This window comes from Derxia lacustris (assembly GCF_002105195.1).
GTDB lineage: Bacteria > Pseudomonadota > Gammaproteobacteria > Burkholderiales > Burkholderiaceae_E > Derxia > Derxia lacustris.
The window spans coordinates 227556-285226 of the sequence record NZ_MUHU01000025.1; the positions used below are offsets into that span (position 1 = coordinate 227556).

Annotated in this window: 46 protein-coding genes and 1 pseudogene (1 of these 47 only partly in view); 22 read left to right on the top strand and 25 right to left on the bottom strand. The window is 70.3% G+C overall.

Annotated elements, in window-relative coordinates; translation table 11 throughout:
- Positions 1–810, bottom strand: the 5' portion of a protein-coding gene (gene pyk, locus B9P64_RS17025; protein ID WP_085317202.1) for a pyruvate kinase. It extends 621 nt beyond the left edge of the window; the window shows 810 of its 1431 coding nt (coding positions 1–810); it begins with the start codon at positions 808–810; its stop codon lies off the left edge, out of view.
- A 345-nt stretch (positions 811–1155) separates the two neighbouring features.
- Complete coding sequence (locus tag B9P64_RS17030; protein ID WP_085317203.1) at positions 1156–2517, bottom strand: ComEA family DNA-binding protein; 1362 nt, start codon at positions 2515–2517, stop codon at positions 1156–1158.
- Between the two features lie 191 nt (positions 2518–2708).
- Between B9P64_RS17030 and B9P64_RS17035 the strand changes: the two genes are divergently transcribed.
- On the top strand, positions 2709–3944 hold the full coding sequence (locus tag B9P64_RS17035; RefSeq protein ID WP_235840024.1) for a DUF445 domain-containing protein: 1236 nt from the start codon (positions 2709–2711) through the stop codon (positions 3942–3944).
- A gap of 394 nt (positions 3945–4338) precedes the next feature.
- Positions 4339–4863, top strand: coding sequence for a GNAT family N-acetyltransferase (locus B9P64_RS17040; RefSeq protein ID WP_085317204.1), 525 nt, complete (start codon positions 4339–4341; stop codon positions 4861–4863).
- Between the two features lie 242 nt (positions 4864–5105).
- Here the strand turns inward: B9P64_RS17040 and B9P64_RS17045 are convergent, their stop codons facing one another.
- Positions 5106–6443 carry a methyltransferase gene (locus B9P64_RS17045; protein ID WP_085317205.1) on the bottom strand — a complete coding sequence of 446 codons (1338 nt, stop codon included), beginning with the start codon at positions 6441–6443 and terminating at the stop codon, positions 5106–5108.
- A 52-nt stretch (positions 6444–6495) separates the two neighbouring features.
- Positions 6496–7587, bottom strand: a complete 1092-nt coding sequence (locus B9P64_RS17050; RefSeq protein ID WP_085317206.1) for a glycosyltransferase — start codon at positions 7585–7587, stop codon at positions 6496–6498.
- Positions 7588–7671: 84 nt separating this feature from the next.
- Between B9P64_RS17050 and B9P64_RS17055 the strand changes: the two genes are divergently transcribed.
- The 5 genes from B9P64_RS17055 (at position 7672) to B9P64_RS17075 (ending at position 12774) form a co-directional block, all read left to right on the top strand.
- Positions 7672–8376: a DUF4197 domain-containing protein gene (locus B9P64_RS17055; RefSeq protein ID WP_085317207.1), complete on the top strand. Its 705-nt coding sequence runs from the start codon at positions 7672–7674 to the stop codon at positions 8374–8376.
- 99 nt (positions 8377–8475) lie between these two features.
- Positions 8476–8781: a hypothetical protein gene (locus B9P64_RS17060; RefSeq protein ID WP_328589876.1), complete on the top strand. Its 306-nt coding sequence runs from the start codon at positions 8476–8478 to the stop codon at positions 8779–8781.
- A gap of 72 nt (positions 8782–8853) precedes the next feature.
- Positions 8854–9621, top strand: coding sequence for a ParA family protein (locus B9P64_RS17065; protein WP_085317209.1), 768 nt, complete (start codon positions 8854–8856; stop codon positions 9619–9621).
- A gap of 173 nt (positions 9622–9794) precedes the next feature.
- The gene (locus B9P64_RS17070; protein WP_085317210.1) at positions 9795–11540 is read left to right on the top strand and encodes an alpha/beta fold hydrolase; all 1746 of its coding nucleotides are present in this window, start codon (positions 9795–9797) and stop codon (positions 11538–11540) included.
- Between the two features lie 130 nt (positions 11541–11670).
- Positions 11671–12774: an NAD(P)/FAD-dependent oxidoreductase gene (locus tag B9P64_RS17075; RefSeq protein ID WP_085317211.1), complete on the top strand. Its 1104-nt coding sequence runs from the start codon at positions 11671–11673 to the stop codon at positions 12772–12774.
- A gap of 92 nt (positions 12775–12866) precedes the next feature.
- On the opposite strand, the gene B9P64_RS17080 is transcribed toward B9P64_RS17075, so the two are convergent.
- Positions 12867–16301, bottom strand: a complete 3435-nt coding sequence (locus tag B9P64_RS17080) for a response regulator (RefSeq protein WP_176256862.1) — start codon at positions 16299–16301, stop codon at positions 12867–12869.
- A gap of 158 nt (positions 16302–16459) precedes the next feature.
- Here B9P64_RS17080 and B9P64_RS17085 point away from each other — a divergent pair, with 158 nt between their 5' ends.
- The gene (locus B9P64_RS17085; RefSeq protein ID WP_085317213.1) at positions 16460–17485 is read left to right on the top strand and encodes a DUF2520 domain-containing protein; all 1026 of its coding nucleotides are present in this window, start codon (positions 16460–16462) and stop codon (positions 17483–17485) included.
- Between the two features lie 185 nt (positions 17486–17670).
- On the opposite strand, the gene B9P64_RS17090 is transcribed toward B9P64_RS17085, so the two are convergent.
- Positions 17671–18087 carry a PRC-barrel domain-containing protein gene (locus B9P64_RS17090; RefSeq protein WP_085317214.1) on the bottom strand — a complete coding sequence of 139 codons (417 nt, stop codon included), beginning with the start codon at positions 18085–18087 and terminating at the stop codon, positions 17671–17673.
- Positions 18088–18221: 134 nt separating this feature from the next.
- Entirely contained in the window at positions 18222–18401 is a 180-nt protein-coding gene (locus tag B9P64_RS17095) for a hypothetical protein (RefSeq protein WP_085317215.1), read from the bottom strand.
- Between the two features lie 193 nt (positions 18402–18594).
- Here B9P64_RS17095 and B9P64_RS17100 point away from each other — a divergent pair, with 193 nt between their 5' ends.
- Together B9P64_RS17100 and B9P64_RS17105 are read left to right on the top strand one after the other, a co-directional pair.
- Entirely contained in the window at positions 18595–19719 is a 1125-nt protein-coding gene (locus B9P64_RS17100; RefSeq protein WP_085317216.1) for a M14 family zinc carboxypeptidase, read from the top strand.
- Positions 19716–20657, top strand: coding sequence for an alpha/beta fold hydrolase (locus B9P64_RS17105; protein WP_085317217.1), 942 nt, complete (start codon positions 19716–19718; stop codon positions 20655–20657). Before B9P64_RS17100 ends, B9P64_RS17105 begins: the two co-directional genes overlap by 4 nt.
- Positions 20658–20723: 66 nt before the next feature.
- Here the strand turns inward: B9P64_RS17105 and B9P64_RS17110 are convergent, their stop codons facing one another.
- The 6 genes from B9P64_RS17110 to B9P64_RS17135 all read right to left on the bottom strand — a co-directional run bounded on the left by B9P64_RS17110 (position 20724) and on the right by B9P64_RS17135 (position 25175).
- A complete protein-coding gene (locus B9P64_RS17110; RefSeq protein WP_085317218.1) occupies positions 20724–20984 on the bottom strand; it encodes a hypothetical protein in 261 nt (86 codons plus the stop codon).
- Positions 20981–21706 carry a 2OG-Fe dioxygenase family protein gene (locus B9P64_RS17115; protein ID WP_085317219.1) on the bottom strand — a complete coding sequence of 242 codons (726 nt, stop codon included), beginning with the start codon at positions 21704–21706 and terminating at the stop codon, positions 20981–20983. Before B9P64_RS17115 ends, B9P64_RS17110 begins: the two co-directional genes overlap by 4 nt.
- Positions 21707–21903: 197 nt before the next feature.
- Positions 21904–22494, bottom strand: a complete 591-nt coding sequence (locus B9P64_RS17120; RefSeq protein WP_085317220.1) for a hypothetical protein — start codon at positions 22492–22494, stop codon at positions 21904–21906.
- A gap of 208 nt (positions 22495–22702) precedes the next feature.
- A complete protein-coding gene (locus tag B9P64_RS17125; protein ID WP_085317221.1) occupies positions 22703–23587 on the bottom strand; it encodes an alpha/beta hydrolase family protein in 885 nt (294 codons plus the stop codon).
- A gap of 99 nt (positions 23588–23686) precedes the next feature.
- Entirely contained in the window at positions 23687–24043 is a 357-nt protein-coding gene (locus B9P64_RS17130) for a hypothetical protein (protein WP_139826357.1), read from the bottom strand.
- A 283-nt stretch (positions 24044–24326) separates the two neighbouring features.
- Positions 24327–25175, bottom strand: a complete 849-nt coding sequence (locus B9P64_RS17135; RefSeq protein WP_085317223.1) for a shikimate dehydrogenase family protein — start codon at positions 25173–25175, stop codon at positions 24327–24329.
- 133 nt (positions 25176–25308) lie between these two features.
- Here B9P64_RS17135 and B9P64_RS17140 point away from each other — a divergent pair, with 133 nt between their 5' ends.
- On the top strand, positions 25309–26184 hold the full coding sequence (locus B9P64_RS17140; RefSeq protein ID WP_085317224.1) for an AraC family transcriptional regulator: 876 nt from the start codon (positions 25309–25311) through the stop codon (positions 26182–26184).
- 60 nt (positions 26185–26244) lie between these two features.
- On the opposite strand, the gene arfB is transcribed toward B9P64_RS17140, so the two are convergent.
- The 8 genes and pseudogenes from arfB to norR all read right to left on the bottom strand — a co-directional run bounded on the left by arfB (position 26245) and on the right by norR (position 36041).
- On the bottom strand, positions 26245–26643 hold the full coding sequence (gene arfB, locus B9P64_RS17145; protein ID WP_085317225.1) for an alternative ribosome rescue aminoacyl-tRNA hydrolase ArfB: 399 nt from the start codon (positions 26641–26643) through the stop codon (positions 26245–26247).
- A 63-nt stretch (positions 26644–26706) separates the two neighbouring features.
- Positions 26707–26967: a BrnA antitoxin family protein gene (locus tag B9P64_RS17150; protein WP_235840025.1), complete on the bottom strand. Its 261-nt coding sequence runs from the start codon at positions 26965–26967 to the stop codon at positions 26707–26709.
- Between the two features lie 16 nt (positions 26968–26983).
- Positions 26984–27253, bottom strand: a complete 270-nt coding sequence (locus B9P64_RS17155) for a BrnT family toxin (RefSeq protein ID WP_085317227.1) — start codon at positions 27251–27253, stop codon at positions 26984–26986.
- Positions 27254–27499: 246 nt separating this feature from the next.
- Positions 27500–28219 carry a hypothetical protein gene (locus B9P64_RS24555; RefSeq protein ID WP_139826358.1) on the bottom strand — a complete coding sequence of 240 codons (720 nt, stop codon included), beginning with the start codon at positions 28217–28219 and terminating at the stop codon, positions 27500–27502.
- Positions 28220–28400: 181 nt separating this feature from the next.
- Positions 28401–29302: pseudogene (locus B9P64_RS17160) on the bottom strand (IS5 family transposase).
- 109 nt (positions 29303–29411) lie between these two features.
- The gene (locus B9P64_RS17165) at positions 29412–31214 is read right to left on the bottom strand and encodes a GmrSD restriction endonuclease domain-containing protein (protein ID WP_085317228.1); all 1803 of its coding nucleotides are present in this window, start codon (positions 31212–31214) and stop codon (positions 29412–29414) included.
- A gap of 542 nt (positions 31215–31756) precedes the next feature.
- Positions 31757–34084, bottom strand: coding sequence for an NADP-dependent malic enzyme (locus B9P64_RS17170; RefSeq protein WP_085317229.1), 2328 nt, complete (start codon positions 34082–34084; stop codon positions 31757–31759).
- 349 nt (positions 34085–34433) lie between these two features.
- Positions 34434–36041, bottom strand: a complete 1608-nt coding sequence (gene norR / locus B9P64_RS17175) for a nitric oxide reductase transcriptional regulator NorR (RefSeq protein WP_085317230.1) — start codon at positions 36039–36041, stop codon at positions 34434–34436.
- A gap of 141 nt (positions 36042–36182) precedes the next feature.
- Between norR and hmpA the strand changes: the two genes are divergently transcribed.
- The 3 genes from hmpA (at position 36183) to B9P64_RS17190 (ending at position 39175) form a co-directional block, all read left to right on the top strand.
- Positions 36183–37355, top strand: a complete 1173-nt coding sequence (gene hmpA / locus B9P64_RS17180; protein WP_085317231.1) for an NO-inducible flavohemoprotein — start codon at positions 36183–36185, stop codon at positions 37353–37355.
- A gap of 227 nt (positions 37356–37582) precedes the next feature.
- Positions 37583–37909 (top strand): hypothetical protein, encoded by a 327-nt coding sequence (locus tag B9P64_RS17185; RefSeq protein WP_085317232.1) that lies wholly within the window; start codon positions 37583–37585, stop codon positions 37907–37909.
- Between the two features lie 174 nt (positions 37910–38083).
- A complete protein-coding gene (locus B9P64_RS17190) occupies positions 38084–39175 on the top strand; it encodes a cadherin-like beta sandwich domain-containing protein (protein WP_085317233.1) in 1092 nt (363 codons plus the stop codon).
- On the opposite strand, the gene B9P64_RS17195 is transcribed toward B9P64_RS17190, so the two are convergent.
- Both B9P64_RS17195 and B9P64_RS17200 read right to left on the bottom strand, forming a co-directional pair.
- On the bottom strand, positions 39153–40631 hold the full coding sequence (locus tag B9P64_RS17195) for an ATP-binding protein (protein WP_085317234.1): 1479 nt from the start codon (positions 40629–40631) through the stop codon (positions 39153–39155). The genes B9P64_RS17190 and B9P64_RS17195 overlap by 23 nt on opposite strands.
- Complete coding sequence (locus B9P64_RS17200) at positions 40624–41283, bottom strand: response regulator (RefSeq protein ID WP_085317235.1); 660 nt, start codon at positions 41281–41283, stop codon at positions 40624–40626. The genes B9P64_RS17195 and B9P64_RS17200 overlap by 8 nt, the downstream gene beginning before the upstream one ends.
- A 108-nt stretch (positions 41284–41391) precedes the next feature.
- Between B9P64_RS17200 and B9P64_RS17205 the strand changes: the two genes are divergently transcribed.
- From B9P64_RS17205 to B9P64_RS17225, 5 genes are all read left to right on the top strand, one after another.
- Positions 41392–42261 (top strand): alpha/beta fold hydrolase, encoded by an 870-nt coding sequence (locus B9P64_RS17205; protein WP_176256863.1) that lies wholly within the window; start codon positions 41392–41394, stop codon positions 42259–42261.
- Positions 42258–43517: a serine hydrolase domain-containing protein gene (locus B9P64_RS17210; protein WP_085317237.1), complete on the top strand. Its 1260-nt coding sequence runs from the start codon at positions 42258–42260 to the stop codon at positions 43515–43517. Before B9P64_RS17205 ends, B9P64_RS17210 begins: the two co-directional genes overlap by 4 nt.
- A 189-nt stretch (positions 43518–43706) precedes the next feature.
- Positions 43707–47114 carry a beta strand repeat-containing protein gene (locus B9P64_RS28135; protein WP_085317238.1) on the top strand — a complete coding sequence of 1136 codons (3408 nt, stop codon included), beginning with the start codon at positions 43707–43709 and terminating at the stop codon, positions 47112–47114.
- Between the two features lie 105 nt (positions 47115–47219).
- A complete protein-coding gene (locus tag B9P64_RS29905; RefSeq protein WP_085317239.1) occupies positions 47220–49163 on the top strand; it encodes a calcium-binding protein in 1944 nt (647 codons plus the stop codon).
- Positions 49164–49289: 126 nt separating this feature from the next.
- The gene (locus B9P64_RS17225; RefSeq protein WP_085317240.1) at positions 49290–51254 is read left to right on the top strand and encodes a calcium-binding protein; all 1965 of its coding nucleotides are present in this window, start codon (positions 49290–49292) and stop codon (positions 51252–51254) included.
- A 12-nt stretch (positions 51255–51266) separates the two neighbouring features.
- Here B9P64_RS17225 and B9P64_RS17230 read toward each other — a convergent pair whose 3' ends face one another.
- Both B9P64_RS17230 and B9P64_RS17235 read right to left on the bottom strand, forming a co-directional pair.
- Complete coding sequence (locus tag B9P64_RS17230; protein WP_085317241.1) at positions 51267–51689, bottom strand: organic hydroperoxide resistance protein; 423 nt, start codon at positions 51687–51689, stop codon at positions 51267–51269.
- A 132-nt stretch (positions 51690–51821) separates the two neighbouring features.
- Positions 51822–52280, bottom strand: coding sequence for a MarR family winged helix-turn-helix transcriptional regulator (locus tag B9P64_RS17235; RefSeq protein WP_085317242.1), 459 nt, complete (start codon positions 52278–52280; stop codon positions 51822–51824).
- A gap of 230 nt (positions 52281–52510) precedes the next feature.
- Between B9P64_RS17235 and B9P64_RS17240 the strand changes: the two genes are divergently transcribed.
- The 3 genes from B9P64_RS17240 to B9P64_RS17250 all read left to right on the top strand — a co-directional run bounded on the left by B9P64_RS17240 (position 52511) and on the right by B9P64_RS17250 (position 57405).
- Complete coding sequence (locus tag B9P64_RS17240; RefSeq protein WP_176256864.1) at positions 52511–53254, top strand: calcium-binding protein; 744 nt, start codon at positions 52511–52513, stop codon at positions 53252–53254.
- A 115-nt stretch (positions 53255–53369) separates the two neighbouring features.
- Complete coding sequence (locus B9P64_RS24560; RefSeq protein ID WP_139826359.1) at positions 53370–55184, top strand: calcium-binding protein; 1815 nt, start codon at positions 53370–53372, stop codon at positions 55182–55184.
- 124 nt (positions 55185–55308) lie between these two features.
- Entirely contained in the window at positions 55309–57405 is a 2097-nt protein-coding gene (locus B9P64_RS17250) for an NAD(+) synthase (RefSeq protein ID WP_085317244.1), read from the top strand.
- Positions 57406–57671: the final 266 nt, after the last annotated feature.

Genomic DNA, 57671 nt, shown 5'->3' on the forward strand with positions numbered 1-57671 from the left:
CTTTCCGGCCTTGCGGCAGGCGCGGACGATGCGCTTCTGGATCGCCGGCACCTGCTCGGCCGGCATTTCCACACCCAGGTCGCCGCGCGCCACCATCACCGCATCGGCCACCTCGACGATGGCATCGAGCGCGGCAATCGCCGACGGCTTTTCGAGCTTGGCGACGATGCCGGCGCGCTTGCGCACGATGTCGGCGATCTCGGCGATGTCCTCGGGCCGCTGCACAAAGCTGAGCGCGACCCAGTCGACGCCGAGCGTGAGCGCGAAGTCGAGATCGGCACGGTCCTTGGGCGTCAGCGCCGACATCGGCAGCAGCACGCCGGGCACGTTGACGCCCTTGCGGTCGGACAGCGCGCCGCCGTTGACCACGCGGGTGCGGGCATGGCGCGCGTCGCACTCCAGCACGTCGAGCCGGATGCGGCCGTCGTCGAGCAGCAGCGCGGTGCCGGCATGCAGCGCGGCAAAGATTTCCGGATGCGGCATCGGCACGCGGCGCGCGTCGCCGGGCCGGTCGGCATCCAGGTCGAGCGTGAATTCGGCGCCTTCGGCCAGCGTGATGGGGCCGTCGGCAAAGCGGCCGATGCGCAGCTTGGGGCCTTGCAGATCGGCCAGCACGGCGATCGGGCGGCCGGTCTCGCGCTCGATGTCGCGCACCAGCTCCAGCCGGCGCGCATGGTCTTCATGGCTGCCGTGGCTGAAGTTGAAGCGGAACACGTCGGCACCGGCGGCAAACAGCGCGGCGATGGCGGCGCGGTCGGAACTGGCCGGGCCGAGGGTGGCGACGATCTTGGCGTTGCGGGTGCGGCGCATGGTTGGGTCTCCTCCGGGAATGGCAATCGTGACGCGGCGCCTGGAGCGCAGCGGTGAGAAATGCTTGCCGGCAGTGCAGCGCCACGCCATTGCGGAAAGCAACGACACGGCACTCGCGAAACTGACGGTCCACGGGGTATGCCCGGGGCCGGGAGGAAATCGGGCGGGGGCGCGGGGCGGCGGGGCGCTGACGCAAAGGTCAGGCTGCCGCCCGGATCGGCCGGGCGCCCGCTGGGCCGCGGCCTTCGCAGGAAGGCCGGGCTGCCGTCGCGGAACGACTGCGCGGGGCGGCCACTTTAACGCCGGGCCGCGCGGCGGGCGGGCATGGCCCGCCGATCGATGCGCTTACAGGCGGATCGACGGACGCAGCTTGTCGAGCAGCTTCTGGCCGATGCCCTTGACGTCGAGCAGCGCCTCGATGGTGTGGTACGGCCGGCCGGCGATGATGGCCTTGGCGATCGGCTTGCTCAGGCCCTTGACCGCGAGCAGCTGCGATTCGGTGCCGTTGTTGACCGACACCAGCGTGAGGTCGGGCGCGGCTTCGGCCTTGGGCGCCTTGGCCGGCTTGCCGGCCTTGGCGGGCTTGGCCGGGGTGGCGGGCGCCTTGGCGACCGGCGCGACCGAGGCGGTCGGGGCGGCCGGAGCGGCGACCGCAGACGCGGCCTTGGGCGCGACGGCGGCGACCGCATCGGTCGCGGCCTTGGCGATGGCGGCAGCCTTGTCGGCGGCATCGGCAGCCTTGCTGCGGGCGGCCGGGGCGGCGGCTTCTTCGGCGACCGGCGCTTCGATGGCGGCCACCGGTTCGACGGCAGCAGCCGGCACCTCGACGGCGGCAACCGGTTCGGTCACGGCAACCGCCGCTTCCGGCGCCTGCGCCTCGGCGAGCGTGGCGGCGTCGGCCATGCCGGTGCCGGCGGCCACGCCGTCATGCTCGGGCGCGCCGAAGTATTCGGCGGTCACCACATGCGAGGCGGCGAATTCCACGTAGTCGCGCGTCAGCAGGCCGGCCGGGGTCCATTCGCGCAGCATCAGCACCAGGCGCCATTCGCCGGCGGGCAGCGGTGCGGCCTGGCATTCGGCGCGCAGGTCGTGGCGCCATTCGCCGCCGGCCAGCCGGTCGACCGGCGTGCCGGCCACCAGAATGCCGCTGAAGGCGCCGCCGTCGTAGCGGTGGTCGAGCGCCCAGAGTTCGAGCGCCAGGTCGCCGCTCAGATTGCCCTCGGCGCGCGGATTGGCGATGGCGTCGACGCCCAGCACCACGCGGGTGCCGGCAAAACCGGCATCGCTGCCGAAGCGGTAGCCGACCGCGCCGGCCAGACGCGGTTGCAGGAACACCTGGGTCTGGTCGAACTCGGCGCGGTCGAGCAGCGTCTCGTACTGGCCCGGCGTGCCGGCGCACAGCGCCAGTTCCAGCGTCCATTCGCCGTTGCCGGCCGGTGGCAGCGCCACGGTCCAGCCTTCGATCTGGCTCGGCCGGCCGCCGACAAAGCGCAGCTCGGCCACCTTGACGCTGGTTTCCAGCGCCGCACCGAGCGGCCGGGCGCGCAATTGCAGCGCATAGGCCAGGTCTTCGGGCGCGTCCGCCGCCCAGTCGAGTCCGGCGTTGAGGCAGACGAAATCGCCTGCGAGGCGATAGCCCCGGTTGCCCGCGAAGCGCGCGGCGCACGAACGGTCGGAAAGGGTCGGAACGGAAAGAAGATCGGTCATCGCAGGCACGGCCAAGGGCAAAGGGGCCGCGATTGTAGTCACCTCAGCGTGTCGGCGATCGGGCAATGAATGCTGCACCTGCACAGCGCCGACCGGCGGCGTGAGACTGCAAAGCTTTGCAGCATGCCGGCCGCGCGCCGCTGGCCCGGCATGCGCCAACATGCGGACCGGATTCAACTTTTGCCTGAGCGATGCGCCTTCCCATCCAGCATTTCGCGCTTGGCCTGCTGGCCGCCGCCGCGCTGCTTTACGGCACCGCCGTTGCACTGCACAACAGCCATCCGGCCTGGGGCTATGTGGCGGCCTTTGCCGAGGCCGCGATGGTCGGCGCAATCGCCGACTGGTTTGCCGTGGCGGCGCTGTTCCGGCATCCGCTCGGGCTGCCGATTCCGCATACCGCAATCGTGCCCGCCAACAAGGAACGCATCGGCGCCAATCTGGCCGAGTTCATTTGCGCCCATTTTTTAAGCGACGAGCAGGTGCTGGCCAAGCTGCACGGCCTGAAGGCCGGCGCGCGGCTGGCCGACTGGCTGGCCCGGCCCGACAACGCGCACGCCGTGGGCCGGCAGCTGGTGGCGCTGGCGCGCTACGGCCTGGAGGCGCTCGACGACGACCGGCTGCGCGCCTGGCTGCGCGTCACGGTGGTGGCGCGGCTGGAGCGGGTGGATGTGTCGGCGCTGGCCGGCCAGCTGCTCGACCTCCTCACCGCCGACCGGCGCCATCAGGCGCTGCTCGACGAGGTGCTGATGCAGATCGCGCTGCTGCTCGACGATCCGGCGGTGCAGCAGCGGATTGCCGGCGCGGTCGGCGAGGAGGTCGGCTATCTGCGCTATCTGGGGCTGAAGAACATGGCCGGCAATTTCGCGGCCGACAAGCTGGTGGCCGGCGTCGGCCGGCTGCTGGGCGACATGGCGGCCGATCCGCAGCATGAGTTGCGACTGAAGTTCGACGCCTTCGCGGCCGAGTTCATCGACAAGCTCAAGCACGACCCGGCATTCCGGCTGCGCGCGGCGGCGCTGCGCGACGAGGCGCTGGCGCATCCGGCGCTGGCGGCCTATCTGCATGAGCTGTGGAGCGAGCTGCTCGGCTGGCTCAGGGACGATCTGGCGCGCGCCGACTCGACGCTGGCGCGGCGGCTGGCCGATGCGGCGCTGACGCTGGGCGCGCGGCTGGCCGCCGACCGGCCGATGCAGGACTGGATCGACGCCCAGCTGGTGGCGGCCGCGCCGCCGCTGATCGGGCGCTACCGCGAGGACATCCGGCGCTACATCGTGGCGCGGGTCGCGGCCTGGAACACCGAAGAGATGACGGCCGAGCTGGAGCGGCATCTGGGGCGCGATCTGCAATTCGTGCGGATCAATGGGACGGTGGTCGGCGGGCTGGTCGGGCTGGCGATCCATGCGGGGACGCGATGGCTGGCGTCTTAGTTGCGCGGCTGGCGTGGCGCGGCATTCGGCCGCCGGGCGCCGACGCGAGCGGCCGCCGCTGGAGGCGGCGGCTGCCCTTCGCTCCGGCGCCAGTCGCCGGCCGGTCCGCCAACTCAGGCCGCTTGCGCGGCCTTCAAACATGCGGACCTGAACCGCTGCGCGGTTCACCGGCGGCTGGCGCCTGCGCTCGGCGCTCACGACGGCGCCCGGCGGCCGAATGCCGCGCCACGCCTTTTCGGTTCGGAGGGCGATTGGCGTCCTTGGCGGACGCCTGCTGCGGTGGCGGTTGTGCTGGTTGTGCGCGGCGGCGCTTTGCTGGCGGGGTACGGCTGCGCTGCTTTGGCGGCTGGGTTGCGGCGGTCTGGCGCCGGTGCGTGCTCCGTTCCTTTCGGCCATGAGCGCTCGTTTCAGCTTGCGGCGCTATCGCGCTGACGACGCTGCGGCGCTGCGCGCCGTGTTCGAGTCCGCCGTGCATGAAGTGGCCTGCGCGCACTACTCGCCGGCCCAGCTCGCGGCCTGGGCGCCGGCCGATCACGATCCGGCGCTGTGGGCGGCGCGGATGGCGCGGCTCGATCCTTTCGTGGCCGAAGTCGATGGCGTGGCGGTCGGCTATGCCGATCTGCAAGCCTCGGGGCTGATCGACCATTGCTTTGTCGCCAGCGCGGCCGGCGGACGCGGCGTGGGCCGCGCGCTGCTGGAGCGCATTGAGGCCGAGGCGCGCGAGCGCGGCATCGCCGAGCTGCATGCCGAGGTGAGCCTGACGGCGGAAGGCTTCTTCGCGCGGATGGGCTTTTCGGTGGTGAAGCGCCAGCTGGTGCAAGTGCGCGGCGAAGTGCTGGCCAACGCCGTCATGCGCAAACCCCTGCCCAACCCGATCGCCAGCCCCAGGGCCGCAACGCGGCCCCATCGGCCCGAGTAGCCAAAGCGCTGCCGGGAGGGTGGCGCTGGCGCGCGACTCGTGGGCGCCGCGTTTGCCCGGCGCTGGCGGGCGAACGCCGCAGGCGTTCAGGCCCGCATGTCTGAAGGCCGCGCCAGCGGCCTGAGTTGGCGGGCCGGCCCGTCAGCGCCGGGCAAACGCGGGAACCCGCCGCAGGCGGGCGCCCGCGTCGAGCGCGCCAGCGCCACCCGCCCGGCAGCGCACCCCAGCTCAACCAAAGCGAATCACGCCGCAGCCGCCAGCCGCCAAAGCCGAGTCACCTCCCGCATCCGCGCCGCATGCAGCGGATCGGTCGGGTCGAGCGCCTTGGGATGGCGCGGCCGCATGTCGGTCGTGCCGACCACCACCAGCCCGGCCGCCTCGAACATCGCCTTGAGCTCGGCGCGCGTGCGCAGCCCCAGATGCTCGGCCAGATCGGACATCACCAGCCAGCCCTCGCCGCCGGGCGCCAGATGCTCGGCCAGCCCGGCCAGAAAGCCGCGCAGCATCTGGCTGTCGGGGTCGTAGATGGCGCGCTCGACCGGCGCGGCCGGCTTGCCGGGCAGCCAGGGCGGATTGCAGACCACCAGTTGCGCGCGGCCGGCCGGGAACAGATCGGTCGCCTCGACGCGCACGCGCGACGCGTAGCCGAGGCGCGTGAGGTTCTCGGTCGCGCAGGCCAGCGCGCGCGGATCGATGTCGGTGGCGACGACGCGCGCCACGCCGCGCTGGGCCAGCAGCGCCGCGATCACGCCGGTGCCGGTGCCGATGTCGAAGGCCAGCTCGCAGCGCTCGGGCAGCGGGGCGCGCGCCAGCAGGGCCAAGTATTCGCCGCGCACCGGCGAGAACACGCCGTAGTGCGGATGGATGCGGGCCGCCGCGAGCGGGCCGATTTCCACGCCGTTGCGGCGCCATTCATGCGCGCCGACCAGCCCGAGCAGTTCGCGCAGCGACACGGCGGCGGCATTGGCATCGGGCGCGCCCCAGACCTCCTGGCAGGCGGCGCGCACATCGGGCGCGCGGCGCAGCGGAATGCCGTAGTCGGCGTCGAGCGGGATCAGCAGCATGCCGAGGGTGCGCGCGCGCTGGGCCTGGGCGAGGCGGTGGCGGTGGAAGTCGGCGACCGCGATGACCGAGACCGGCCGCGGCACGGCGGCCTTGCCGCTGTCGGGCAGGACGGCGCTGACGGCCTCGGGCGCGGCAGCGGCGGCCTTGGCGGCCGGCGCGGCGCGGCGGCGCTGCTTGCGCTCGGGCACGTTGCCGATGCGCCGGGCCATGGCCTGGAGCAGCTGGCGCGCGTTCTGGAAGTCGCCGGTCCACAGCAGCGCCGTGCCTTCGCAGGCGAGCCGGTAGGCCACGTCGGCGGGAATGCGGTCGTCGGCCAGCACCACGCGCTTGGGCGGCGCGACGCCGGCTTCGGAGCGCCAGCGCGCGCTGTAGGTGCCGCCGGCCGAGTCGGTCCAGTGCAGCAGCGGTAAGCCGGCGGCGTCGGTGGCGTCGAGCGTTTCGGGCGCCTCGGGCGTGGCGGCGGGAGCGGTGTCGCCGGCGGGATCGGCCGCGGGATTTGAGGGGGAATGCGTCATGCGGCCGGCCTGTGTGGAATGCGGAAGGCCGGGCATTGTCGCCGACCGCCGGCTACAGCGTGCGCAACTGGCGCCAGGCCAGCCGGGCGCAGGCGTCCCAGCCGAACTCCTCGCGCAGCCGGCGCGATGCGGCGAGCGCCCGGGCCTGCCACAGCGCATGCGCATCGCGCAGGTCGCGCAGTGCGCGCACCAGATCGGCCAGATCGGGCAGCGCCCAGTCGCCGAAGGGTTCGATGCCGTAATCGGCGCGGTAGTAGTGGGCGTAGTCGGGATCGTCGATCGGCCCGCGCCGGTAGCCGATGGGCCGGAACAGCCCGCCGATGCGCGCCAGGTATTGCGACTGGCCGCTGCAATCGACCGCCGCGAGCGGCAGGCCGCAGGCCAGCGCCTCCAGCGCCGGCAGGCCAAAGCCCTCGGCCTTGGACGGGAACACGAAGGCATCGGCCGAGCGGTAGAGCTGGGCCATCTGCGCATCGCTGAACTCGCCCGCCAGCACCTCGATGCGCGCATCGCCGGCCACGCGCTCGCGCAGCGCCAGCACCCGCTCCGGAAAACGCGGGTAGTCGGCCTTGAGCCGCAGCCGCACGCGCGGATGCAGATGCGCCGGGAAGGCCAGCGAGAACGCCGCGATCAGCTCGTCCAGGCTCTTGCGCCGCTCGACCTTGCCGACCGACAGAAACACGAAGCCGTCGTGCGCGAGCGGTGCCGGGTAATAGTCGAGCGGCTCGACGCCCTCGGGCACAGTGACGACGCGCGCTGGCGGCAGTCCATGCGCCAGCAGCACGCCCCGGCCCCAGTCGCTCGGCGTCCAGACCGCGTCGAAGCCGGCCAGCGACTTGACCCAGGGCGGCGCCAGCCGGTCGCTTTCAAACACCGCCCAGGCCAGCTTGCGGCCGACGAATTCGCCGAGCAGATGCGCGAACTTGAGCGTGAAGAACAGGGTGATCTGGTCGGCCGGCGCGCGCTCGGCATCCATCAGCGCGACCACGGCGCCGGTGTCGGCCGGATCGATGCTGACGATCTCGGTCTCGGCGCCGGCCAGCCGGCGCAGCGCCGCGTCGAAGGCGCTGGCATGCCGCCCTACACCGGTGAGGTTGGGCTGGTAAATCAGATTGATGCGCGACGGCGCGGCAAAAGCGGACATTCGACAACTCCAGGCGCCAAGATGCGCGGCTCGTCCCAGCCGGGTGGCGCAATCCTGCCGCCCGGCGCCACCGGAGAATCCTCGATGAAAGCCGCTTTCCTGCCGCGCCGCCGCGCGCTGCTCGCCCTGGCCGCCGGCCTGCCCTTCTCGCGCGGCGCGCTGGCCGGTCCGCTCGACGCCCTCAGCCAGAGCGACAGCGCCGGCGGCCTGCGCGCCGCGCTGGAGCAGGGCGTGAGCGCGGCGGTCGGCAAGCTCGGCCGGCCCGACGGCTTTGCGGCCGACCCCAAGTTGCGCATCAGGCTGCCCGGCGCGCTGGAGCAGGCCCGGCCGCTGCTGGCCATGACCGGCCAGGGCAAGGCGCTCGACGAGCTGGAGCTGGCCATGAACCGCGCCGCCGAGCAGGCGGTGCCGCTGGCCAAGCCGCTGCTGCTCGATGCGCTGCGCAGCATGAGCGTCGACGATGCCAAGCGCATCCTGACCGGCGGCGACACCTCGGCCACCGACTACTTCCGCGCCAAGACCAGCGAGCCGCTCGGCGCCAGGTTTTTGCCGATCGTCAAGGGCGTGACCGACCGCGCCGGGCTGGCCGGCCAGTACAACGCGCTCGCCGGCCAGGCCGCCGGTCTGGGCCTGCTGCAAGGCCCGGAGCGCTCGGTGGAAAGCTGGGTGACCAGCAAGGCGCTGGCGGCACTGTTCACCGCCGTGGGCGAGGAGGAGAAGGCGATCCGCGCCAATCCGCTCGCGGCCGGCAGCAAGCTGGCCGAGAAGGTGTTCGGGCTGCTGCGCTGACGTGCCGCGCGGCCGGCCGGCGGACAGCGCGGCCGCCGCGCCGGGCACAATGCGCGCCCTGTTGCGCCGGCCCCGGCGCATTCCTGCTGGAGCAAGACCATGTCAATGAAGCGCACCGACCTCGAAAAGAACAAGGCCCTCAAGCTCGACAACGCGCTGCGCGCCGCCCTGCCGCCCGACCGCTTTGCCAAGGGCAGCACGCTCGACAAGCGCGAGCGCCGCAAGCTCGACCAGGCGCGCGGCCTGATCCCGTTCGCCGTCAAGCTCGAACAGACGCTGGTCAACGAGGTGCGCGCCGCCGCCGCAGCCGCCGGCCTCGATCTGGACGACGCAGTCGCGGCGCTGCTGCGGCGCGGTCTGGCCGCCGGCCCGCTCGAAGCGCCGGCCGAAGCTGCGGCCGAGTAAGGCGCCGCCGCGCCCGCATGCGACGATGCGGGCCGCGATTTCCCCCTCTCAATTCGTGGCGAAGGACTGGCAATGCGGCATGTGGTGTTCAACCAGAAGGGCGGCGTCGGCAAGTCGACCATCACCTGCAACCTCGCGGCGATCAGCGCCAGCCAGGGCCGGCGCACGCTGGTGGTCGATCTCGATCCGCAGGGCAATTCGTCGCACTACCTGCTGGGCGCCGGCGCCGCCGAGGAGCGCCCGCATCTCGCCGAATTCTTCGACCAGACGCTGAAGTTCGTGGTGCGGCCGCGCCCGACCGCCGACTTCGTGGCCGCCACGCCGTTCGAGAACCTGTGGCTGCTGCCGTCCTCGCCCGAGCTGGAGGAGATGCAGTCCAAGCTCGAATCGCGGCACAAGATCTACAAGCTGCGCGAGCTGCTGGCCGAGCTGGCCGGCGGCTTCGACCAGGTGTTCATCGACACGCCGCCGGCGCTCAACTTCTATACGCGCTCGGCGCTGATCGCCGCCGAGGGCTGCCTGATCCCGTTCGACTGCGACGATTTCTCGCGCCGCGCGCTGTATTCGCTGCTCGAAAACGTGCGCGAGATCCAGGCCGACCACAACCCAAAACTCAAGGTCGAGGGCATCGTGGTCAACCAGTTCCAGCCGCGCGCCAGCCTGCCGCAGCGGCTGGTGCAGGAACTCGTCGACGAGGGGCTGCCGGTGCTCCAGCCCTATCTGAGCGCCTCGGTGCGCATCCGCGAATCGCATGAGCAGGCGCTGCCGATGATCCATCTCGACCCGCGCCACAAGCTCACGCAGGAGTTCGTCGCGCTGCACGCCGGCCTCGCCGGCTAGAGCCGGCAGCGCCCGCCATGCGGCCGCGCATGGCGTCAGGCGGGAAATGCGCGCGCGAGTGTCCAAACGCGGCGTCACCTGCAAGAGTGAACTGCCATCGCTAACGGGACTAGTTCACGTTCCCGTCGGAGCCGATGCCGAGCGCCGCGAACCCGTCGCTAGCATCGGCGCCCATGCCAGTACCCAGCGATACCCATGCAAGGCTGTCCGACCTGATCGGGCTCATCTACGACACCGCCTCGCGGCCGGGCCTCTGGCCGCAGCTGCTCGATCGCCTCTCGGCCTTCCTCGACCGGCCCGGAACGCCGGCCGACGGCGACGGCGCCGAACCCATGCTGGCGCTGCTCGCGCCGCACTTCGTCCGCGCCCACGACATGCAGCGCCGGCTCGCCGAAAGCGATGCCGCGCGCGACCTGCTCGACGGCGTGCTCGATCGCCTGCCGCTCGGCATGGCGGTGGTGCGCGGCGACGGCGCGGTGCTGTGCATCAATGCCGCGCTGCAAGCCCTCACCCAGCAGAACGGCGCGCTCGCGCAGGAAGCCGGCCGGCTGGTGTCGCGGCCGCGCGAGCTGCTCGCCGGCACGCTCGATCTGGCCCAGTCGGGCGCCGGCGAACTGCCGCTGCGGCTCGGCCAGACCGGCATGGCCGGCGCGGTCTCGCTGTGGATCAGCCGGCTCGGCCCGGCCAATGGCAGCCCGCTGTTCCTGGTGATGGCGGCCGGTCCGGCCTCGCGCGCGCTGTCGCAGGAAGGGCTGTGCGCGCTGTTCGGCCTGACGCCGGCCGAAGCCCGCGTGACCCAGCAGATCACGCTCGGCCGCAGCCTCGACGAGATCGCGGTCGGGCTGTCGGTCTCGCTCAACACCGTCAAGACGCATCTGAAGCGGGTGTTCTCCAAGGTCGGCGTGCGGCGCCAGCCTGAGCTGCTCCAGGCCATCTACTCGAGTCCGCTGTGGTTGCAGGCGCCGCCCGCGCCGGCGCCGGCCGCGCTGCCGAGCCCGTTCGCGGCCCAGCCGGTCGCGCCCTATGCGCTGGCCGCCGCGCCGGGCCAGAACGGCGCCGACGGCCTCGGCCTGCGGCTGGCCGACGGGCGCTGGCTGGCCTATTCGGACAGCGGTCCGGCCGACGGCCGCCCGGTGCTGCTGATGCACGGTCTGGCCGGTTCGCGCTTTCTGCGCCATCCCGACGACGGCGTGCTGCACCGGCTGCGGCTGCGGCTGATCGTGCCCGAGCGCCCGGGCAGCGGCGATTCCGATCCCCTGCCCACGCGCAGCATCGCCGACTGGGCCGCCGACATGGCGGCGCTGGTCGGCCAGCTGCGGCTCGGGCGCTATTCGCTGCTCGGCTATTCGGCCGGCGCGCCGTATGCGCTGGCGGTGGCGCTGGCCGATCCGGTACGCGTCGAGCAGCTCGGGCTGGTGGCCGCAATGCCGCCGATCGAGCGCATCGACGACCTCGGCGCCTATGCGCCCAGCCTGCGCATGAGCCTGATGCTGGCGCGCCATGCGCCGGCCCTGCTGCCGCCGCTGCTGCGCGGCACGGTCAAGAGCGTGCGCGCCGATGTCTACCGGCATCTGGAGCAGACGCTCGACAGCGCCACCGAGGCCGACCGGCTGGCGCTGGCCGATCCGCGCCTGCGCGCCAGCTATGCGCAGGGCCTGCTGGCCAGCGTGCGGCGCGGCGAGCAGGACCTGGTGACCGAGCTGCTGCTGCTGGCGCGGCCCTGGGAGCTGGACCTGTCCCGGCTCCAGCCGCCGGTGCGGCTGTGGCATGGCGAAGGCGACGGCATGGTCGCCATCGAGGCGGCGCACAAGCTGGCCGAGCGGCTGCCGCGCGCCCGCGTGCTGCCGCTGCCCGAGGCCGGGCATTACGCGCTCTATTCGCACTGGACCCGCATCCTCGCCGAGCTGGTCGGCGGCTGAGCCGGCGCGGCCGGCGGACGGTGGCGCCCAGGCCGCCGGCAGGCGGCCGGCCCGGCCGGGAACCGCCACCGGGCGCGCACTGTCTGCGCCCTGCCCCGGCCACCGCGCCGGCCCTCTCCTCCGCCTGCCCATGACCCAGCCCCCCAAACGCATCGCCATCGTCGGCGCCGGCATTGCCGGCAGCGCCTGCGCGCGCCAGCTCGCGCTGGCCGGACTCGCTCCCGTGCTGTTCGACAAGGCGCGCGGCGCGGGCGGCCGCATGAGCACCCGGCGCGGCGAGCACGGCGGCGCCGACGGCCGGCCGCAGCCCTTCGCCTTCGACCATGGCGCGCAGTACTTCACCGCGCGCCATCCCGACTTCATCGCCGTGGTCGATGCCGGCGCCGATGCCGGCTGGATCGCGCACTGGGCGCCCCGGCTGGCCGGCGAGGCGCGCGCCGGCAGCCTCGCGCCGCCGGCCGCCCGGCCCGACCGCGAGCTGCGCCATGTGGCCGTGCCCGGCATGCCCGAGCTGGCGCGCCGGCTGGCCGAGGGTCTGCCGCTGCGCACCCAGGCCCAGGTGACGGCGCTGGAACGCGACGGCGCCGGCTGGCGACTGCGTTTCGCGCCGGCAGCGGCGCCGGCGAGCGCAACACCGGCCGCAACGCCGACCACCTCGGCCGCGCCCACCGACGACGAAGGCTTCGACGCCGTGCTGCTGGCGCTGCCGGCCGAGCAGGCCGCCGCGCTGCTGGCCGCGCATCGCGCCGACTGGGCCGCCGCCGCGCGCGCCACGCCGATGCTGCCGTGCTGGACGCTGATGGCCATCACCGACGCGCCCGACTGGCCCTATGACGCGGCCTGGCCGACGCGCGGCCCGCTGGCCTGGATCGCGCGCAACGACAGCAAGCCGGGCCGCCCGCGCGAACCCGGCCGCGCGCACTGGATCGCCCAGGCCAGTGCCGACTGGAGCCAGACCCAGCTGGAGCTGGACCCGGCCGAGGCCGCCGCGCGGCTGGTGAGCGAACTGCGCGCCGCGCTCGGTCCGGCCGGCGCGCGGCTGGCGCTGCATCACGCGGTGGCGCATCGCTGGCGCTATGCACGCCCGGCCGAAGCCAGCCCGCTGGCCACCGGCGCGCCGTGGTGGGATGCGGCGCTGAGCCTCGGCGCCTGCGGCGACTTCCTCGGCGGGCCGCGCGTGGAAGCGGCGTTTCTGAACGGCCGGGCGCTGGCGCAACGGCTGCTGGCCGGCTGAGTCGCGCGGCGCGCCGGCATGCCGGCCGGCGCACGGACCCGCGCAGACAGGCGCACAGTCCGACGCCCGCGCCGCAGCGCAGCGCCGGCGCGTCAGCCGGCGCTGCGCCCGCCCCGGCCCCAGCGCAGCACCTGCGCATACAGCCGCGCCACGTCGAGCGGCTTGCCGAGGTGGTCGTCCATGCCGGCGGCCAGCGCGCGCTCGCGGTCCTCGGCCAGCACGCCGGCGGTCATCGCGATGACCGGCAGCGCTTGCAGCGCGCTGCGGGCGCGGATCTCGCGGGTGGCGGCATAGCCGTCCATGCCGGGCATCTGGCAGTCCATCAGCACGCAGTCGAAATGCGGATCGGCGTCCAGCCGGGCCAGCGCCGTCGCGCCGCTGTCGGCGCAGCTCACGTCCACGCCGGCATGCGCCAGCAGCTCGCGCGCCACCTCCTGGTTGACCGGGCTGTCGTCGACCAGCAGCACGCGCAGCCCGGCCAGCTCGGCCGGCGGCGCGGGCATGACCCAGCGCGGCCCGGCGGCGGCCGCGTCGTCGGCGCCACGCCCGCCCGTCGCCGGCAGCGGCCGCCGGGTGCGCAGCAGGCAGTCGTGCAGCGACGACGGCGTGACCGGCTTGGACAGCACCTCGGCCAGATCGAGGCCGGCGGCGGCGCGCAGCGCCTCGCCACGGTCGAAGGCGGTCACCAGCAGCACGCGCGGCACCCGGCCGCCGAAGCGCGCCGCCAGCCGCTCGCCGAGCCGGCGCGCCACTTCCACGCCGTCCATGCCGGGCATCTGCCAGTCGATCAGCACCCAGTCCCAGCAGGCGTCGGCCAGCTCGGCCTGATCGAGCGCGGCCACGCCGTCGGGCGCGCGCGCCACCGCCAGGCCGAGCGATTCGGCCATCTCGCCGAGCACTTCGCGCGCATCGGCGTTGTCGTCGACCAGCAGCAGCCGGCAGCCGCGCAGTTCATGGTCGAGCGGCAGCGTGGCGCCACCGCCGACGCCAAGTCGCGCATGAAAGTGGAAGGTGCTGCCGATGCCGGGCTGGCTCTCGGCCCAGATGCCGCCGCCCATGCGCGTGACCAGTTCGCGGCAGATGCTCAGCCCGAGCCCGCTGCCGCCGAAGCGCCGGGTGGTGCTGCTGTCGGCCTGCACGAAGGGCTCGAACAGCCGCTCGCGCTGGGCCGGCGACAGGCCGATGCCGGTATCGCGCACCCAGCCGTGCAGCAGCAGTTCGCCGTCGCGCGGCTCGCCCAGGCTCAGGCCCAGGGTGACGCTGCCGCGCTCGGTGAACTTGATGGCATTGCTGGCCAGATTGACCAGCACCTGGCGCAGCCGGGTCGGGTCGCCGACGAGGCGCGCCGGCAGGTCGGCCGGCGCGCTCACCAGCAGCTCCAGCCCCTTGCGCGCGGCGGCGTCGGCGATCAGGTCGATGCAGTCGTCGAGCAGCTTTTGCGGCGCGAACTCGACCCGCTCCAGCTCCAGCCGGCCGGCCTCGATCTTGGACATGTCGAGCAGGTCGTCGAGCAGATGCAGCAGGTCGAGCGCGGCGCGATGGGCCTTGCCGATCTGGTCGCGCGGCCGCTCGCCGAGGCCGTCGTTCATCAGCGCCAGCCGGGTCATGCCGATGATGGCGTTCATCGGCGTGCGGATTTCATGGCTCATGTTGGCCAGGAAGGCCGACTTGGCGCGGGTGGCCTCCTGCGCCGCCGCGCTGGCGGCGCGCAGCGCGTCCTCCGACGCCTTGCGCGCGCTGATGTCGTCGACCACCGCGAAGAACTGGCCCTCGCCCTCGTCGCCCACGCGCATCAGCGCCACGCTGGCGGTGAAGCTGGCGCCGTCGATGCGGGTATGGGTCCAGTCGAAGCGGCGCGAGCCGCCGGTCTCGATGCCGTCGCCGTCGCCGAGGATGTCGCGCACATGCGCCTCGCTGCTGCGGCCGTCGGCCTGGAGCGGCGGCGACAGCGGCGCGCGCCACGGCAGCAGGCCTTCGAGCGCGCCGGCATGGCTGGCGCCGAACAGCCGCAGCGCGGCCGGATTGCAGCGGTGGATGCCGGTGTCGAAGTCGAAGAAGAAGAAGGCGACCGGCGCATGCTCGAAGGCGGCGTCGAAGCGGCGCTCGGCGGCATGGCGCGCGGTCACGTCGAGCCAGAAGCCGTCGATCAGGCTGGCGCCGCCGCCGTCGGTCGAGCGCCGGCCGTCGACCGCGATCCAGCGCTCGCGGCCGTCGATCACCGCCATCACCGTGCGCGGCGCGGTCGGCGGATCGCGCGGATCGAGCCCGAGCAGCTGCCACGGCCGCTGCGGCGCGGCATGCAGCGCCTCCTCGCTCAGGCCGAACAGCCGCGCCGCGCCGCCGCCCACGAACACGAAGCTGGTGCTGCCGTCCTCGGTCACGCGATAACGGAACAGCGTGAGCGGCAGCGAGGCGACCATGTCGAGCAGCTCGCTGCGGGTGCGCCGGACCAGCCGCTCGCGCTCGTTGCCGCGCCAGCCCAGCCACACCAGCGCCCAGCCGACGATGAGCGCCAGCATGGTCACGTTGAGCACGCCGGCGATCACGGTCGGCTCCTCGTCGAGCGGCGCCAGCACCCAGACCCGGTAGGGATAGCCGGCCACCGCCTGCGCGCGCACCAGATGCGGCCGGCCGTCGATCTCGACCGCCGGATGGGCGCTGCCGGCGAACTCGCGCGTGGCCGGAGTCCAGTCCAGACGCGGCGGCAGGCGCAGGAACTGCTGGGTCAGCCGCGCCTCGGCCCCGGCCGGATAGGGCAGCAGCGGCAGCTGCGACAGCACCAGCGCGGGCCGGTTGGCCGCGATGACGATGCCGTCGTCGTCGGTCAGCAGCAGCAGCGCGCCGGTGGCATCGGCGAACAGCCGCTCCAGCGCCGCCGGATCGCTCTTGAACAGCAGCGCGCCGAGGGTGCGGCCGGCCTCGGTCACGCGCGCCACGAAGCTGAAGCCGCGCTTTCCGCTCACGCTGCCCACCGTGTACATGTAGCCGCGCCCGTCGCGCAGCGCCGCGATCACCGCGCTGCGGTCGTTCACGTTCAGGCCGATGGTGTCGCGCTCGCCGGCGGCATAGCCGCTGTCGACCAGCGACACGCCCTCGGCGCTGATGAGCGCGGCCTGCTGCACCTCGAAATCGCGCGTCAGGTCGAGCAGCCAGTGCGCCATCGCCGGCACCTCGGGCCGGCCCAGCAGCGCGCGCCGCGCCAGCTCGGCCTCGGCGGCATCGGCCGGCGGCTGTGCCGGCCCGGGCCGGGCGCGCAGAAAGCCGGTCACCTGCGGCAGCCGCGCCACCGTCACCGGCAGCGCCGACCACTGGCGGAAGCTGATGTCGACGTTGTAGACCGCGCTGCGCAGCCGGTCGGCGGCCTCGGCATCGATGTCGGCGCGGTAGTCGGACAGGCGCCGGCCGCCGATGAAGGTGGCGCCCAGCAGCACCACCGCCAGCCAGGCCGTCGCCGCCAGCAGCCAGCCACGGCCGCTGCCCTCCGTGCGTGCCGCGTCGCTGCGCCCGATGCTGGCCTGCTTTGGCATCGCTCCCGCTCCTGTCCCGTGTCGTTGTGTTTGGTGCTGCGCTCTGCGGCGCGCGGTCCAGCCTGGGCCGAGCCGGCGCCGCCGGCAATCGGTGGCATCCGATGCCGCGCCGCAAGGCATGCTGGCGCCATTGTCGACTCAGCCCCGGGTTGTCCACGATGCCCTCGACCCCATTCCGTACCAGCGGCGCAGCGGCGGCGCCGAAGCTGGCCTTCATCGGCGCCGGCCGGCTCGCCAGCACCCTGGCGCGCGCCCTGGCCCGGCGCGGCGCCCGCGTGGTGGCCGTGGCCAGCCGCCAGCCGGCCTCGGCGCAAGCGCTTGCGGCCCGGCTGCCCGGCTGCATCGCCACCGCGGCGCAGGCCGCCGTCGATGGCGCCGATCTGGTCTTCCTCACCGTGCCCGACGACGCCATCGCGCCGGCGGCGGCGGCGCTGCGCTGGCGCGCCGGCATGGCCGTGGTGCATTGCAGCGGCGCCACCGAGCTGAGCGCGCTCGACGCCGCCGCGCAGGCCGGCGCCGCGACCGGCGGATTTCATCCGCTGCAAATCTTTTCCGATCCCGAGCTGGCGCTCGATCTGCTCGACGGCGCCAGCGTGGCGATCGAGGCGCCGGCCGCGCTCGAAGCGCAATTGCGCGCGCTGGCCGCCAGCGTGGGCCTGCGGCCGCTGCGGTTGCCGCCCGGCGCGCGGGCGCGTTATCACGGCTCGGCCGGGCATGCGGCCAGCTTTCTGCTGACGCTGCTGCATGAGGCGGCCCGGGTCTGGGCCAGCTTCGGCATCGCCGAGGACGACGCGCTGGCGGCGCTGCTGCCGATCACGCGCGGCACGCTGGCGGCGGCGCAAAGCCGCGGGCTGGCCGGCGCCGCGTCGGGGCCGCCGTCGCGCGGCGATGTGGGCGTGATGGCGCGGCATCTGGCGGCGCTCGATGCGCTCGACGCGGCCGAGCTGGCGCGCGCGAAGGAGGCGACGGAGGCGGCGAGTGCGACCGGCGCGGCAGATGAGGCCGACGCGACGCAGGCCGCGCGCGCCGCCGCCAATGCCGCGCCCGGCGGCCACGGCGCGCTCTACCGCGAACTCACGCGGCGCCAGCTCTGGCTGGTCGAGCGTGCCGGCCGGGTCGATGCCGCCCGCCTCGCCGCGATGGCCCGGCTCATCGCCGCCGCGCCCGCCGAGCGCGGCGACTGAGCCCGGTCCCAACATGACAAAAGCCGGACCCCGTGCGGGAATCCGGCTTGCCGTGCCCGGAGCGGCGCAAGCATCGGGGGCGGCCGTCAGGCCAGGGTCACCCGATCACCCCCCGCTCCCGGCGAATCCCGGTCGGTGCCGCCGGCGCGGCAAGGTCACGACCGAAAACGCTGGAACCGGCGCGATCAGGACTTGGCCGCCTTCGAGTACTCGAACTCGGGCAGCGCCTTGATCGCATCCTTGGTCGCGCCCGGCAGCACCAGCTTGCCGGCGCTCTGGCGGAACTGCTGCACCGGGATCGCCACCTCATGCTTGCCGAGGCCGACGAAGCCGCCCGCGCCGACGATGGCGTAGGACACCGAGCGGTCCGGCGCGACGATGATGTCGTCCACCTTGCCGACCTTCTCCTGCGCCTCGTTGTAGACGGTCGCGCCCAGGATCTGCTTCTTGACGCTCCAGCCGTTGATGAGCTCCTTGACCTCGGTCTGGCTGATGCCGAGGGTCGTCGAGCCGGCCTGCTGGGCCAGCGCCACGCCGGCCGTGCCGACCAGCGCGCCGGTCAGCGCGACGATGGCGAAACCTCTGGTGAGTTGCTTGTTCATTCCGGGCTCCCGTGTCTGTGTGGAGCCAGTGTCGCCGTGGGTCGCCGGCCGGCGCGCAGGCCCCCGCCGCATGGCCGCGTCGGCGCCGGCACGCAGCGGATGTCAGCCGGGCGCCGACACCGGCGGCGGCCGGCTCAGTCGCGCCGCAGGCTCGCCAGCCGCGCGCGGCACAGCGCCACCAGCTCGACCGCGCCGCCCAGCATGCCGAGCGCCAGCGCCAGCGCCGAACCGCGCGCGCTGCGCCGCACCACCACGCCGGCGGAACCGGCCAGCCGGCCGCCCGGCGATTGAATGAAGACGATCTGGCCGCGCATCGGGACTCTCCTTTCGTGGCACGCCAATGAAGGAACGGTTGCGCACCGGTGAAGCCTGCAAGCTAGTCGCGCCGCATGACCGATTCATTGCATCGGCCGGCACACGGCGGGGCTATGGTTGGGGCTGGCGCGCCGACATGGCCGCCAGCGCCCGGCGGCCTGTCTGCCGTCTTTCCGCCCCTGCCGCGCCGCAATGCCCCCAAGCCCGCCCCGCCCGCCGTCCGATGTACACCGCGCCAGCGCCGCCGCGCCGGCCGAGACCGACCTGCCCGAACTCGCCGAACTGCTCGCCATCGTCGACGGCGCGCCGGCCGATGCCGGCCTGGCGCTGCACTGCGCCGGCCACATCGGCGCCGGCGGCCGCCGCTTCATGCTGCCGGTGGTCACGCTCGGCAATCCCGATCCGGCGCTGCCGGCGCTCGGCGTGTTCGGCGGCGTGCACGGGCTGGAACGCATCGGCGCCGAGGTGGCGCTGGCCTGTCTGCGTCAGGTGGTGAGCCGGCTGGCCTGGGACGAGGCACTGCACGCCCTGCTCGACCGGCTGCGGCTGGTGTTCATGCCGGTGGTCAATCCGGGCGGGCTGTGGCTCGGCACGCGCGCCAATCCGGCCGGCGTGGACCTGATGCGCAATGCGCCGGTGGATGCCGCCGGGCGCGTGCCCTTCCTGGTTGGCGGCCAGCGCCTGGGGCCGGCGCTGCCGTGGTATCGCGGTGCAGCCGGCGCGCCGATGCAGCCCGAGGCCGAGGCCGTCTGCGCGACGGTCGAGCGCGAGCTGCTCGGCCGGCCGTTCGCGCTCAGCGTCGATTGCCATTCGGGCTTCGGCGCGGCCGACCGCATCTGGTTTCCGTATGCGCACAGTCCGGCGCCGATCGAGCATCTGCCCGAGCTGCATGCGCTCGGCGCGGTGTTCGACAGCGCGAACCCGCATCACCCCTACATCTTCGAGCCGCAGAGCCGGCAGTACCTGGCGCACGGCGACCTGTGGGACTGGCTCTACCGGCGCGCGCTCGACCGGCCGGGCAGCGTCTTCCTGCCGCTGACGCTGGAGATGGGCTCCTGGCTGTGGATCCGCAAGAACCCGCGCCAGCTGTTCTCGCGCCGGGGCATCTTCAATCCGCTGATCGGCCACCGGCAGGCGCGCGTGTTGCGGCGCCATCTGGCCTGGCTCGACTTTCTGATGCGCGCCGCCGCCAGCCACCGGCGCTGGTGCCCGCAAGGCCCGGCGCGCGAAGCTGAACGCGCGGCGGCGATCGCGCGCTGGTACATGCCGGCGCCGGCCGCCACGCCCGGGCGCTGGCCGCGGAGAGCGCGCGGATGAGTCCGCCCGCCAGCCCGCGCCACGCCGCGCCTGCTGCGCCTGCTGCGCCCGCCGCGCCTGCCGCCCAGCCCGCCGCCGGCCAGACCTGGCTGCTGCTGCGCGGCCTCACGCGCGAGACCGGGCACTGGGGCGATTTCCCGGCCACGCTGGCCGCCGCCCTGCCCGGCGCACGCGTGATCGCGCTCGACCTGCCCGGCAACGGCCGGCTGCATCGCCTGCCCAGCCCGGCGCGCGTCGAAGCCATGGCCGAGGCGGCGCGCGCGCACTGGCAGGCGCTGGCCGCCGCCCTGCCCGACGCCCATCCCGACGCGCCCGCGCCGCGCGTGAATCTGCTGGCGATGTCGCTCGGCGCGATGGTGGCCGTGGCCTGGGCCAGCCGCCATCCGCAGGAGGTGGCGCGCGCGGTGCTGGTCAACACCAGCCTGCGGCCGTTCAGCCCGCCACAGCAGCGGCTGCGCCCGGGCAACTGGCTGCGGCTGCTGGGCCTGCTGCTGCCGGGCCGCAGCGCCGCCGGCATCGAGGCCAGCGTGCTGCGCATGACCAGCGCGCGCGCCCGGCCCGGCGCGGCCACGGCGCCGGCCGGCCGGCCCGACGACCTCGCGCGCCTGCCACGCTGGACGCCGGCCGAACGCGCCGCACTGCTGGCCGACTGGGTGGCGCTGCGCAGGCGCCATCCGGTGGCGCCGGCCAATGCGCTGCGCCAGCTGCTGGCGGCCGCGCGCTTCAGCGCGCCGCGCGCCGCGCCACCGGTGCCGCTGCTGCTGCTCAATGGCGCACGCGATGCGCTGGTCAATCCGCGCTGCTCGCAGCGGCTGGCGGCGGCCTGGGGCGCCGGGCTGCGCGTGCATCCGGGCGCCGGCCACGATCTGCCGCTGGATGCGCCCGACTGGGTCGCGGCCCAGGTGCTGGCGGCCAGTGCCGCGCCGGCAGGCGACTGAGCCGGCGCACGCCGCGACCGCACCAGCGCCACGACCGCGCCGCTGCCGCCGCGGGCGCCCGCGCGCCTAGTCCTGCCCCGGCTCCTCGCCGCGCGACCTGAGCGCCCGCCGCAGCGCCTTGTGCGGCTTGCGATGCGTGCCGGCCTTGCGCTGCATCACCGCCGCCACCAGCGGATTGCGCCGTGGCGGCGCCTCGAAGGCACCGCGCCGCTGCTCCTCGCCCGAGGCCGGCGCGCCCGGCCGGCGCGTCTCGGCATCGCGGGCCTCGGCCGGCGCGGCGCGCGTGACGATCACCTTGCGGCCCGGCCCGCGCGACGGTCGCGTCATGGCGCGCTCACCGCATCCTGAAAACCGCCGCGCCGGAAGGTCAGCACCAGCGTGTCGCGAAAGCCGAGCCCGTCGCCCGATTGCAGCGGCGTGGTCTCGTGGATCACGCGCGCGTCGTCGAGCAGCAGCGCCGACCACGGCTCGGTCATGGTGAAGCGGATGCCATGCGGCCCGGCCGCGTCGAACACCCGCGTCTCGCCGCCGCGCACGCCGCTGCGCTCGACCAGCACCACCGCCACGTAATCCACGCCGTCGCGATGCGCGCCCTCGGGCGTGGGCCGGCCAATGCCGCGCGCCGTGTCGATGCGGAACTGGTGCGCCTCGATGAACCAGCGCTCCACGCCGGCCGCGCGCGCAAACAGCCGGCCCAGGCCGGCGATCAGCGCATGCCAAGCCGGCAGCGCGGCGGTCTCGTCGGCCACCGGCGCAAACCAGCGCTCGATGCCGCCATGCAGCGCGTTGTACGAAGTGGGCTGCCAGTGCGCGCGATGCGGCACGGCCGCCAGCGTGCCGGCCGCCACGTCCTGCACCAGCGAGGCATGACGCCGAAAGCGGTAGGCGCCGCCGTCGCGCAGATAGTCGTCGGGCGGCAGCGCAGCCCAGGACGGCCGCAGCGCATCGATGGCGGCCGGCGGCTGATCGGCCACGGCGGCAAGCGCCGCCGGATCGAGCACGGCAAAGCCTTGCGCGGCCAGCAGATCGGACGGCGCCGGGCCGCTCAAATGCCAGGGCGGCGTGGGCGAGAGGGCGACGGGGGCAGGCGGACAAGGCGCCCGCTCGGGCGACGAAGCGGCGGCGATGGGCAGGGACGGCGAGGCGGACACGATGGCGAGAAGTACGAAACGTGGCGAAAGCGGCCGAGGATAGGCCGATCCGCCACGCCGCAGGCGCAAACGCCAGGTGAGCCGACGGCCGCGCGTCAGGCGCTGCGCAAGCCGGTCAAAGCACCGCCGGCACGCCGCGCCGCACGCCGACCGCGCCACAGCAGCAGCGGCAGGCCCAGCGCCGCCAGACCGAAGGCGCCGGGCTCGGGCACCGCCGCCACCTCGGTCAGCGTGATGTGCGTGCTCAAAGTGCCGCCGAGATAGCCACCGCGAGTATCGGGCGTTGTGTAATTGAAACTCATATAGGCAGCGCCCCGATACGGCACCCAGCCGAGGGAAAAATCGTTGGTGCCACCAGTCGTGCCGCCAGCGCCGGACAGCGCGCCACCAATCCGGTTGAAATTGCCTCCTGCGACGTCCCACACGATTTCAGACAATGAATAAGTATGGCCAGCCACCGTCAGATTCACCGAATTCACCGAATTGAGCGTGCCGGTCAAGGAATCGGCGGTGATGCCGAAGGAACCCGTTACGGTCGAAACCGGCGGCGGCTCGTAAATTCCAGACGGCTCCCAGAAATTGGTCGACGTGAAACTCAGATCGTAATTCCTCAATTCCGCCTGGGCGGTGCCGCTTGCAATCAGTGCAGCCGCCAGCACGGCCCTCGAAAACAGCTTGCCATTCATGATCTTCTCCGTTGGATTGCGCGGCCAATTGCCCAATGCCGGCGGCAGCAGGCAATCGGCAGCGATCCATCAAATCATGCAAGCAAGCCGGCGGTAATGACGGACAGGCCTGTCCGGGCAGAATCTCCGAATCGGACTTGGCATTGCGCGCCAAGCCCAAATTGCCTCATTGCGCAATCGTCGAATGGCGTGATGCACGACGCCCGGCTCAAAACCCGTTGCGCATCAGCCAGTCGGCCAGCGGCGCGCGCCACAGCCGCGGACCGCGATAAAACGCCAGATGGCCATCCGCCCCGGGCAGCGCCGGCAGCGCGATGAAAGTGGTCGGGCTGCCGCCGGCCGCGAATGCCGCATGCCAGCTGCGCGGCGCCGCCTCGCCCCAGTACTGGTCGTTGGCCGAGTAGAGCCACACATTCGGCAGCCGCGTCGTGCGGCCGAACTCGCCGTACAGCGCCTCCAGCAGCTCGGGCGAGCAGACCCGCCCCTGGGTCGCCGGCGAACCACCGGCCCCGCCCGCGAAATTGATGCAGCCCACCACGCCCGGCGGATTGGCGGCGCACAGCGCCACCGTCGTCAGGCCGCCGGCCGACTGGCCTTCGAGCAGCAACCGGTCGGCCTGGGCCCAGGGCTGGGCGCGGACCCAGTCGATCGCGGCCAGCATTGCGCGGCGCCCGGCCAGCGCGGTGCGCGACGGATCGGGCCGGGCGGTGCAACTGCCATCCGCATCGTGACGCGCACCCGACGACTCGGCATCGGCGCCGCCGGTCTCGCCATAGCCGGGCCGGAATGGCGCCACCACCGCATAGCCGCGTTGCAGCCATTCGCGCACCCGCGCCGCCGGCAGCGGCTGCTTCATGTGCAGGCGCTCGAAAGCCGTGCCGACCCGCCCATGCGAAAACACCAGCACCGGAAACGGCCCCGGCCCGTCGGGCCGATAGACCTGCGCCACCATTTCGAGATCGCCGCCAAAAGCGCCGGCACCCGGCACCGGAATGCGCTGCATTTCGGGCACCGGCTCGGCCGCCTCCTGCGCCTGCGCCGAATGCGCCAGCCAGAGTGCCGCCAGCAGCGCCCACGCCTTGAGTCCGATCATTGCTCGCCCGAATCGAAATTGAACGCGGGCGATGATAGGCAAGATGGCGCGCGGCGGAATCCAAGGAGCGCCAGCCAAATCCGGCGCAATTTCCGGCAATCAATGCTCGGCGATATGCGCCCGCAATTGACGACCAGATCGGCGGTGACTCCGAATGCCCAGCATTCTGAGAATCGGCCGATTTGCCATCGAGCAGATCGGCCATGACAACGAACCCACGAAGAACAAGCCATCGGGATTGCGGCCGACAATCGCCACATAAGCGATCAGGACAAACAGATAAATCTCGATGGCAATCGCCAGCGGTCCTTCATCGGGCAAATGCACCATCACGCTGTACCCGGCAATTCCGCCATTGAATTCGACAAACGCCAGCAGCAGCCCGCCGAGCAATAGAAGAATCGCAAGACAACGGGCCCACCATGCCACCTTGCGCCCCCCGATTGAGTGATTCATTGCGTCGCCCCGATCGACATTGGCCCTCCGATGTGATGGCTAGGAGCTTAGCCAAGGGGCCTCCGATCCGGGAATCCTAATTCGCCTCGGATAATTCAGTCCGCTGCAGCAAAGTTGCAAGCGCGACCGGATCGCTCGGGAATTGAGCGGTCACAGCATCGCCTGTTTGGGTGAATCGCTAGCACGGTCAAATGGCTGCAAATTCACTCGCAGCGCAATTGGCGGACGAAATACTCGGCAATTGCGCAATTCGCTCACAGGCGGCAATTGCCGGCGTGGCGCCTCACAACTCCAGCGCCAGCAGCGCCGCGCGCATCACCGCCGGATCGGCTTCCAGGCCGGTCCAGTGGCGGATGCCGATCACCCCCTGATTCACCAGCATGCCCAGCCCGTCGGCCACGGCGCAGCCGCGTTCGCGCGCGGTGCGCAGCAGCCGGGTCAGCGGCGGGTTGTGGATGCCGTCGGCCACGACCATGGTCGGCAGCAGCGTGCTCACGTCGATGGCGGGCATCGCGTCCACGTCGGGGAACAGGCCGACCGAGGTGGCGTGGACGACCAGATCGGTGTCGGGCGGGATGCGGAAGCTGCCGTCCCAGGGCAGATGGCGCGCCTCGGCCGGCGTGTGGCGCGCGACCAGCTCGGCCAGCGCGGCACCGCGCTCGCGCCCCCGGTTGACGATGCCGATGCGCGTGACGCCGGCCAGCGCCAGCTCCACCGCCACCGCGCGCGCCGCGCCGCCGGCGCCAAACACCAGCGCCGTCTTGCCGGCCGGATCGGCGACCGCGCGCAGCGCCTGCACAAAGCCCTGGCCGTCGGTGTTCTCGCCGATCAGCGCATCGCCGCGCCGCACGATGGTGTTGACCGCGCCGATGATGCGGGCCGACTCGCCCAGCCCGTCGAGATGCTCGATGACCGCCACCTTGTGCGGGATCGAGCAGTTGAAGCCGCGCCAGCCCATTGCGCGCGCGCCGCGCACCGCCGCGCCCAGCTGCTCGGGCGCCACCTCGCAATTGAGGTAGCGCCAGTCGAGCCCGAGCGCGCGATAGGCCGCCTCGATCATCGCGACGGTGGGGTTCTCGGCGGCCGGCATGGCAAACGAGCCGGTGAGCGGGACGAGGAAGTTGTGGGCCATGACGGGCGCTTTCGCAGGAATTGGGGCGCGCCATCGTCGCCGCGCCCGGCCCGGCGCAATGGCAGCGCCGCCGCATCTATTTGTACGATCACCGCATTTCTACCCCCGCCAATGCGCGCAAAAGGAGAAGCCGATGCGGCCCTGGCTCGAAACCGTGGTGATGCCCGCCGACCGCTCCTGGCTGCTGTTCGACCGCCAGCTGGCGAGCTTTCCGTTCAACTGGCACTACCACCCCGAGTTCGAGCTGACGCTCACGCTCGGCAGCGAGGGCATGCGCTTCGTGGGCGACCACATCGCGCGCTATGGCGACGGCGACCTGGTGCTGGTCGGCCCCAACCTGCCGCACGCCTGGGAATCGAGCCGCACGGTCGGCGCCGCGCCGCGCCATCGCGCGATGGTCTGCTGGTTTACCGAGGCCTGGATCGGCGCGCTGATCGAGGTGTCGCCCGAACTGGCGCCGCTGCGCCGGCTGCTCGATGCGGCGGGCAGCGGCCTGCTGTTCAGCCCCCAGGCACGCGAACGCGCCGCGCGGCAACTGCTGGCGCTGGTCGGCGCCGCACCCGAGCGGCACTGGCTCGGGCTGATCGAGACGCTGCTCGGCCTGTGCGCCGATGCCGACCGGCAGACGCTGGCGACCAGCGCCATCACCCCGGCCGGCAACTCGCGCGAGCGCCAGCGGCTGGCCCAGGTGCTCGACTGGCTCAACGCCCACTACACCGAGCCGGTGGCGCTGGAAGCGCTGGCCGCGCTGGCCCATGTGAGCCCGAGCCAGCTCCAGCGGCTGTTCAAGCGCAGCACCCGCATGTCGATCAGCGCCTATGTGACGCAGCGCCGCATCGGCCACGCCTGCGCGCTGCTGGCGCAAGGCGCGCTGCCGGTGGCGCAGGTGGGCGCGAGAGTGGGCTATGCCGAGCCGGGATATTTCACGCGGCAATTCCGCGCCGCAAAAGGATGCACGCCGAGCGGATATCGGGCGGTAATGGCGCGGGAAATTGTCGGCGCGGGCTGAGATTGCGCGCCGCTTTGCCGGCAATTGGTGGCAGGCGCCAAATCGTGAATGCGGCTGAGCCTATTCGAATGCCTTGCCGCGCCCGGCCTTTACTTGTGCGCGAATTGCCTTGCCCTTGAGCCGGCGCTGCTTGGCGCCATAACTCGGCTTGGTCGCGCGCCGGACCGGATCGACGTGCAAGGCCTCGGCGACCATTTCCTCCAGCCGCGCAATTGCCTCAAGCCGATTCTGATCGCGGCTGCGCGCCGACTGCGCCTTGATGACGATGCAGCCATCCTTGGTCAGCCGCTGATCGGACAAGGCCAGCAGCGTTTGCTTGGCCGATTCGGGCAGCGAGGAGGCGTTGATGTCGAAACGCAAATGCACCGCGCTGGAAACCTTGTTGACATTCTGCCCACCCGGGCCCTGCGCGCGAATGGCGATGAATTCGATTTCGCGGGGGTTGATTTTGGGGGGCATAGGAGTGGGCGGAGGAATGAGGCAATGAGCATTCAGCCGCGCAATACAGGTGAATAGCGCCGATCAGCGCGGATGCGTTTCGATGTACTCCCTGAGCACGCTATCCATCCGAGACTGCCAGCCAGCCCCGGTCGATTTGAAATAGGCCACGACTTCGGGGCTATAGCGAATCGACACCAGCAATTTCCGGCTTTGGGATTTAGGCCGACCCGGCAAGTTGCGCAGCGGAACCATCGATGCCAGTTGCTCATCGGTCAAGGGTTGCGCATCGGGATCGGACTTTGCCGCCGCGAGAATGGCAGCGTCTTCCTCTTCGGTCGGCATGACGATCAATGGGTGCTTAGAAGTTTTCGACATAGTGCTTTACCTCGCGACGTTCGGCTTTGCGCAAACTGATGATGCGGCGAACATCGCCGCGATCCACAAAGGCAACGTAGTACAAAATATTGGTTTCAGGTGCGAGGGCAATCATCCGCAATTCGCCGTACTGAAACCGGTTGTCGATCCAGACCAATGCCGATCCCCAATCCAATTGCTCGGCCAACGCAAGAGACACTCCATGCTTGGCGCGATTGGAAACATCCTTGGCTGAATCGTACTCAATGCGCATGGTTTAGCGTAGCTACAGTAATTATTGTTGTCAAGTTACATTGCATTCTGCGCCGTTTGACGCCGATAACTCTTCCGGCTCATTTCTGAAGCCACTTGCAACGATTGGCGCTTCGGTGCTCGTGAATTCCATGTTGGCGCAGGTGTTCAGCCCTCCAGGACGCCGGGTATAAGACTGCAAGGTTTATCGCTTGAGCCAGAGCCATCGATTAGTCTTCACGTTTTGGGGGAGTCCATATACGACCAGTTAGACCGGCGAGAGAAGAGATAGCGTTGCGTTCAACGCCACTCCTGTATCGACGACCAGCTTCGAAACACGATCATGCTCACTGGTAAGCAAGTCTTTGACGCTTGTTTCGGCATACGTAGTTTCTTTGAAGCTGAAAGACTCAAAACGCAGTTCATACGGATTGCTTGCCGAACCAGTTGCATCCGCCCAGAGGTTGGTACGAATGATACTTCTGTGTTTTCCTTGGTTCGCCAGTGCCGCAATGTGAAGCGCTTCCCCTCCGCTAGAAAATTGCTCTAGCAGAGTTGACAGTGAGGCAAGAACAGCATTCGCGCGCAAAAGCTTGGCAACTGAGGCGCTTGTTATATCCCGCGCTGGAAGCGGTTTGGCAGATGAATTCAAGCCCAAGCTGAAGTACAAAGCATGACCGAAAATGTCTCCGATGGCATGAATGCTTTGCACACAAGCAAGCACATTTGCCCCAACCATTGTCAGACAGAGATCGAGCTTGCTTTGCTCTTCGTCAGTACCTCCAAGTAGAACTTCAATCATTGATGTCGAGGCTAGCTTTTGATCAATGTGCCCACTGAGAATTGATCGAGCTTCGTCAAAGTGATAGTGAGCGAAGCGCCTTCGGTCAATCACTGAGCGCAGACTTGGCTTTGCAAGCTCCAACTGCTCAGGCCCAAACAGCCTTTTAATATGGCCCCGGGTCTCTTCTAGGTTCCATGTGGTCATAGAAAATGGCCTAACAATACCTTTCACAATGCCACGCAACACGGCAGCTTCGTATTTTGAGCGTAAAGCTGGATGAGTCGTCGAGGCACCTTCGTTTCCGATGCCGTCACTCGCAGAAGAGGCAGCATTTACCGCCCGACAGCAAACTCAATCGGGCTTAGCGCCCCTTCAAGGCTTTCATTCACACCGCCCGCGCCAACTGCCGCCGCGCCATGAACGGATTCGCCAGCGCAAACAGCGAGTGAATCTGCGCGGTGTTCTTCTCCAGACCGCGATAGCGAACCGAACCTTGGCGAATCCGAACTGCCGCTTGATGATCCGGAACGGATGCTCGACCCGCGCCCGGACTTTCGAGATCAGGTGATTGATCTGGCGATCCACTTGCCAGCGCGGTTCGCCCGGTGTCTTGCGCAGAGCGATACCGAGGAATTGCCCGCGCTCGGCGCAGCGCCGGAGAATGTCGGGATAGTCGTAGCCGCGATCTGCCCACACGGCGGTTTCGTCACCATGCAGCAATTGATCGAAACGGCATTTGTCGTTGACGCCAGCGGTGCTGGTCACAACGGTATGCACCAGGCCCGATTCGGCATCGACGCCGATATGGGCCTTCATGCCGAAGTACCACTGCTGGCCTTTCCTGGTTTGCGTCATATCCGGATCGCGCTGGCCGTCGGCGTTCCTGGTTGAACTCGGGGCGTTGATGATCGTGGCGGTGCGCAGGATCAGGCCGCGCGACTTGAGCAATTGTCGGACTTCGGCGCCAATGGCTTCGGTAAGCTTGTGCTTCTCCAGCAGGTGACGGAATCGCAGAATCGCGGTGTCGGACGGAATAGCGTCGTCGATCAGGCTCAGGCCGGCAAAACGGCGCATCGATTCGCTTTCGTGCAGCTCGTCTTCCATCGCCGGATCGGACAACGCAAACTATTGCTGCATGAAGTGCACGCGCAGCATGGCTTCGAGCGGCAGCGTCGGGCGGCCGCCGCGCAGGTCGGTCTTCGGATAATGCGGTTCGATCACCGCTATCAGTGCTGCCCACGGAATCACTGCGTCCACTTCACGGAGGAATCTTTCCCGCCGCGTCACGCGCTTCTTGTTGGCGTAGTCGAGCGAGGCGAAGGATCTACTTCATGGTGTGGCCCCGGAAGAGATGGCGGCTATTGTCAATGTTCCGGCGAGGTTGTGAAGAGCATCCCTAGTTGGTTTGATATGGGTAGCGCGTTGATTGTTCGCGGAATTCGTCGAAGAAAGCGAATTCGTCATCAGGAGCAATTGGTATCGGATCTGTATTCGCAATTTTTCTCACGTAAATCTGCCCCTGATAGCGCATTGGATTCTTTACGCGCGAAAGCTTCAACAGCACAACGTCCTTGTCGTAGTACTTTACAAAGACGACATTACGTTGAATTTGTCTTTTAACTTCGTCGTTCACGGGCTCCTTCTCGATGCACTGCTGTAAAAATTGCTGGTATTGATCAATACCTCTATGGAACTTTGCCGCTTCTGCTCCTATACCAGCGACGTAAAAATTGTCGTACTTGCGGGCCCGAGAGCCATACGTCTGATTGTGGCGATTCGCATCTTGCCCATCGTCAGCAACTCCGAGAATTACATAGTTGTCGCCCGTGTGTGAATTGCACATTGCTGTAAGAGTGCGAACTATTTTGGAAAGTAGAGCATGATTGAAATCTGATTTAGATCCAAGGGAGTAAAGACCAATCTTGAAGTCGTAGCAGACATTCTCAGTTCTCGATTGATTTAGGATATTCTCCAAATTCTCCACCCAAGACAGTGCAGTAGGATCCATTCCTTCTCTTGGAACAAAATGTCCAGCCATCACTCCCGAGACAGCGTGAATCATCTGTACACGATGCCTCTGCTGCCATTTGTTGTCACTATTCAATTCACCCATACAATTCGTGGCTATACCGCGCAAAGCTTGCGCCAAGGTGCGATAGTTCTGCACCTTGCGGTTTTTTTGCATTAAGAGCTCATAAAATGAGAGGTATAAGACTTGGTATGCATTCTGCAGTCGCTTCGGCTCATCGGTATACAGATGAGCAGCAAGGTTATCGCCGAATTCATCAATAGTTTTACGAAGCTCATCAAAAACAAAGCAGAAGTGCTTGTAGATTGTTTCGGCACCGTATTTCAAAACCGCGTCACTCGCAGCGATCGCAAGGGCCGATCCATCTGAATAAACATCGTCCAGAAATCGAGAAGAAGTTTGAGCATCTTCTTTAAGAAGCATATGAAGAAGAATGTGAGCCACAACCTCCTCGTCTCTAGACGCCAAGATATTCTCTTCGGTCAGAATATGACATTTATTCCAAAAAGTCTCTTTGATTTTAATCCCGTAATTCAAGTCCTCTTTAGTAAGACTGATGCTCCGCATTGCATCTAAATCAACAATGTCCGTGTGCGATGCATCTCCACGTATGTAGATCGCACACCTTCGAACTAGTTGTGGAAATTCTGAAATTGCGCCAGCTTGGCGCACTTCGTGACGGGAAAGTCTCACGCCACCAGTATTGATCCGACGAAATGTTTCATCGACGTTTGTAACTGAGGTGTACGTAGAAGTGGAGATCGGCAAAGGATAATTAAGTATTTTTGAGCAAGACTCGAAAGGTAGAGTTGGAGTCTTCTGAGCGAGCGTTCCTTCCTGTAGAAGCTTATTGGTTTCTGCGACAGTGCTTAGATCAAAGTACTGTCCCTGTACTGGAAACTCGCCTTCGATAAATGAGGTAATCGCCTCGAGTCGCTGCATGCCGTCAAGGATCTCAAAGCAAGACCCACGTGTTGCATGGTTGAAACCAACACCTAAGAACAAAGGCACTGGATACTCATTCATCAGCGAATCGATGAAACGCTGCTTCTCGGCCAGAGTCCAAACCAACTTGCGCTGGTATCGTCTATTAACAATGAATTTGCCTTGGCGAAAGCTGCTGTATACTGACTGAACGGGTTCGCCACGAATATTTAGATTGTTCTGCAATGATGTGCTCCTCTGATAGGTGCTTGGAGTGCAAGAGCTATACGCCCTGATTTGTTTTAGCCTGAGTATCGCGCCTCATACACCTTCACTCGTCGCTACACTTGACACTGATTCATCAAGTTTACTCAATAATTCACTGCTTCCACGAGCATTTTGATTGATCCGGATAATTTCGTCCACACACCACACATCATATAAACCCTGCATGCCTTTGGTAACTGTGAAAAAATCCAAAGTGGTCACTGGATAAGCTGACACCAGCCAAGACAATTAACGAAAATTCAATCGCTTGCGCCGCAGCTTGCCTAATAAATTGGCGCCGACATCAGCCAATCGTTCCAATTTTAATCTGAAAACTAAAAGGGGCAGCCAGACTCGCATCCGACTACCCTTATAATTCATTCAGGTGAACTCACCCGAATAAAAACCACACCCCAAGGATATTCGTCACAATCTCGCCTCTACTATTTATTGAGCCTGCATCCCGTTGATTTATTGGAGCGGCGCGCATGGTGGAGGTGATTGTGAAGACGCTCCCTAATTCACCGCCCCTTCGCCGCAGCCACATCCGCCGAAGCCAGCGCAGTCATATTCACCACCCGCCGCATCGTCGCCGACGGCGTCAGAATATGCGCCGGCTTCGCAGTCCCCAGCAGAATCGGCCCCACCGTCACCCCATGCCCGCCGGTAATCTTCAGCACATTGAAGAGAATATTGGCGGCATCGATATTCGGCAGCACCAGCACATTGGCCGATCCGGTCAATGAGGTTTCCGGCAGCACATGCAGCCGAATCTCTTCCGACAGTGCCGCATCGCCGTGCATTTCGCCATCGCATTCGATATGCGGCGATTGCAGCTTGAACAGATCAGCCGCCTTGCGCACCCGCAATGCCGACGGCCGCTTGCTGCTGCCGAACATGCTGTGCGACAGAAAGGCCACTTTCGGCGGCAAGCCAAATCGCCGCACTTCTTCCGCTGCCATGCGCGCGATTTCGGCCAATTCCTCGGCCGTGGGTTCTTCGTTGATGAAGGTGTCGGTCACGAACAGCGTGTGCTCGTCGAGCATCAGCGCATTCATGCTGGCCATCACCTTGGCGCTGGCGCTTTTGCCGATCACGGTTTCCACATGCGCAAAGTGGGCGTCGTAGCGGCCGACGAGGCCGCAGAGCATGGCGTCGGCATCGCCGCGCCGCACCAGCATGGCGGCGATCAGCGTGTTGGAGCGCCGCATGGCGATCTTGGCGGCGTCGGGCGAGACGCCTTCGCGGCCCATGAGGCGGGCGTAGTCGTCGCAGTAGTCGCGGTAGCGCGGGTCGTTGTCGGTGTCGACCACTTCCACGTCGGCGCCCAGCTTGAAGCGCAGGCCGGCGCGTTCGATGCGCGCGGCGATCACGGCCGGGCGGCCGATGAGGATGGGCTTGGCCAGACCGTCGTCGAGCACCACCTGCACGGCGCGCAGCACGCGTTCGTCCTCGCCCTCGGCATAGACCACGCGGGCCGGCGCGGCCTTGGCCTGGCCGAACACCGGGCGCATGAACATGCCGGTCTGGTACACGAAGCGGCCGAGCGATTCGCGGTAGGCGTCCATGTCGGCGATGGGGCGCTCGGCCACGCCCGATTCCTCGGCGGCCTTGGCCACGGCCGGCGCGATGCGCAGGATGAGCCGCGAGTCGAACGGCTTGGGGATGAGGTAGTCGGGGCCGAAGCGCAGTTCCTGCCCGGCGTAGGCGGCGGCCACTTCGTCGCTGATGTCGGCCTTGGCCAGCGCGGCGATTTCGCGCACGCAGGCGAGCTTCATGGCTTCGGTGATGCGGCGGGCGCCGCTGTCGAGTGCGCCGCGGAAGATGTACGGGAAGCAGAGAACGTTGTTCACCTGGTTCGGGTAGTCGCTGCGGCCGGTGGCGATGATGCAGTCGGGCCGGACGGCCTTGGCCAGCTCGGGGCGGATCTCGGGCTCGGGGTTGGCGAGCGCCAGGATGATCGGCTGGCTGGCCATGGTCTTGACCATGTCGGCGGTGAGCGTGCCGGCGGCCGAGCAGCCCAGGAACACGTCGGCGCCGTTGACCACGTCGGCCAGGGTGCGGGCGGCGGTGCTTTGCAGATAACGCTTCTTGCTGGCATCGAGCCGGTCGGCGTCGGCGCGGTCGGCCTGGATCACGCCCTTGCTGTCGCAGACGTAGACGTTCTCGCGCTTGACGCCGAGGCCGATCATCACGTCGAGGCAGGCGATGGCGGCGGCGCCGGCGCCCGAGACGGCGACCTTCACGTCGCCGATCTGCTTGCCGACCACTTCAAGCGCATTGATGAGCGCGGCGCTGCTGATGATGGCGGTGCCGTGCTGGTCGTCGTGGAACACCGGAATGTTCATGCGCTCGCTGAGCGCGCGCTCGATGTAGAAGCACTCGGGCGCCTTGATGTCCTCAAGGTTGATGCCGCCGAGCGTGGGCTCCATGGCGGCGATGATCTCGATGAGCTTGTCGGGGTCGCGCTCGGCCAGCTCGATGTCGAACACGTCGATGCCGGCAAATTTCTTGAACAGGCAGCCCTTGCCTTCCATCACCGGCTTGCCGGCCAGCGGGCCGATGTCGCCGAGGCCGAGCACCGCGGTGCCGTTGGTGATGACGCCCACGAGGTTGCCGCGCGAGGTGTATTCGGCGGCCTTGCTCGGGTCGGCCTGGATGTCGAGGCAGGGATAGGCGACGCCGGGCGAATAGGCGAGCGACAGGTCGCGCTGGTTGGCGAGCGGCTTGGTGGCGTTGACCGAGATTTTTCCGCGCGTGGGGAAGCGGTGGTAGTCGCGGGCGGCATCGCGCAGGGCGATTTCCGCGTCGCTGGTTGGGGCGGCGCCGGACTCGATTTCGGTGGACATGGGTGAAGCCTCTCTGACGATTGCTGTTTGGAATTTTTTGTATGTGAGGCGGTGCGCGGGCTGCGCGCTTGCCAGCCGGAGGGGCGCGGACGTTAGCGCGCCCGCCCGGGCTTGCCAATGACGGCTATCCGCAGATCGCACGGCGTTACAGGTTTCGGGCCAGGGCCGGCGGAGCGGAAGGACGGCCGGCGGCGGCGCGGCGTGGCGCACATCGGCCGGGCGCGCGGCCCGGGGTGATGCAGGCCGGCACGCGCGACGGGGGCGGCGGTGCGCCGGAATGACGCAGTGCGGCAAGGCGCGGGGGCTGACGGCGGAGGCGGGTTGGCGCGGTGCAGCGCCGCGCGCCGGCTCAGTCGCGGCCGAGGCCCAGGCGCCGCACCAGCCGGTGGAAGTTGCCGCGATCCATGCCGGCCTCGCGCGCGGCGGCAGCCAGGTTGCCGGCGTGGCGCGCGAGCGCGGCGGCGATCCAGTCGCGCTGGAAGGCGTCGGTGGCGGCGCGCAGGCCGGCGGGTGCGGCGGGTGCGCCGTCGCCCGAGCCGGCAGGCGCCGCTTCCGTAGCGACGCCTGTCGCGCGCAACGCGCCAGCTGTGACCGGCGCGTCCGCGCTCTCGGCGGCGGCATCCAGCCCCAGATGCGCCGGCTCGATCCCGATCCACCTTGCGCGCCGCCCCTGCTCGGCCAGCGCCCGCAGCGCGGCGCGCGCCACCGCATGCTCCAGCTCGCGCACATTGCCCGGCCAGTCGCGGCCGAGCAGGGCCTCGCGCGCCGCCGCGCCGAGCCGGAAATTGCGCGCGCCGAGCCGGTGCTGGTTCTCCTCCAGAAAGGCATTGGCCAGCGCGATCACGTCGCGGCCGCGCTCGCGCAGCGGCGGCACGCTGAGCGGGAACACCGCCAGCCGGTGATACAGGTCGGCGCGGAAATGCCCGGCCGCCACCTCGGCGCGCAGGTCGCGGTTGGTGGCGGCGATCACCCGCACGTCCACGCGGCGCGGATGGTCGCTGCCCAGGCGCTGCACCTCGCCGCTTTGCAGCGCGCGCAGCAGCTTGGCCTGCACCGCCGGCGGCAGCTCGCCCACCTCGTCGAGGAACAGCGTGCCGCCATCGGCCAGCTCGAAGCGGCCGCTGCGGTCGGCGACCGCGCCGGTAAACGCGCCCTTGCGATGGCCGAACAGCTCGCTCTCGGCCAGCGTCTCGGGCAGCGCGGCGCAATTGAGCTGCACCAGCGGCCGGTCGCGCCGCGCCGAGCGCGCGTGCAGCTCGCGCGCCACCAGCTCCTTGCCCGCGCCGGTCTCGCCCTGCACCAGTACCGTCAGGTCGGACGCGGCCACGGTGGCGATCTCGGCGCGCAGCCGGCGCAGCGCGGCGCTGCTGCCGACCAGTTCGCGCCGGTCGGCGGCATTGCCAAGGCTGCGCGCGACTTCGCCGGCCCGTTCGGCGCGCTCGGCCAGCCGCTCGATGGCCAGCGCCGCGTCGATGCCCGACTCGACCAGCGCGACCAGCGCGCGCAGCCGGTCGGCCGGCACCGCGTCGAAGGCGCCCGGCGTGAGCGCATCGAGCGTGACCACGCCCCACAGCCGCCCGCCCGCGCGCAGCGGCGCGCCGAGGCAGTCGTGCACCGGCAGCAGCGCCGGCTGGTCGGCGATCAGGCCGTCATAGGGATCGGGCAGCGCGGTGTCGGGCGCAAACCGCCACGGGCCGCGCGCCGCCAGCAGCGTGGCCAGCCGCGGGTGATCGGCCACGGCAAAGCGGCGCGCCAGCGTCTCCTCGGCCAGCCCGTCGATGGCCGCCGGCACCAGCGCGTCGCCGTCCAGCCGCAGCAGCGCGGCGGCATCGCAATCGACCAGCCGGCGCACGGCGGCGAGCAGATCGCGGTAGCGCGCGGCCGAATCTGTGGCCGGGTCGGCAATCGCTCCGCCGGACGCGGCCGGGATGGGCAAAAAGTCATCGTTCGATGTCATCGGCACAACCCAGGATGTTGTTTGAACAACCTCCCGCATGTTGTCACAAGCACATCAATAGCGCGATTTCAACGCGCAATCAGTCACTTGGCGCATGGCACGGCGCTTGAGACCTTGCGGGGCCATCTTCAGGAGCCCCTCATGCCCAGCCAACAGACCATCGACCTCGTCAAGGCCACCGTGCCCGCGCTGCGCGCGCATGGCGAAGCCATCACCACGCACTTCTACCAATCGATGTTCCGCGACTTTCCGGCGGTGAAAGCCTTCTTCAACCAGGCGCACCAGGCCAACGGCAGCCAGCCGCGCGCGCTGGCCGGCGCGGTGCTGGCCTATGCGGCGCACATCGACCGGCTGGAGGAAATCGCGCCTGCGCTGCCGGCCATCATCCAGAAGCATGTCTCGCTCGGCATCGCGCCCGAGCACTACCCGATCGTCGGCCAGTGCCTGCTGCGCGCGATCCGCGAAGTGCTCGGCGAAGCCGCCACCGACGACATCCTCGCCGCCTGGGCCGAGGCCTATGGCGAGCTGGCCGCGCTGCTGATCGCGGCCGAGGAAAAGGTCTATGCCGACACCGCCGCGCAACCCGGCGGCTGGCGCGGCACCCGGCGCTTTGTCGTGGCCCGGCGGGTGCGCGAGAGCGACGAAATCCTGTCGCTGCATCTGCGGCCGGAAGACGGCGGCGCCCTGCCCGCCTGGCTGCCGGGCCAGTACATCGCGCTGGTGCTCGACATCGGCGGCGCGACGCTGCGGCGCAATTACTCGCTGTCGGCGGCGCCGGGCGGCGACGGGCTGCGCATCAGCGTCAAGCGGCAGGCGGGCGGCGTGGCGTCCAACTGGCTGCACGACCAGGCGGTGGAAGGCACGGTGCTGGCCGTGACGCCGCCGGCCGGCGAATTCACGCTGGCCGAGGGCAGCCGGCCGCTGCTGTTCATCACGGCGGGCGTCGGCATCACGCCCGCGCTGGCGATGCTGGAGGCGGCCGCGCCGGCCGGCCGGCGCATCGGCTTCGTGCATGCGGCGCGCACGCCGGCGGTGGCGGCCTTTCGCGCGCGCATCGAGGCGATCGCCGCCGCGCATGCGGGCGTGACGCCGCGCTTTCGCTACAGCGCGACGGCGGCCGACGCGCCCGAGCACGGCCGCATCGACGCCGCCGCGCTGGCCGGGCTGCTGCCGGCCGACGGCGCGGTCGATGTCTACCTGCTCGGCCCGGCGCCGTTCATGCGCGAGATGCTCGGGCTGCTCGACACGCTGGGCGTGGCGCGCGAGCGGGTGCGGGTCGAGTTCTTCGGGCCGAAGGAGGCGCTGGCGGGCTGAGCCGGCGCGGCGGCGGCGGGCGCTTGTGTGCGGCGCAGCACACAGGCGCGCATCGCCACCGGCGACGGGCCCGGCGCTGCGACTCTCATCAACGGCAGTTCTCCTGCGTAGGCGTACTTCCTACACGCACCGGATTGCGCCGCCGAAGCACCGCTAACCGTCCCATCGGTGCGGAGCAGCACGGGCCACGATTCGGTCTCGCAGTCGCCCCGAATGAAGGAGAAGTGATGACCGCCCCGTTCAACCAGCCCGAGTGGGCCGAGCATGTAGCCGACAGCTGCCGCACGCTCGACGCTTACGACAGCGGTCGCAAGCCCATGAATGCGGATGACTACCGCCATGTGGCCGCCAAGCTCGAAGCCCTGGTGCGCCAGGTGCGCACGCCGCAAACGCTTTACCTGCCGAGCGCCGCCTACCGCCACGCCGCCGAGAACGTCTACTTCGAGGCCAACCGCCGCCTGCTCGAACCGCGCCGGCTGGCCCTGCGCGCCGCCGCCGAAGCCCAGGTGCTGGACGCGCTGCAACGCACGCTCAAGCTGCGCAAGGCCGACTGAGGCCAGCCGGCCGCGCGCACCGCCCAGGCAACGCAGCAACGCGCCGCTCCGGCCTGCCGGACGGCGCGTTCTTGTTTGCGGCCGCCGACCGTCGCCGGCAACACGCCGGCAACGCGCGCGGAACACTGCCCGCCCACCCTCGCCCGGACCTGAACTCCCGGCCCGAGGCTCTCCATGCACAACCGCCCGTCCCCGCTCCGCCCGCAAGACGCCGCCGACCCCGGCCCGCCGGCCCGACTCTCGCGCCGCAGCGCGCTGGCCTTTCTGGGCGCGAGCACGCTGGCCGCCGGCTGCGGCGGCGGTGGCAGCGACGGCAGCTCGACCTCGACCGGCTCGACCACGACCACCACCACCCTCTCGGCCGACGCCAGCCTGGCGGCATTGGCGCTGTCGTCGGGCACGCTGTCGCCGGCCTTTGCGGCCGCCACCACCGCCTACAGCGTGGCGGTCGGCGACACGGTCACCAGCGTCACCGTCACGCCCACGGTCAATGCCAGCGGTGCCACGGTGAAGGTGAACGGAACCACGGTGGCCAGCGGCAGCGCCTCGGCCGCGATTGCGCTGGCGAGCGGCAGCAACAGCATCGCCGTGCTGGTGACGGCCGCCGACGGCAGCACGACGCGCAGCTACGGCCTGACCGTGACGCGCGCCACCACCACCGCGTCGAGCTGCGCGCTGATCCCGACCGAGACCCAGGGGCCGTATCCGCTGCTGGCCATCCTGAGCAACAGCGCCATCGTGCGCAGCGACATCACCGAGTCGAAGACCGGCGTGCCGCTGACCCTGCGCATCACGCTGGAGAACGTGAACAACAACTGCGCGCCGCTCAGCAACGTGGCGGTCTACATCTGGCATTGCGACAAGGACGGCGTGTACTCGGGCTATGCCCAGACCAGCGGCAGCAACACCGTCGGCCAGACCTTTCTGCGCGGCGTGCAGACCACCGACAGCAACGGCCAGGTCGAATTCACCACCATTTATCCGGGCTGGTATGCGGGCCGCATCACCCACATCCACATGCAGGCCTATCTGGCCGGCAATCTGGGCGGCACGGCGGTGGTCACGACGCAGTTCGCGTTTCCGCTCGACATCACGGCGGCGGTCTATGCCAGCACGCTGTACGCGAGCCACGGCCAGAACACCAGCGTGACCAGCTTCGCCGCCGACAACGTGTTCAGCGACGGCACCACGCGCGAAATGCTCACGCTCAGCGGCGATGTGACGAGCGGCTTCGTGGCGACGATCACGGCGGGGATTGCGGTGTGAATGGCGCCGGGCCGGGTCGCGCCCGGGCCGGCGGCTGGCGCCGGACGCCCTCGCCCACCCTCACCTCGAAGCTCACCCCGCGCCCGCCCAGCCCCGGGCCGACGCGGATCTGCCCGCCCAGCCGCTGCACCGCCTGCCGCACGATGGCCAGCCCCAGCCCCGAGCCGCTCGCGCGCGCATCGCGCCCGCGCTGAAAGCGCTCGAACAGCCGGGCCTGTTCCTGCGGCGCGATGCCGGGACCGTCGTCGGCGACGCCGAGCACCCAGGCCGCGTCGCCGGCGGGCGCCGCCAGGCTCACCAGCACCTGCGCGCCGTCGGGCACGTAGCGCAGCGCATTGCCGACCAGGTTGTCGAGGATCGAGTGCAGGACGGCGGGCTCGACGGCCGCCATCAGCCGGTCCGGCGAATCGAGCGCCAGTTCGATGTCGCGCGCCTGGGCCAGCGGCGCCACGCCGGCCAGATGCTGCTGCACCAGCGCCACCAGATCGACCAGCGCGGCGGCCGCGGCCGGGCTGGCGTCGTCGAGCGCGGCCAGGGTCAGCAGCTGATGCACCAGATGCGCGCTGCGCTCGACCGCGCGGTCGAGCGCGGCCTGGGCCCGGGCGCGTTCGGCGGCGTCGGCGGCATGCGCGAGTGCATGCGCTTGCGCGCCGATCACCGCGAGCGGCGTGCGCAGCTCATGGGCGGCGTCCTGCACCAGCTGGCGCTCGCGCTGAAGGCTGGCGCGGACGCGGGCCAGCAGCGCCTCGAACGCGCTGCCGAGCGGTTGCAGCTCGGCATAGCGCAGGTCGAGCGCCAGCGGACGCGGATCGTCGGGCGAGCGCGCGCGCATCTGCTCGACGAAGCCGTGCAGCGGCCGCAGTCCGCGCACCACCGCCCACCACAGCGGCAGCATCACGATGGGCAGCGCGATGAGATAGGGCAGCAGCAGATCGGCGCCGAGCCAGCGCAGCAGCGTGGTTTCGGGCGGCGCCGGTTCGTAGAGGGTGAGCTGCCAGTCGGCCGTGCGGTGGCTGGCCACCCAGTAGCGCGTGCCGGCCCAGGCGAGGATGGCGCTGGCATCGGGCGCGGCGCTGGCGGGCGGGGTGTCGGGGCTTTCGTAGAGCGGCGCGGCGGCGGGGGCGGCAGCAGTGGCCCGCTCCAGCCGCAGCCGCACCTCGCCCAGCCCCAGGCCCGACTCCTGGCGCAGCAGATGCAGCTGGCGGTCGGCGGCGCGCACCACGGCGATGGCGGCCTGCGCGTCGGCCGGGGTTGCGCCGGCGGGCAGGCTCAGCGCCATCGCGCGGGTCACGCCGGGCAGGGCGCGCGCGCCGGCGTCGCCGGTTTGCAGGTCGAGCCAGTCGATGGCCAGCAGCACGACGAAGCTCAGGCTCACCGCCAGCGTCAGCGCCAGCAGCACGCGCCGGGTGAGCGAGGGTTGGCGCAGCCGGCGCCAGCGCCCGGCCGGCTCAGTCATGCACGACCCACTGGTAGCCCACGCCGCGCACGGTGCGGATGCGGCTCGCGCCGACCTTGCGCCGCAGATTGGACAGATGGACCTCGATGGTGGCCGGATCGACCGGATCGCCGAGCGGCTCCAGCCGCTGGCCGAGCAGGCTCTTGGAGACCAGCGCGCCGGGCTCGCGCGCAAGTTCGAGCAGCAGCCGGAATTCGCGCGCCGACAGTTCCAGCGCCACGCCGCCGAGCCAGGCCTCATGGCTGCGCGGCGCGATGCGCAGATCGCCGAGCGTCCAGTCGTCGCTGGCCTGACGCGCGCAGCGCCGGTGCAGCGCCCACAGCCGCGAGATCAGCTCCGGCAGCGCGAACGGCTTGACCAGATAGTCGTCGGCGCCGCTGTCGAGCCCGGCCAGCCGCTCGTCGAGCCCGCCGCGCGCGGTAATCACGATCACCGGCACGTCGTTGCGCCGGGCGCGCCAGCGCCGCAGCAGGGTCAGGCCTTCGCCGTCCGGCAGGCTCAGGTCGAGCAGCACGGCGTCGAAAGGCTCGCGGTCGAGCGCCAGCGCGTCGCCGAGCCGGCGCACCCAGACGCAGCTGAAGCCCTGCGGTTGCAGTGCGGACAGCAGGGCCGGTCCCAGGTCGATGTCGTCTTCGATGATGAGCAGATGCATGGCGGCGACTCTAGCGCCGGCTGCCTTTGGCTTTGCCAAAGGTTGGCGCCAGCAGGATGCGGCCGTCCTCCACTCCCGGCCGGCATCGACTGCACGGCCTCCCTCCCGATGACTGCTGTTCCTTCGAATCCGGCGCTGCCGCTGCGCTGGCGGCGCGCCTGTCTGGCCGGCCTTGCGGCCCTGTTGTCGGCCTGCGCCAGCGCGCCCGCGCCGGCCGACAAGTCGATTGCCGGACCGGGTGGCGCGCCGGTGGCGGTGTCCATCGAGCGCCCCGCCGTCGCCACCGGCCCGGTGGTGGTGCTGCAAAGCGGCCTCGGCGATGGCCGCGCGCCCTGGGCCACGGTCGCGCAGCAGCTTGCGGCGCGGCACACGGTGTTCAGCTACGACCGGCCCGGCTATGGCGACAGCGCCAGCGTGGCCGGCCCGCGCGATCCGTGCAGCGTGGCGGCCGAACTGCACCAGCTGTTGCAGAGCGCCGGCCTGCCGCCGCCCTATCTGCTGGTCGGCCATTCGCTCGGCGGGCTGTATCAGCACGCGTTTGCACGCCTGTATCCGCAGGACGTGGCCGGCGTGCTGCTGCTCGATCCGACCCATCCCGACCATCTGGTCAGCCTCAAGGCCACGTCGCCGGCGCTGGCCGGCACGGTGCAGGTGATGCGCTCAGTGCTGTTCGGCGCCGCCGCGCGGCGCGAGTTCGACGATCAGGCGATCTGCCGCGAGCGCCTGATCGGCCCGCCGCCGCAGCCGCTGCCCACGCGCCTGCTGGTCTCGACCCGGCGCGCGCCGCTCGAGGAAGGCGCCTTCGCCGACATGCTCGACCGCCTGCGCGACGACTGGCTGCTGCTCACCGGCGCCGCCCGCGTCGAGCGCGTGCCCGACGCCGGCCACTACCTGCAAACCGACCAGCCGGCGCGCGTTGTCGCCGCCATCGATGCGCTGGCCAGCCCCAAGCCTTCCCCCACCGGAGCCGTGAAATGAACCCGTCCTCGATCGGCGCGCCTGCGCTCTCACGCCGCAAGTTCCTGCAAACCGCGCTCGCGGTCGGCCTCGGCGCGGCCAGCCTCGCCGCCTGTGGCGGTGGCGACGATGCCGCGCCCGCCAGCCCGCCCACCGCCGACGCGGCGCGCCGGGCGGTGACGCAAGGCCTGGTCGGCGTCGCCATGGGCTGGCGCGAGCCCGGCATCCAGCAGCTGAGCGTCGCCGGCCTGCGCAACCTCGGCGGCCAGCCGCTGCGCTCGGACGACCTGCTCTATCTCGGCTCCAACGGCAAGGCCATGACCGCGATGACGATTGCCCGGCTGGTCGAGCAGGGCCGGCTGGGCTGGCAATGGCGCATCGCCGATGTGCTGCCGACCCTCGCCGCCGCCATGCGCGCCGACTACGCCAACGTGACCCTCGCGCAATGGCTCGACCATCTGGGCGGCGTGGTTCCGCTCACCGGCAGCGGCGACGACGAGGAACGCCTGCTGGCCGACGTGGCCGCCGATCCCGAGCCGCTGCCCGACGGCCTGCACGACCGGCGCCTGTACGTGGCGCGCTGGACGCTGCAACAGCCGCCGGTCGACGGCATCGTGCCGGGCCGCGACTACGCCTATTCCAACGCCGGCTATCTGATCGCCGCCCTCATGGCCGAAGCCGTCACCGGCCAGGAATTCGAGGCGCTGCTGCAAGCCAATCTGGTCGAGCCGCTCGGTCTGCGCCTGAGCTGGGCGCCGTTCTCGGCGCTCGCGCCCGAGGCGCCGCACGGCTACGAAGGCGCCTCGCCCACGACCCTGGCCTGGCCCGACGAGAGCGATCCGCTCTACGCAATCCTTCAGCAGGTACTGGCGCCGGCCGGCTACTGGGCCTGCACCGCCGACAGCTATGCGCACTGGATCGACACCCTGCTCAAGGCGCTGCGCGGCGAGCCGACCGCCCTGCCCGCCGGCGCCGTCGCGCGGCTGCGCAGCCTGCCCTCGGGCAGCTATGCGCTCGGCTGGCTGGCGCAGCAGCTGCCCGGCGTGACGGTGCTGGCGCACACCGGCCATGTCGACGGCTTCATGACCGAGGCGGTGCTCGACCGGGCCGGCAGCTGGGCCGGCTTTGGCCTGACCAACACCGCCTGGTCCGATCCGGCCGACGGCAGCAGCTGGGTGATGACAACCCTCGACAAGGAGATCGCAGCGCTGGCCCGGGCGCGCGGCAAGCTGCCGCCGACCGCCGCCCGGTTCGACGCGATGCCATCGCTTGCATGAGCGGCGCCGGCCGGGCGCCCGCCGCCAGCGCCCGCCAACCGCCCTTCCATCGGCCGCCGCCGCCTGCCGCCGCCTAGAACATCGGCCAGCAACCGCCTAGGACTTTTTCCGCGAATGAAGAAGGCGTAGAACCCGATCCAGCTTCATTTCTGTTTGGTTTCTCACACTTCCAAGTTCGGGCGAGACACGATGGCCACGATCACAGGCACGGCATACAGCGACACCCTCACCGGCGGCGCCGGCAACGACAGCATCACCGGGCTCGGTGGCTACGACTCGATCACCGGCGGCCTGGGTGCCGACACCATCGACGGCGGCATCGGCAACGACACCATCGACGGCGGCGAAGGCAACGACACCCTGATCGGCGGCGCCGACAGCGACCAGCTCACCGGCGGCGCCGGCGCCGACCGCTTCGTGCTCGGCGAGGGCTACAGCAACGTCATCACCGACTTCACGCTCGGCACCGACGTGCTCGACGTGTCGGCGCTCGGCATCAGCGACTACGCCACGCTGCAACGCCTGCTCAGCTTCGACAACAGCGGCAATGTCGTCTTCAGCCTCTACAACGCCGGCAGTTGGTACAACACGACCTTCACCGGCCTGTGGTCGAGCGACTTCGGCACCGGCAAGGTGGTGCTCGACACCGCCAACAGCGCCGACGCGCTGAACGGCACCGGCTATGGCGAGACCCTGGTCTCGGGCCGCGGCAACGACACCATCACCGCCGGCGACGGCAACGACCAGCTGTTCGGCGAGGCCGGCAACGATGTGCTCTACGGCGGCTCGGGCACGCCGGCCAACGAGACCGGCGGCGGCTACGACCTGCTGGTGGGCGGCGCCGGCAACGACAAGCTCTACGGCGGTGGCGGCGACGACACGCTCGAAGGCGGCATCGGCACCGACACGCTCGAAGGCGGCCGCGGCGACGACAACTACCTCGGCGGCGACGGTGCCGACGTGTTCGTGCTCAACGTGGAAAGCGCCAGCGAGACCGACCACATCGTCGACTTCAGCGCGGCCGAGGGCGATGTGCTCGACCTGCGCGCCACCGGCATCGGCGACTTCGCCACGCTGCAACGGCTGATCGGCAACAGCGAGAGCGCCACCTCGTTCAGCTACCGCCTGAACGGCTACACCCACACGCTCACGCTCGACGGGCTGGCGGTGGCCGGCCTGACGCCGGCCAATGTGCTGCTCAACAGCGCGACCGGCTCCGACGGCGTGCTCGGCAGCGGCTATGGCGACGACCTGTTCGGCGGCCTGGGCAACGACACGCTGACCGGCAGCGACGGCAACGACCAGCTGTTCGGCGAGGCCGGCAACGATGTGCTGTTCGGCGGCTCGGCCTCGCCGCTGAACGAGAACTACGGCGGCTATGACCTGCTGGTGGGCGGCGCCGGCGCCGACAAGCTCTATGGCGGCGGCGGCAACGACACGCTCGAAGGCGGCATCGGCAACGACACGCTCGACGGCGGCTTTGGCGACGACAGCTTCACCGGCGGTGCCGGCGCCGACGTGTTCGCCTATCGCGTCAGCGACGGCGGCAGCGACACCGTGCTCGACTTCTCGCTCGCCGACGGCGACCGCATCGACGTGAGCGCGCTCGGCGTCAGCGACTTTGCGAGCCTGCAACGGCTGGCCGGCACCGCCTACTACAACTACGGCAACACGCTCACCGTGGCGACCGGCGGCACCACCTCCTACCTCACGCTCAGCGGCGTCACCTTCGGCGAGCTGACCGCCGCCAGCTTTGTCTTCAGCACCGCCACCGGCAGCGACAACGTGCTGGGCAGCGGCTATGACGATGCGCTGTTCGCCGGCCTGGGCAACGACACCGTCACCGGCAGCGACGGCAACGACAAGCTGTTCGGCGAGGGCGGCAACGACGTGATCTTCGGCGGCTCGGCCAGCACCGCCGGCGAGGCCTACGGCGGCTACGACCTGCTGGTCGGCGGCGCCGGCAACGACAAGCTCTACGGCGGCGGCGGGCAGGACACGCTCGAAGGCGGCATCGGCACCGACACGCTCGACGGCGGCCTCGGCAACGACACGCTCACCGGCGGCGCCGGCGCCGACCGCTTCATCGTGCGCGACGAGGGCGATTACGAGACCAACACCGTCACCGACTTCAGCGTCGCCGACGGCGACCGGCTCGACGTGAGCGCGCTCGGCATCTCCGACTTCGACACCGTGCAGCGGCTGTTCAGCAGCACCGCCTCGGGCACCTCGTTTTCCAGCCACGGCGGCAGCGATACCAACACCTTCCTGCTCAGCGGCGTCGATGCCGCCACGCTGACCGAGGCCAACTTCGTGTTCGCCACCAGCGGCGCGAGCAGCGCCGTCAACGGCAGCGGCTATGCCGACGACCTGTTCGGCGGCCTCGGCAACGACACCCTCACCGGCGGCGACGGCGCCGACCGCCTGTTCGGCGAGACCGGCAACGATGTGCTCTACGGCGGCACCGCCAGCCACACCGTCGATACCTACGACGGCTACGACTTTCTGTACGGCGGCGCCGGCAACGACAAGCTCTACGGCGGCGGCGGGCAGGACACGCTCGAAGGCGGCAGCGGCGACGACACGCTCCAGGGCGACGCCGGCAACGACACCCTGCTCGGCGGCGACGGCATCGATCTGGCCTCGTATGCCGACGAGACGGTGGCGATCCGCGTCAACCTCAACGTGGGCTATGCCTATCGCGGCAGCAACAGCTATGCCGAAGACCGGCTGGTCGGCATCGAGGGCGCCATCGGCACCACGGCCGCCGACCGGCTGGTCGGCAATGCCGGCGACAACGCCTTCTTCGGCGGCGCCGGCAACGATGTGCTGATCGGCGCCGAAGGCAATGACGTGCTCAACGGCGGCGCCGGCGACGACAGCCTGAGCGGCGGCGACGGCCTGGACGTGGCGAGCTACACGCAATCGAGCGGCGCGGTGGTGGTCAACCTCGCGGCGGCGGCCAATCAGGTGACCGGCGGCGACGGCAAGGACACGCTGTTCTCCATCGAGGGCGTGTACGGCAGCGCGCTCGGCGACAAGCTGACCGGCAACACCCAGGCCAATGTGCTGGCCGGCTTCCTGGGCAACGACACGCTCGCCGGCGGCGGCGGCGCCGACACGCTCACCGGCGGCGGCGGCAACGACAGCCTGACCGGCGGCGCCGGCGCCGACCAGTTCGTGTTCGACAGCCTGACCGGCAGCGACCGCATCGCCGACTTTGCGACCGGCACCGACAAGATCGTCTTCGACGCCTCGGTCTGGGGTCTGGGCAATGGCGATGCGACGGTGGACGGCGCGGTGGCGGTGGCCGGCCCGGGCGGGTTTGCCAAGACCGCCGAGCTGGTGCTGGTGACCGACAGCTTTGCCGGCAGCATCACCAGCGCCAGTCTGGCGGCAGCGGCCATCGGCAGCGCCAGCAGCGCCTATGCCGTCGGCGACGAGCGCATCTTCATCGTCAACAACGGCAGCCAGAGCGCGGTGTGGGAATTCCATGCCGACAACGCCAATGCGGCGGTGGCCGCCAGCGAGCTGACCCTGGTGACGCTGGTGCTCAATACCGAGACGACGGCAATCGGCGACTACCAGTTCGTGTGACGCCGGCCGCGCCGCCGGTCGTCGCGCAGTCCTGCGTGCGACCGGCGGCGGTGGCATGACTCCGGCCAGCGCGGGCGCGCCCGCGCCCCTTCACGGAGACGGCCCATGGCACGCATCGTCGGCAGCAGCGGCAACGACACACTCAACGGCAGCGACGGCGACGACAGCATCGACGGCGGCGCCGGCAACGACCGCATCAGCGGCCGCTACGGCGCCGACTGGATCGTCGGCGGCCCGGGCGACGACTGGATCTACGGCGGCAAGTTCGGTGGCGACACGGTCGATTCCAGCGCCGCGCCCGGCGCGGTGGTCATCAATCTGCTGGCCGGCCGCAGCTCGGGCGCCGACGGGCACGACACGCTGATCGACATCGAGAACGCCGTCGGCAGCGCCTTTGCCGACCGGCTGGTCGGCAGCGACGGCAACAATCTGCTGGCGGGCGGCGCCGGTCACGACACGCTGCTGGGCGGTGCCGGCCACGACACGCTGCGCGGCGGGCCGGGCAACGACAGCCTGGACGGCGGCGGCAACGAGCTGAATCTGGGCTACAACCCGCCCGGCACCGGCGGCGACTGGCTCGATCTGGGCGATGCGACGGCAGCGGTGGTGGTGAACCTGGCCAGCGGCCGCGCCATCGGCGGTGCCGGCAACGACAGCTTCAGCGCCATCGAGAATGTGTCCGGCAGCGCCTTCGCCGACCGGCTCACCGGCGACGCCGGCGCCAACTATCTGCACGGCGGCGCCGGTGCCGACACGCTCGAAGGCGGCGCCGGCAGCGATGTGCTCAGCGGCGGCCTCGGCGACGATCTGCTCGTGTGCCACGACGGCCTCGACTGGGCCTCGTATGCGTTTGCCGGCGGCGCGGTGGTCATCGCGCTGGCCAGCGGCAGCGCCAGCGGCGCCGACGGCAACGACCGGCTGATCGGCTTCGACAACGCGCTCGGCAGCGCCTTTGCCGACAGCATCACCGGCGACGGCAATGCCAACCTGCTCGACGGCGGCGCCGGCAACGACACGCTCGGCGGCGGGCGCGGCGACGACTCGCTGCGCGGCGGCGCCGGCGACGACCGGCTGCTCGGCGGCACCGGCAACGACTGGGCGCTGTTCGACGACGGCTTCCTCAATGTGGTGGCCTCGCTCGCGACCGGGCTGGCCAGCGGCTATGCGATCGGCAACGACACGCTGGTGTCGATCGAGAACCTGCGCGGCGGCGACTACAACGACCGTCTGACCGGCGACGCCGGCGCCAACATCCTGGTCGGCGGCGGCGGCTACGACACGCTTGAAGGCGGCGCCGGCGACGACACGCTCGACGGCGGCGACTTCCCCGACATGCTCGACGGCGGCGCCGGCAGCGACAGCGTGAGCTATGCCGCCCGGTCCGGCGCGGTGCAGGTGGTGCTCGGCCTGAAGTACGCCAACGACAACTACGGCGCCCGGCTCGACACGCTGATCTCGATCGAGAACGCCGCCGGCAGCGGCTTCGACGACCGCCTGCTCGGCAGCAGCGCCGCCAACCGGCTCGACGGCGCGGCCGGCAACGACACGCTCGACGGCCGCGACGGCGACGACACCCTCGGCGGCGGCGCCGGCGACGACAGCCTGATCGGCGGCAGCGGCGCCGACCGGTTCGTGTTCGACAGCCCGACCGGCAGCGACCGCGTCGCCGACTTTGCGAGCGGCAGCGACAGGCTCGTCTTCGACGCCTCGGCCTGGGGTCTGGGCAATGGCGATGCGACGGTGGACGGCGCGGTGGCCGTGGCCGGGCCGGGCGGGTTTGCCGCCAGCGCCGAGCTGGTGCTGGTGACGGCGGACCTTGCCGGCAGCATTGCCAGCGCCAGTGCGGCGGCGACCGCCATCGGCAGCGCCAGCGGCGCCTATGCGGTCGGCGCCGCGCGCCTGTTCGTGCTGGACGACGGCGCGCAGACGGCGGTGTGGGCCTTCCACGCCGCCGATGGCGATGCGGCGGTATCGGCCGGCGAGTTGGCGCTGGTGACGCTGCTGCTCAATACCGGCAGCACGGCGCTGGGGGATTACCAGTTCATCTGATGACGCAGTTCCGGGCCAAACCGGTCCGGCTTGCCGCATGCCGCCGCAAGGCTGGCAAGCATTTCGCCCCGCAGGCACGACCAACCCGGGCGCGACCGACCGCGCCCATCACGCGGGAGCTTCGAAATGGCCACACGCATCACCGGCAGCAGCGGCAATGACACCCTCACCGGGATTTCCGGCAACGACACGCTCGACGGCGGCCTCGGCGACGACCTGCTGATCGGCTCGACCTCGCGCCACGAGACCGCCGACTACAGCAGCGCAACCGGCGCCGTGGCGGTGAATCTGCGCTACGGGATCAGCTCCGGCGCCGCAGGACATGACACGCTCACCGCCATCGACAACCTGATCGGCAGCGGCTTTAGCGACCGGCTGACCGGCGACGCGGGACGCAATCTGCTCGTGGGCGGCGCCGGCCGCGACCAGCTCCATGGAGAAGCCGGCGCCGACACGCTGCGCGGCGGCAGCGACGCCGACCTGCTCGACGGCGGCACGGACAACGACACCGCCGACTATGCCGACGCGGGCAGCGCCGTCGTCGTCAACCTCGTCAGCGGCCATGCCACCGGCGGCGGCGGCAACGACACGCTCGTGTCGATCGAGAACGTGATCGGCACCGCCTTCGACGACCGCATCACCGGCGACGGCCGCTCCAACGTGCTCGACGGCGGTGCCGGCAACGACACCCTGGTGGCCGGCGGGTCGAGCAATTCCTGGCTATACAACGAGGACCTGATCGGCGGCGCCGGCGACGATCTGCTGATCGGCGGCGGCGCTGCGCGTGCCCGCTACGACGGCGCCGGCGCCGCCGTCCAGGTCGATCTGTCCGCCGGCACCAGCTCCGGCGGCGACGGCAACGACCGGCTGCGCAACATCGACAATGTGCTGGGCAGCCAGTACGGCGACTCGCTGCGCGGCAATGCCGACTACAACTGGCTGATCGGCGGCGGCGGCAACGACAGCCTGATCGGCGGCGGCGGCAACGATGACCTCGACGGTGGCGCCGGCAACGACAGCCTCGACGGCGGCACGGGTCGCGACTGGCTCTACGCCGGCGCCGGCAACGACACCCTGCGCGGCGGCCGCGACAAGGACACCCTCTACGGCGACGACGGCGACGACAGCCTCGACGGCGGCAGCGGCTACGACGATCTCGACGGCGGAGACGGCAACGACAGCCTCGACGGCGGCGCCAACGCGGACACGCTCAGGGGCGGCGGTGGCGACGACAGCCTGACCGGGGGCAACGGCAACGACTGGTTCACGGACTACAGCGAATACGACACCGGCAACGACACGCTGAGCGGCGGCAACGGCAATGACACATTCATGGGTGGCGACGGCAACGACCGGATCGATGGCGGCGACGGCAACGACTGGCTGATCTTCAGCTATGGGTCAGGCGAGGCCGTCACCGCGTCGCTCGCCGCCGGCACGGCCACGTTCGGCGCCACGTCGAGCTTCACGCTCAGCTCGATCGAGAACCTGGGCGGCACCGGAAAAAGCGACCGGCTGACCGGCGACCGCGGCGACAACCAGCTCGAGGGCAGCAGCGGCGACGACACGATCCTGGGCGGCGACGGGAACGACACGCTGGCCGGCGAGTCCGGTGCCGACGTGCTCTACGGCGGCGCCGGGGCCGATCGATTCCAGATGCCGGCGTCCTCGTATGCCTACAGCGACCGCATCGCCGATTTCGCGTCGAGCGTCGATCACATCGCGATCGAAAGCACAGGCTGGTTCTACAGCGTAGGCAATGCCGACGCGACGATCGACAACGCGAGCGTCGCGACGACGACTGGCGGCTTCTCCAAGGCGGCCGAGCTGGTGATCTTCACCAACGACTTTGCCGGCAGCGCCGAGCCTTACGTTTCGAACGGCGCCGTCGCCAGCGCCATCGGCAGCGCCGACGCCGCCTATGCCGTCGGCGACAGCCGCATCTTCGTCATCGACAACGGCAGCGACACGACGGTCTGGGCGTTCCACGCCCGCGACGCCGACGCCAACGTCGAAGCCAACGAGCTCGACCTGCTTGCGCTCCTGACCGGCGTGACCGACACCGCGCTCGGCGACTACCAGTTCATCTGAGCGCGGCCGCCCTCACACCAGCGTCAGCGTCACGTCGATGTTGCCGCGCGTGGCGTTGGAGTACGGGCAGACGATGTGGGCCGCGTCGACCAGCTTCTGCGCCACTTCGCGGTCCACGCCCGGCAGCGAGATCGCCAGCTCGGCCTGGATGCCGAAGCCGGTCGGCAGCGGGCCGATGCCGACCTTGCCGGTGATGCTCACGTCGGCCGGCACGGCGATCTTGTCGCGCGCGGCCACGAACTTGAGCGCGCCCAGAAAGCAGGCCGAATAGCCGGCCGCGAACAGCTGCTCGGGATTGGTGCCGGCGCCGTTGCCGCCCATTTCCTTGGGCAGCGCGAGGCTCACTTCCAGCTTGCCGTCGCTGCTGACGGCCTTGCCATCGCGGCCGCCGGTGGCAGTGGCCTGGGCGGTGTAGAGGACTTTTTCGAGGGACATGACGGGCTCCTTGGGGAACGGGGCGGCGGGATCGGTCCGCGCTGCCGGTTTAAGTAGACAACGATTTAATCGTACACAACTTAATTTGTGACTGCGGCCGGATTTGTATCCGTTCGTGGCAAGAGCCCGGCCTCAGCCGGCGCGCTGCAACTGCGTGCGCAGCGCTTCGAGCTGCGTCTTGAGGCTGAGCAGTTCATCCATCCCGCAGCCCGAGGCGGCCAGCACGCCGGCCGGCACCGCGCCGGCGCGCGTGCGCAGCGCCTGGCCGGCGGCGGTCAGGCCGACCAGCACCCGGCGCTCGTCGGCCGGGTCGCGGCTGCGCGCGATGAGACCGGCGCCCTCCAGCCGCTTGAGCAGCGGCGTGAGCGTGGCCGAGTCGAGGAACAGCCGCTCGCCCAGCTCGCCCACGCCGAGGCCGTCGCGCTCCCACAGCAGCAGCATCACCAGATATTGCGGATAGGTCAGGCCCAGATCGGCCAGCAGCGGGCGGTAGGCCTTGGTCATGGCCAGGCTGGTGGAATAGAGCGCAAAGCAGAGCTGGCGGTCGAGCCGCAGGGCATCGGCGGCGAGTTGGGCGGCATCGGGATTCATGCGGCGAGTTTGAGGTTGGACGCGATTTCATCGCAAGCGATGCAATCCTGCCGTGTGATCGCCTGCCGTTGAACGGCATTCACTGCTCGCGCCCCACCTTTCATCGGCCCCACTTGTTAAATGTGAAAACATCACATTAAATGCACTCCACGGACGGCGGCGCGGCATGGTGCGGCCCGCCCAACCCGGGCGCCCACGGCGGCGCCCCACCCATCCCCGAGGAGAGAGCCATGGGTCTGAAGCGCGGCGGTCATGACGATGTGAATCACGAGATCAACCACATTCGCGGCGGCAGGGGCGCCGACGACATTGCCGGCACCGTCGGCGACGACAGCGTGACCGGCGGCGCCGGCCATGACCTCATCCACACCGGCGCGGGCGACGACAGCATCGACGGCGGTTCGGGCAACGACCGCATCTCGGCCGGTGCCGGCAATGACGACATCGCCGGCGGCAGCGGCAACGACCGCCTCGACGCGGGCGCCGGCGACGACCGGCTGGCCGGCGGCAGCGGCCGCGATGTGCTCACCGGCGGCGCCGGCGACGACACCTTCGTGTTCAGCGATGCCAGCGGCGCCGACCGCATCACCGACTTCACCAGCGGCGGCGACAAGATCAGCCTGGCCGCCACCGTGCTCGGCATCGGCAACGGCGATGCGGTGATCGACAACGCGGTGGCGGTCGCCGGCCCGGGCGGCTTCACGGTCGATGCCGAACTGGTCATCGTGGAAGGCGACGTGGCCGCCGGCCGCATCGAGAAGGCGACGGTCGCGGCCGGCGCCATCGGCAGCGCGGATTCGGCCTATGCGGTCGGCGACACCCGCGTCTTCGTCATCGACGACGGCGTGCACAGCGCGGTCTGGCTGTTCGAGGCCGGCAATGCCGATGCGGTGGTCGACGCGAGCGAACTGACGCTGCTGGCCGATGTGCACGGCTCGGCCAGCACGGCGCTGGGCGACTACGTGTTTGCCTGATGCCCCGGCCGACTCGCCGGCCTCAGCTTGTGGCGGGGCATGCCGTAGCCGTTGACGAGATCCCTTCAAGCGCCCCGCGTCGGTGGCGCCAGATCGCGCCAACGAGGAAAAACACATGACCCGCAGCACCATCCAGCGCCAGGAAGTCGACACGGAAGACGACAGCGTCGACGGCGGCAGCAGCAACGACACGCTGCACGGCGGCAACGGCAACGACACGCTCGACGGCGGCGAAGGCGACGACAGCCTCGACGGCGGCGCCGGCAACGACCGCTTCGAGGGCGGCCACGGCAACGACACCTTCTCGGGCGGCAGCGGCCGCGACACGGTCAGCTACCGAACCGCCAGCGGCGGCGTGCATGCCGACCTGAGCGACAGCCTGCATTTCCGCTCGATCGAGGATGTCGACGGCGGCGACAGCGACGACGACATCGGCGGCAGCGCCGGCAACAACAATCTGCGCGGCGAGGCCGGCGACGACCACCTCGACGGCCGCGACGGCAACGACAGCCTCGACGGCGGCATCGGCGACGACGTGATCGACGGCGGCGCCGGCAACGATTCGCTGACCGGCGGCGACGGCATCGATACCGCCAGCTATGCCGGCGCGACCGGCGCCGTGAGCGTCAGCCTGGCCAGCGGCCGGGCCTCGGGCGCCGAGGGCAGCGACACGCTCGCCGGCTTCGAGAACGCGGAAGGCGGCGGCAGCGACGACAGGCTCACCGGCGACACCGGCGCCAACGACCTGAGCGGCAATGCCGGCAGCGACACGCTGGCCGGCGGCAACGGCGACGACAGCCTCGACGGCGGCGCCGGCGACGACCGGCTCGACGGCGGCAGCGGCTTCGACACCGCCGACTACCGCGCCGCCGACGGCGCGGTCACGGTCGATCTGGCGCATCGCCATGCCAGCGGCGGTGGCGGCAGCGACAGCCTGATCTCGGTCGAGGGCGTGGACGGCAGCGCCTTCGACGACAGCGTGGACGGCAGCAAGGGCGGCGATGCGCTGCTCGGCGAAGGCGGCGACGACGACCTCGACGGCGCCGGCGGCAACGACAGCCTCGACGGCGGCAGCGGCGACGACACCGTGGCCGGCGGCGCGGGCAACGACAGCCTGGCCGGCGGCGACGGCAGCGACGATCTGCTCGGCGGGGCCGGCAACGACAGCATCGACGGCGGCGCCGGCAGCGACACGGTCGACTACGGCGACGCGCGCGGCACGGTGCGCATCGACCTGGGCGCCGGCACTGCCAGCGGCGCGGCCGGCAGCGATGTGCTGCTGTCGATCGAGAACGCCGACGGCGGACGCGGCAACGACAGCCTCACCGGCAGCGGCGACGACAACGCCCTGGCCGGCGGCGGCGGCAACGACAACCTCAACGGCGGCGCCGGCCAGGACGCGCTCGAAGGCGACGCCGGCAACGACACGCTGGCCGGCGGCAACGGCGACGACAGCCTGGACGGCGGTGCCGGCCGCGATGTGCTGAGCGGCGGCACCGGGCTCGACGACTTCGTCTTCGACGACGCCGGCGCGGCCGACCGCATCGCCGACTTCACGACCGGCAGCGACGGCATCACGCTCGGCGCGACGGTGTTCGGCGTGGGCAATGGCGATGCGGTCATCGACGGCGGCGTGACGGTCGCCGGGCCGGGCGGCTTCTCGGTCGATGCCGAGCTGGTCATCGTGCAGGGCGACGCCAGCGGCCGCATCGAGAAGGCATCGGTCGCGGCCGGCGCCATCGGCAGCGCCGACTCGGCCTATGCGGCCGGCGATGTGCGCGTGTTCGTGGTTGACAACGGCGTGCACAGCGCGGTCTGGCTGTTCGAGTCGGGCGCCGACGATGCGACGGTGGACGCGAACGAGCTGAGCCTGATCGCGGTGGTGGACGGCTCGGCCGCCACGGCGCTGGGGGATTACGTGTTTGCCTGAGGCGGCGGCAGGCGCAGCCCGGCGGCGTCGGTCAGAATCGGCCCGATCGCCGCCCACCGGCGGCCCGTGCCGGCACCCGTTCGCGGGGTGCCGGCACGGGCCGCGCTCGCTTCGGTTCCTGCCCATGAGCTTCTTCTCCCTTTACCGCCACGGCTTTGCGCGCGTGGCCGCGTGCAGCAATCCCGCCCGGCTCGCCGATCCGGCCGCCAATGCCGATGCCGTCGCGCGGCTGGCCCAGGCCTGCGACCGCGACGGCGTGGCGCTGGCCGTCTTCCCCGAGCTGGCGCTGTCGGGCTATGCCATCGACGACCTGCTGTTGCAGGACGTGCTGCTCGACGCGGTCGAGGCCGCCATCGACACGCTGGTCGCCGCCTCGGCGCACTGGCGCCCGCTGCTGCTGGTCGGCGCGCCGCTGCGCCACGGCCACCGGCTGTACAACTGCGCGGTCGCCATCCAGCGCGGCCAGCTGCTCGGCGTGGTGCCGAAGACCTATCTGCCCAACTACCGCGAGTTCTACGAGAAGCGGCATTTCGCGTCGGGCGCCGGCGTGGCGGGGCAGACGATTGCGGTCGGCGCACGCAGCGTGCCCTTCGGCACCGACCTGATGTTTGCCGCCGCCGACCTGCCCGGCTTTGTGGTGCACGCCGAAATCTGCGAGGACGTGTGGGTGCCGGTGCCGCCGAGCGCGCTGGCCGCGCTGGCCGGCGCCACCGTGCTGGCCAATCTGTCGGCCAGCAACATCACCATCGGCAAGAGCGACACGCGCCGGCTGCTGTGCAAGTCGCATTCGCTGCGCTGCGCAGCGGCCTATCTGTACTCGGCGGCCGGCCTCGGTGAATCGACGACCGACCTGGCCTGGGACGGTCAGGTGAGCATCTACGAGAACGGCGAGGTGCTGGCCGAGAGCACGCGCTTCCCGACCGGCGACCAGATCGCGACCGCCGACATCGACCTCGACCTGCTGCGCCAGGAGCGCGCGCGCATGGGCAGCTTCGACGACAACGCGCGGACGCTGGGCGCGGCGGGCCTCGGCGCCGCGACGCAGCCGGGCGGCGTTGCCGGGCCGGCGGGCAGCGCCGCCGCCGGCTGGCGCCGCATCGCCTTCACCCTTGCGCCGCCGGCCGACGACCTCGGCCTGCGCCGCCACATCGAGCGCTTTCCCTTCGTGCCGGCCGATCCGGCACGGCTCGCCACCGACTGCTACGAGGCCTACAACATCCAGGTCGCGGGCCTGGTGCAGCGACTGCGCGCAACCGGCTTGAAGAAGGTGGTGATCGGCGTCTCGGGCGGACTTGACTCGACCCATGCGCTGATCGTCACCGCGCGCGCGCTGGACCTGCTCGGCCTGCCGCGCGCCAACATCCACGCCTACACCCTGCCCGGCTTCGCCACCGGCGCCGCGTCCAAGGGCTATGCCTGGGCGCTGATGAAGGGCCTCGGCACCACGCATGCCGAGATCGACATCCGCCCGGCCGCGCTGCGCATGCTGGAGGACATCGGCCATCCCTACGCCGCCGGCGCGGCGCACTACGACCTCAGCTTCGAGAATGTGCAGGCCGGCCTGCGCACCGACTACCTGTTCCGGCTCGCCGGCCAGCTCGGCGGCATCGTCATCGGCACCGGCGACTTGTCGGAGCTGGCGCTCGGCTGGTGCACCTACGGCGTGGGCGACCAGATGGCGCACTACAACGTGAACGCCGGCGTGCCCAAGACGCTGATCCAGCACCTGATCCGCTGGGTGATCGACGACGGCCAGTTCGACGCAGCCACCTGCGCCACGCTGGCCGACGTGGCCGGCAGCGTGATCTCGCCCGAGCTGATCCCGGCCGGCGAAGGCGACGCGCCGCAAAGCACCGAAGCCAAGATCGGGCCCTACGAGTTGCAGGACTTCAACCTGTACTTCTTCGCGCGCTTCGGCTTTCGGCCGTCGAAGATCGCGTTCATGGCGCATCACGCATGGAGCGACAGGACGCGCGGGGCCTGGCCGCCGGGCTTTCCGGAGGACAAGCGCAATGCCTATTCGCTGGAGGAGATCGGCGGCTGGCTGCGGTTGTTCATCGGGCGGTTCTTTGCCAACCAGTTCAAGCGGACTGCGATGCCGAACGGGCCGAAGGTGAGCGCGGGCGGGGCGCTGTCGCCGCGCGGCGACTGGCGGATGCCTAGCGATGCGTCGGCTGCGGCCTGGCTTGCGGAGCTTGAGGCGGCGCTGCGGGAGCTTTGATTGACGTTGCTGGCGTTGCGCGGGGTTGGGCCGCCGGGCGCCGACGCGAGCGGCCGCCGCTGAACGCGGCGGCTGCCCTTCGCTCCGGCGCCAGACGCCGGCCGGTCCGCCAACTCGCGCCCCTTGTGGGGCGCTCAAACATGCGGACCTGAACGCCTGCGGCGTTCGCCGGCGGCTGGCGCCTGCGCTCGGCGCTCACGACGGCGCCCGGCGGCCCAACCCCGCGCAACGCCTTTTCGGTTCAGAGGGCGGTGGGCGTCCGCGGG

Excerpts from the sequence above, each read along its gene's own strand:
- B9P64_RS17030 (WP_085317203.1), bottom strand. The coding sequence starts at position 2,517 with ATGACCGATCTTCTTTCCGTTCCGACCCTTTCCGACCGTTCGTGCGCC.
- B9P64_RS17035 (WP_235840024.1), top strand. The coding sequence starts at position 2,709 with ATGCGCCTTCCCATCCAGCATTTCGCGCTTGGCCTGCTGGCCGCCGCC.
- B9P64_RS17040 (WP_085317204.1), top strand. The coding sequence starts at position 4,339 with ATGAGCGCTCGTTTCAGCTTGCGGCGCTATCGCGCTGACGACGCTGCG.
- B9P64_RS17045 (WP_085317205.1), bottom strand. The coding sequence starts at position 6,443 with ATGACGCATTCCCCCTCAAATCCCGCGGCCGATCCCGCCGGCGACACC.
- B9P64_RS17050 (WP_085317206.1), bottom strand. The coding sequence starts at position 7,587 with ATGTCCGCTTTTGCCGCGCCGTCGCGCATCAATCTGATTTACCAGCCC.
- B9P64_RS17055 (WP_085317207.1), top strand. The coding sequence starts at position 7,672 with ATGAAAGCCGCTTTCCTGCCGCGCCGCCGCGCGCTGCTCGCCCTGGCC.
- B9P64_RS17060 (WP_328589876.1), top strand. The coding sequence starts at position 8,476 with ATGTCAATGAAGCGCACCGACCTCGAAAAGAACAAGGCCCTCAAGCTC.
- B9P64_RS17065 (WP_085317209.1), top strand. The coding sequence starts at position 8,854 with ATGCGGCATGTGGTGTTCAACCAGAAGGGCGGCGTCGGCAAGTCGACC.
- B9P64_RS17070 (WP_085317210.1), top strand. The coding sequence starts at position 9,795 with ATGCCAGTACCCAGCGATACCCATGCAAGGCTGTCCGACCTGATCGGG.
- B9P64_RS17075 (WP_085317211.1), top strand. The coding sequence starts at position 11,671 with ATGACCCAGCCCCCCAAACGCATCGCCATCGTCGGCGCCGGCATTGCC.
- B9P64_RS17080 (WP_176256862.1), bottom strand. The coding sequence starts at position 16,301 with ATGCCAAAGCAGGCCAGCATCGGGCGCAGCGACGCGGCACGCACGGAG.
- B9P64_RS17085 (WP_085317213.1), top strand. The coding sequence starts at position 16,460 with ATGCCCTCGACCCCATTCCGTACCAGCGGCGCAGCGGCGGCGCCGAAG.
- B9P64_RS17090 (WP_085317214.1), bottom strand. The coding sequence starts at position 18,087 with ATGAACAAGCAACTCACCAGAGGTTTCGCCATCGTCGCGCTGACCGGC.
- B9P64_RS17095 (WP_085317215.1), bottom strand. The coding sequence starts at position 18,401 with ATGCGCGGCCAGATCGTCTTCATTCAATCGCCGGGCGGCCGGCTGGCC.
- B9P64_RS17100 (WP_085317216.1), top strand. The coding sequence starts at position 18,595 with ATGCCCCCAAGCCCGCCCCGCCCGCCGTCCGATGTACACCGCGCCAGC.
- B9P64_RS17105 (WP_085317217.1), top strand. The coding sequence starts at position 19,716 with ATGAGTCCGCCCGCCAGCCCGCGCCACGCCGCGCCTGCTGCGCCTGCT.
- B9P64_RS17110 (WP_085317218.1), bottom strand. The coding sequence starts at position 20,984 with ATGACGCGACCGTCGCGCGGGCCGGGCCGCAAGGTGATCGTCACGCGC.
- B9P64_RS17120 (WP_085317220.1), bottom strand. The coding sequence starts at position 22,494 with ATGAATGGCAAGCTGTTTTCGAGGGCCGTGCTGGCGGCTGCACTGATT.
- B9P64_RS17125 (WP_085317221.1), bottom strand. The coding sequence starts at position 23,587 with ATGATCGGACTCAAGGCGTGGGCGCTGCTGGCGGCACTCTGGCTGGCG.
- B9P64_RS17130 (WP_139826357.1), bottom strand. The coding sequence starts at position 24,043 with ATGAATCACTCAATCGGGGGGCGCAAGGTGGCATGGTGGGCCCGTTGT.
- B9P64_RS17135 (WP_085317223.1), bottom strand. The coding sequence starts at position 25,175 with ATGGCCCACAACTTCCTCGTCCCGCTCACCGGCTCGTTTGCCATGCCG.
- B9P64_RS17140 (WP_085317224.1), top strand. The coding sequence starts at position 25,309 with ATGCGGCCCTGGCTCGAAACCGTGGTGATGCCCGCCGACCGCTCCTGG.
- arfB (WP_085317225.1), bottom strand. The coding sequence starts at position 26,643 with ATGCCCCCCAAAATCAACCCCCGCGAAATCGAATTCATCGCCATTCGC.
- B9P64_RS17150 (WP_235840025.1), bottom strand. The coding sequence starts at position 26,967 with ATGCCGACCGAAGAGGAAGACGCTGCCATTCTCGCGGCGGCAAAGTCC.
- B9P64_RS17155 (WP_085317227.1), bottom strand. The coding sequence starts at position 27,253 with ATGCGCATTGAGTACGATTCAGCCAAGGATGTTTCCAATCGCGCCAAG.
- B9P64_RS24555 (WP_139826358.1), bottom strand. The coding sequence starts at position 28,219 with ATGACCACATGGAACCTAGAAGAGACCCGGGGCCATATTAAAAGGCTG.
- B9P64_RS17170 (WP_085317229.1), bottom strand. The coding sequence starts at position 34,084 with ATGTCCACCGAAATCGAGTCCGGCGCCGCCCCAACCAGCGACGCGGAA.
- norR (WP_085317230.1), bottom strand. The coding sequence starts at position 36,041 with ATGACATCGAACGATGACTTTTTGCCCATCCCGGCCGCGTCCGGCGGA.
- hmpA (WP_085317231.1), top strand. The coding sequence starts at position 36,183 with ATGCCCAGCCAACAGACCATCGACCTCGTCAAGGCCACCGTGCCCGCG.
- B9P64_RS17185 (WP_085317232.1), top strand. The coding sequence starts at position 37,583 with ATGACCGCCCCGTTCAACCAGCCCGAGTGGGCCGAGCATGTAGCCGAC.
- B9P64_RS17190 (WP_085317233.1), top strand. The coding sequence starts at position 38,084 with ATGCACAACCGCCCGTCCCCGCTCCGCCCGCAAGACGCCGCCGACCCC.
- B9P64_RS17195 (WP_085317234.1), bottom strand. The coding sequence starts at position 40,631 with ATGACTGAGCCGGCCGGGCGCTGGCGCCGGCTGCGCCAACCCTCGCTC.
- B9P64_RS17200 (WP_085317235.1), bottom strand. The coding sequence starts at position 41,283 with ATGCATCTGCTCATCATCGAAGACGACATCGACCTGGGACCGGCCCTG.
- B9P64_RS17205 (WP_176256863.1), top strand. The coding sequence starts at position 41,392 with ATGACTGCTGTTCCTTCGAATCCGGCGCTGCCGCTGCGCTGGCGGCGC.
- B9P64_RS17210 (WP_085317237.1), top strand. The coding sequence starts at position 42,258 with ATGAACCCGTCCTCGATCGGCGCGCCTGCGCTCTCACGCCGCAAGTTC.
- B9P64_RS28135 (WP_085317238.1), top strand. The coding sequence starts at position 43,707 with ATGGCCACGATCACAGGCACGGCATACAGCGACACCCTCACCGGCGGC.
- B9P64_RS29905 (WP_085317239.1), top strand. The coding sequence starts at position 47,220 with ATGGCACGCATCGTCGGCAGCAGCGGCAACGACACACTCAACGGCAGC.
- B9P64_RS17225 (WP_085317240.1), top strand. The coding sequence starts at position 49,290 with ATGGCCACACGCATCACCGGCAGCAGCGGCAATGACACCCTCACCGGG.
- B9P64_RS17230 (WP_085317241.1), bottom strand. The coding sequence starts at position 51,689 with ATGTCCCTCGAAAAAGTCCTCTACACCGCCCAGGCCACTGCCACCGGC.
- B9P64_RS17235 (WP_085317242.1), bottom strand. The coding sequence starts at position 52,280 with ATGAATCCCGATGCCGCCCAACTCGCCGCCGATGCCCTGCGGCTCGAC.
- B9P64_RS17240 (WP_176256864.1), top strand. The coding sequence starts at position 52,511 with ATGGGTCTGAAGCGCGGCGGTCATGACGATGTGAATCACGAGATCAAC.
- B9P64_RS24560 (WP_139826359.1), top strand. The coding sequence starts at position 53,370 with ATGACCCGCAGCACCATCCAGCGCCAGGAAGTCGACACGGAAGACGAC.
- B9P64_RS17250 (WP_085317244.1), top strand. The coding sequence starts at position 55,309 with ATGAGCTTCTTCTCCCTTTACCGCCACGGCTTTGCGCGCGTGGCCGCG.